At 62.5% G+C, this 57,671-nt stretch carries 41 protein-coding genes and 11 pseudogenes (1 of these 52 cut by a window edge); 27 read left to right on the forward strand and 25 right to left on the reverse strand.

Annotation, left to right across the window (positions count from 1 at the left end; all coding sequences use genetic code 11):
- The first annotated feature begins 57 nt into the window (after nt 1-57).
- Nucleotides 58-594 carry a hypothetical protein gene (locus tag AC0KTM_RS00520; RefSeq protein WP_179299263.1) on the forward strand — a complete coding sequence of 179 codons (537 nt, stop codon included), beginning with the start codon at nt 58-60 and terminating at the stop codon, nt 592-594.
- 159 nt (nt 595-753) lie between these two features.
- Here AC0KTM_RS00520 and AC0KTM_RS00525 read toward each other — a convergent pair whose 3' ends face one another.
- Nucleotides 754-1,353 (reverse strand): TetR family transcriptional regulator, encoded by a 600-nt coding sequence (locus AC0KTM_RS00525; protein ID WP_033717415.1) that lies wholly within the window; start codon nt 1,351-1,353, stop codon nt 754-756.
- Nucleotides 1,354-1,781: 428 nt separating this feature from the next.
- Here AC0KTM_RS00525 and AC0KTM_RS00530 point away from each other — a divergent pair, with 428 nt between their 5' ends.
- Entirely contained in the window at nt 1,782-2,393 is a 612-nt protein-coding gene (locus AC0KTM_RS00530; protein WP_007172200.1) for a TetR/AcrR family transcriptional regulator, read from the forward strand.
- Between the two features lie 75 nt (nt 2,394-2,468).
- Nucleotides 2,469-2,915, forward strand: coding sequence for a DUF6188 family protein (locus tag AC0KTM_RS00535; protein ID WP_007172201.1), 447 nt, complete (start codon nt 2,469-2,471; stop codon nt 2,913-2,915).
- A gap of 114 nt (nt 2,916-3,029) precedes the next feature.
- Here AC0KTM_RS00535 and AC0KTM_RS00540 read toward each other — a convergent pair whose 3' ends face one another.
- Together AC0KTM_RS00540 and AC0KTM_RS00545 are read right to left on the reverse strand one after the other, a co-directional pair.
- Nucleotides 3,030-3,926: an alpha/beta fold hydrolase gene (locus tag AC0KTM_RS00540; RefSeq protein WP_033717417.1), complete on the reverse strand. Its 897-nt coding sequence runs from the start codon at nt 3,924-3,926 to the stop codon at nt 3,030-3,032.
- Nucleotides 3,923-7,009 carry an MMPL/RND family transporter gene (locus tag AC0KTM_RS00545; protein ID WP_007172203.1) on the reverse strand — a complete coding sequence of 1,029 codons (3,087 nt, stop codon included), beginning with the start codon at nt 7,007-7,009 and terminating at the stop codon, nt 3,923-3,925. The genes AC0KTM_RS00540 and AC0KTM_RS00545 overlap by 4 nt, the downstream gene beginning before the upstream one ends.
- An 804-nt stretch (nt 7,010-7,813) precedes the next feature.
- On the opposite strand from AC0KTM_RS00545, the gene AC0KTM_RS00550 reads away from it, so the two are divergent.
- Together AC0KTM_RS00550 and AC0KTM_RS00555 are read left to right on the forward strand one after the other, a co-directional pair.
- Nucleotides 7,814-8,455: a TetR/AcrR family transcriptional regulator gene (locus AC0KTM_RS00550; protein WP_007172204.1), complete on the forward strand. Its 642-nt coding sequence runs from the start codon at nt 7,814-7,816 to the stop codon at nt 8,453-8,455.
- Between the two features lie 245 nt (nt 8,456-8,700).
- A pseudogene (locus AC0KTM_RS00555) lies at nt 8,701-8,857 on the forward strand (DUF5078 domain-containing protein); the annotation flags it as partial.
- Nucleotides 8,858-8,907: 50 nt separating this feature from the next.
- Here the strand turns inward: AC0KTM_RS00555 and AC0KTM_RS00560 are convergent.
- The 4 genes and pseudogenes from AC0KTM_RS00560 to AC0KTM_RS00575 all read right to left on the reverse strand — a co-directional run bounded on the left by AC0KTM_RS00560 (nt 8,908) and on the right by AC0KTM_RS00575 (nt 13,875).
- Nucleotides 8,908-11,841 carry an MMPL/RND family transporter gene (locus tag AC0KTM_RS00560; protein WP_007172562.1) on the reverse strand — a complete coding sequence of 978 codons (2,934 nt, stop codon included), beginning with the start codon at nt 11,839-11,841 and terminating at the stop codon, nt 8,908-8,910.
- Nucleotides 11,838-12,257: an MmpS family transport accessory protein gene (locus AC0KTM_RS00565; protein ID WP_007172563.1), complete on the reverse strand. Its 420-nt coding sequence runs from the start codon at nt 12,255-12,257 to the stop codon at nt 11,838-11,840. Before AC0KTM_RS00565 ends, AC0KTM_RS00560 begins: the two co-directional genes overlap by 4 nt.
- A 218-nt stretch (nt 12,258-12,475) precedes the next feature.
- Nucleotides 12,476-12,782: pseudogene (locus AC0KTM_RS00570) on the reverse strand (TetR/AcrR family transcriptional regulator); the annotation flags it as partial.
- An 82-nt stretch (nt 12,783-12,864) separates the two neighbouring features.
- The gene (locus tag AC0KTM_RS00575) at nt 12,865-13,875 is read right to left on the reverse strand and encodes an alpha/beta hydrolase (RefSeq protein WP_033721600.1); all 1,011 of its coding nucleotides are present in this window, start codon (nt 13,873-13,875) and stop codon (nt 12,865-12,867) included.
- Nucleotides 13,876-14,152: 277 nt separating this feature from the next.
- Between AC0KTM_RS00575 and AC0KTM_RS00580 the strand changes: the two are divergent.
- Together AC0KTM_RS00580 and AC0KTM_RS00585 are read left to right on the forward strand one after the other, a co-directional pair.
- Nucleotides 14,153-15,441: pseudogene (locus tag AC0KTM_RS00580) on the forward strand (IS1380 family transposase); the annotation flags it as partial.
- Nucleotides 15,440-15,775: pseudogene (locus AC0KTM_RS00585) on the forward strand (IS5 family transposase); the annotation flags it as partial. The pseudogenes AC0KTM_RS00580 and AC0KTM_RS00585, both read left to right, overlap by 2 nt.
- 14 nt (nt 15,776-15,789) lie before the next feature.
- Here AC0KTM_RS00585 and AC0KTM_RS00590 read toward each other — a convergent pair.
- On the reverse strand, nt 15,790-17,064 hold the full coding sequence (locus tag AC0KTM_RS00590) for an ISL3 family transposase (protein ID WP_046187320.1): 1,275 nt from the start codon (nt 17,062-17,064) through the stop codon (nt 15,790-15,792).
- 188 nt (nt 17,065-17,252) lie between these two features.
- On the opposite strand from AC0KTM_RS00590, the pseudogene AC0KTM_RS00595 reads away from it, so the two are divergent.
- Nucleotides 17,253-17,859 (forward strand): annotated as a pseudogene (locus tag AC0KTM_RS00595) (IS5 family transposase); the annotation flags it as partial.
- A 50-nt stretch (nt 17,860-17,909) separates the two neighbouring features.
- Here AC0KTM_RS00595 and AC0KTM_RS00600 read toward each other — a convergent pair.
- The 4 genes and pseudogenes from AC0KTM_RS00600 to AC0KTM_RS00615 all read right to left on the reverse strand — a co-directional run bounded on the left by AC0KTM_RS00600 (nt 17,910) and on the right by AC0KTM_RS00615 (nt 22,473).
- Nucleotides 17,910-19,052, reverse strand: coding sequence for an acyl-CoA dehydrogenase family protein (locus AC0KTM_RS00600; protein WP_047324229.1), 1,143 nt, complete (start codon nt 19,050-19,052; stop codon nt 17,910-17,912).
- Nucleotides 19,053-19,128: 76 nt separating this feature from the next.
- Nucleotides 19,129-19,785 carry a transglutaminase-like domain-containing protein gene (locus AC0KTM_RS00605; RefSeq protein WP_007172209.1) on the reverse strand — a complete coding sequence of 219 codons (657 nt, stop codon included), beginning with the start codon at nt 19,783-19,785 and terminating at the stop codon, nt 19,129-19,131.
- Nucleotides 19,782-21,181 (reverse strand): annotated as a pseudogene (locus AC0KTM_RS00610) (cytochrome P450). Before AC0KTM_RS00610 ends, AC0KTM_RS00605 begins: the two are co-directional and overlap by 4 nt.
- Before the next feature lie 250 nt (nt 21,182-21,431).
- Nucleotides 21,432-22,473: pseudogene (locus AC0KTM_RS00615) on the reverse strand (alpha/beta hydrolase).
- A 180-nt stretch (nt 22,474-22,653) separates the two neighbouring features.
- Here AC0KTM_RS00615 and istA point away from each other — a divergent pair.
- Entirely contained in the window at nt 22,654-24,162 is a 1,509-nt protein-coding gene (gene istA / locus AC0KTM_RS00620; protein ID WP_079669096.1) for an IS21 family transposase, read from the forward strand.
- The gene (gene istB / locus AC0KTM_RS00625) at nt 24,159-24,968 is read left to right on the forward strand and encodes an IS21-like element helper ATPase IstB (RefSeq protein ID WP_007172566.1); all 810 of its coding nucleotides are present in this window, start codon (nt 24,159-24,161) and stop codon (nt 24,966-24,968) included. Before istA ends, istB begins: the two co-directional genes overlap by 4 nt.
- Before the next feature lie 346 nt (nt 24,969-25,314).
- On the opposite strand, the gene AC0KTM_RS00630 is transcribed toward istB, so the two are convergent.
- Genes AC0KTM_RS00630 through AC0KTM_RS00650 form a run of 5 tightly spaced genes read right to left on the reverse strand, consistent with a single transcriptional unit; the run spans nt 25,315 to nt 28,174 of the window.
- Complete coding sequence (locus AC0KTM_RS00630; protein WP_007172211.1) at nt 25,315-25,767, reverse strand: MaoC/PaaZ C-terminal domain-containing protein; 453 nt, start codon at nt 25,765-25,767, stop codon at nt 25,315-25,317.
- 14 nt (nt 25,768-25,781) lie between these two features.
- Complete coding sequence (locus AC0KTM_RS00635; RefSeq protein WP_170826177.1) at nt 25,782-26,258, reverse strand: FAS1-like dehydratase domain-containing protein; 477 nt, start codon at nt 26,256-26,258, stop codon at nt 25,782-25,784.
- Between the two features lie 32 nt (nt 26,259-26,290).
- Nucleotides 26,291-26,626, reverse strand: a complete 336-nt coding sequence (locus AC0KTM_RS00640; protein ID WP_007172213.1) for an AtuA-related protein — start codon at nt 26,624-26,626, stop codon at nt 26,291-26,293.
- Nucleotides 26,613-28,004 carry an acyclic terpene utilization AtuA family protein gene (locus AC0KTM_RS00645; RefSeq protein WP_033721564.1) on the reverse strand — a complete coding sequence of 464 codons (1,392 nt, stop codon included), beginning with the start codon at nt 28,002-28,004 and terminating at the stop codon, nt 26,613-26,615. The genes AC0KTM_RS00640 and AC0KTM_RS00645 overlap by 14 nt, the downstream gene beginning before the upstream one ends.
- Nucleotides 28,001-28,174: a hypothetical protein gene (locus tag AC0KTM_RS00650; RefSeq protein ID WP_007172215.1), complete on the reverse strand. Its 174-nt coding sequence runs from the start codon at nt 28,172-28,174 to the stop codon at nt 28,001-28,003. Before AC0KTM_RS00650 ends, AC0KTM_RS00645 begins: the two co-directional genes overlap by 4 nt.
- Before the next feature lie 456 nt (nt 28,175-28,630).
- Here AC0KTM_RS00650 and AC0KTM_RS00655 point away from each other — a divergent pair, with 456 nt between their 5' ends.
- From AC0KTM_RS00655 to AC0KTM_RS00670, 4 genes are all read left to right on the forward strand, one after another.
- Nucleotides 28,631-29,785: an acyl-CoA dehydrogenase family protein gene (locus AC0KTM_RS00655; protein ID WP_007172216.1), complete on the forward strand. Its 1,155-nt coding sequence runs from the start codon at nt 28,631-28,633 to the stop codon at nt 29,783-29,785.
- Entirely contained in the window at nt 29,745-31,013 is a 1,269-nt protein-coding gene (locus AC0KTM_RS00660; protein ID WP_007172217.1) for a thiolase family protein, read from the forward strand. The genes AC0KTM_RS00655 and AC0KTM_RS00660 overlap by 41 nt, the downstream gene beginning before the upstream one ends.
- Nucleotides 31,014-31,033: 20 nt before the next feature.
- Nucleotides 31,034-31,414 (forward strand): Zn-ribbon domain-containing OB-fold protein, encoded by a 381-nt coding sequence (locus AC0KTM_RS00665; RefSeq protein ID WP_046185921.1) that lies wholly within the window; start codon nt 31,034-31,036, stop codon nt 31,412-31,414.
- 72 nt (nt 31,415-31,486) lie between these two features.
- Complete coding sequence (locus AC0KTM_RS00670) at nt 31,487-32,011, forward strand: transposase (protein ID WP_369741417.1); 525 nt, start codon at nt 31,487-31,489, stop codon at nt 32,009-32,011.
- A 393-nt stretch (nt 32,012-32,404) separates the two neighbouring features.
- On the opposite strand, the gene AC0KTM_RS00675 is transcribed toward AC0KTM_RS00670, so the two are convergent.
- Nucleotides 32,405-33,952, reverse strand: coding sequence for an acyl-CoA synthetase (locus tag AC0KTM_RS00675; RefSeq protein ID WP_007172220.1), 1,548 nt, complete (start codon nt 33,950-33,952; stop codon nt 32,405-32,407).
- A 62-nt stretch (nt 33,953-34,014) separates the two neighbouring features.
- Nucleotides 34,015-35,214 carry an acyl-CoA dehydrogenase family protein gene (locus tag AC0KTM_RS00680; RefSeq protein ID WP_007172221.1) on the reverse strand — a complete coding sequence of 400 codons (1,200 nt, stop codon included), beginning with the start codon at nt 35,212-35,214 and terminating at the stop codon, nt 34,015-34,017.
- A gap of 768 nt (nt 35,215-35,982) precedes the next feature.
- Here AC0KTM_RS00680 and AC0KTM_RS00685 point away from each other — a divergent pair.
- Entirely contained in the window at nt 35,983-36,636 is a 654-nt protein-coding gene (locus tag AC0KTM_RS00685) for a TetR/AcrR family transcriptional regulator (RefSeq protein WP_007172222.1), read from the forward strand.
- A gap of 214 nt (nt 36,637-36,850) precedes the next feature.
- On the opposite strand, the gene AC0KTM_RS00690 is transcribed toward AC0KTM_RS00685, so the two are convergent.
- On the reverse strand, nt 36,851-37,615 hold the full coding sequence (locus AC0KTM_RS00690; protein WP_007172223.1) for an enoyl-CoA hydratase/isomerase family protein: 765 nt from the start codon (nt 37,613-37,615) through the stop codon (nt 36,851-36,853).
- A gap of 423 nt (nt 37,616-38,038) precedes the next feature.
- Here AC0KTM_RS00690 and AC0KTM_RS00695 point away from each other — a divergent pair, with 423 nt between their 5' ends.
- The 8 genes and pseudogenes from AC0KTM_RS00695 to AC0KTM_RS00730 all read left to right on the forward strand — a co-directional run.
- Nucleotides 38,039-39,592 carry an acyl-CoA synthetase gene (locus tag AC0KTM_RS00695; RefSeq protein WP_007172224.1) on the forward strand — a complete coding sequence of 518 codons (1,554 nt, stop codon included), beginning with the start codon at nt 38,039-38,041 and terminating at the stop codon, nt 39,590-39,592.
- A gap of 92 nt (nt 39,593-39,684) precedes the next feature.
- Nucleotides 39,685-40,743 carry a BtrH N-terminal domain-containing protein gene (locus AC0KTM_RS00700; protein WP_007172225.1) on the forward strand — a complete coding sequence of 353 codons (1,059 nt, stop codon included), beginning with the start codon at nt 39,685-39,687 and terminating at the stop codon, nt 40,741-40,743.
- 338 nt (nt 40,744-41,081) lie between these two features.
- Nucleotides 41,082-42,539, forward strand: a complete 1,458-nt coding sequence (locus AC0KTM_RS00705) for a flavin-containing monooxygenase (protein WP_007172226.1) — start codon at nt 41,082-41,084, stop codon at nt 42,537-42,539.
- A gap of 447 nt (nt 42,540-42,986) precedes the next feature.
- Nucleotides 42,987-43,598: a TetR/AcrR family transcriptional regulator gene (locus AC0KTM_RS00710; RefSeq protein WP_046184315.1), complete on the forward strand. Its 612-nt coding sequence runs from the start codon at nt 42,987-42,989 to the stop codon at nt 43,596-43,598.
- Nucleotides 43,599-43,654: 56 nt separating this feature from the next.
- Entirely contained in the window at nt 43,655-44,953 is a 1,299-nt protein-coding gene (locus AC0KTM_RS00715) for a cytochrome P450 (protein ID WP_007172228.1), read from the forward strand.
- 11 nt (nt 44,954-44,964) lie between these two features.
- Nucleotides 44,965-45,156, forward strand: a complete 192-nt coding sequence (locus AC0KTM_RS00720) for a ferredoxin (protein ID WP_007172229.1) — start codon at nt 44,965-44,967, stop codon at nt 45,154-45,156.
- Between the two features lie 121 nt (nt 45,157-45,277).
- Nucleotides 45,278-46,336, forward strand: a complete 1,059-nt coding sequence (locus AC0KTM_RS00725) for an LLM class flavin-dependent oxidoreductase (protein WP_007172230.1) — start codon at nt 45,278-45,280, stop codon at nt 46,334-46,336.
- A 337-nt stretch (nt 46,337-46,673) separates the two neighbouring features.
- Nucleotides 46,674-47,692 (forward strand): annotated as a pseudogene (locus tag AC0KTM_RS00730) (flavin-containing monooxygenase); the annotation flags it as partial.
- 37 nt (nt 47,693-47,729) lie between these two features.
- Here AC0KTM_RS00730 and AC0KTM_RS00735 read toward each other — a convergent pair.
- The 5 genes and pseudogenes from AC0KTM_RS00735 to AC0KTM_RS00755 all read right to left on the reverse strand — a co-directional run bounded on the left by AC0KTM_RS00735 (nt 47,730) and on the right by AC0KTM_RS00755 (nt 53,621).
- Nucleotides 47,730-48,158 (reverse strand): transposase, encoded by a 429-nt coding sequence (locus AC0KTM_RS00735; protein ID WP_250644919.1) that lies wholly within the window; start codon nt 48,156-48,158, stop codon nt 47,730-47,732.
- Nucleotides 48,133-48,975 (reverse strand): annotated as a pseudogene (locus AC0KTM_RS00740) (transposase); the annotation flags it as partial. The pseudogene AC0KTM_RS00740 and the gene AC0KTM_RS00735, both read right to left, overlap by 26 nt.
- A gap of 251 nt (nt 48,976-49,226) precedes the next feature.
- Nucleotides 49,227-51,014, reverse strand: a complete 1,788-nt coding sequence (gene ltrA / locus AC0KTM_RS00745) for a group II intron reverse transcriptase/maturase (RefSeq protein WP_046186391.1) — start codon at nt 51,012-51,014, stop codon at nt 49,227-49,229.
- A 712-nt stretch (nt 51,015-51,726) separates the two neighbouring features.
- Nucleotides 51,727-52,965, reverse strand: coding sequence for an IS110 family RNA-guided transposase (locus AC0KTM_RS00750; protein ID WP_472414808.1), 1,239 nt, complete (start codon nt 52,963-52,965; stop codon nt 51,727-51,729).
- Between the two features lie 332 nt (nt 52,966-53,297).
- Nucleotides 53,298-53,621 (reverse strand): hypothetical protein, encoded by a 324-nt coding sequence (locus AC0KTM_RS00755; protein WP_007172237.1) that lies wholly within the window; start codon nt 53,619-53,621, stop codon nt 53,298-53,300.
- A gap of 137 nt (nt 53,622-53,758) precedes the next feature.
- Between AC0KTM_RS00755 and AC0KTM_RS00760 the strand changes: the two genes are divergently transcribed.
- The 4 genes and pseudogenes from AC0KTM_RS00760 to AC0KTM_RS00775 form a co-directional block, all read left to right on the forward strand.
- The gene (locus tag AC0KTM_RS00760) at nt 53,759-54,649 is read left to right on the forward strand and encodes a metal-dependent hydrolase (RefSeq protein WP_172975555.1); all 891 of its coding nucleotides are present in this window, start codon (nt 53,759-53,761) and stop codon (nt 54,647-54,649) included.
- Nucleotides 54,650-54,695: 46 nt separating this feature from the next.
- Nucleotides 54,696-56,261, forward strand: a complete 1,566-nt coding sequence (locus AC0KTM_RS00765) for a flavin-containing monooxygenase (RefSeq protein ID WP_007172240.1) — start codon at nt 54,696-54,698, stop codon at nt 56,259-56,261.
- Between the two features lie 162 nt (nt 56,262-56,423).
- Nucleotides 56,424-56,630, forward strand: a pseudogene (locus AC0KTM_RS00770) (transposase); the annotation flags it as partial.
- A 369-nt stretch (nt 56,631-56,999) separates the two neighbouring features.
- Nucleotides 57,000-57,671 (forward strand): annotated as a pseudogene (locus AC0KTM_RS00775) (IS110 family transposase); its annotated part runs 207 nt beyond the window's last position; the annotation flags it as partial.

Below are 57,671 nucleotides of genomic sequence, written 5' to 3' on the forward strand. Positions count from 1 at the left end.
CAGCGTCGCATCACCCACGGCGCCTCCGCGCCGGCCAACCGACCCAGCCCGCCCTCGGTGTTCATCGACGAAGCCACGCACCTCGAGCAACTCCGCCGATGCCTCAACGACAACACCATTGACATCGATGTGCGCGCCAGTGGTGCGCTCATCCTGCTGTACGGAATCACCACCATGCGAGTACTCGGGTTACGACAGAACCAGATACACACCCAGGACGGCCACACCTACCTCACCCTGCGCGACCACGAAATGGTGCTGCCTCCTAAGCTCGCCCAACTGCTCGCACAACTGCCGCGTCCAACCCGGCGCTCGACCCTGCCCGAACCCTCAACACCGGACCGGCTCCTGTTTCCCGGACGAACACCAGACCGCCCAGTCAACTCGGGCGTGTTCGGCAAGCGACTCAAACATAGCGGCCTGACAATCCGAGGCGGTCGCAACACCGGCCTCATCACAATGGCAGCCGAGTTACCGGGCGCAGTTCTGGCCGACCTACTCGCCATCGATATCGTCACCGCGACCCGCTGGGCGGCATATGCCAAACGCGACTGGAATCAGTATCTTGCCACCCGAAAAGCGGGCTCTACCTAGCAATTGCGCCTGCCCCACTAGGGTTAGCCCATTTGATCACCGGTGGTTGCCGTTACAAATATGGTGTGGGGTTTCGGGTTACCGGCCGGGTCCTCCGGGCTGTGGACGTGGCAACGGCCGCGGCTGCCGCCGAGCGCGATGGTTCATCGCGGTCCGCGATTAGTCGAATCCGGCTAGTGTGATTCTCAAGGCTTGTTCCAGTTGAATGTGGAGCGGTGGACTCGTTTTGGTGTCCGTGCTAAGCCAGCGCCGAAGTATGAATTGTGCAGTGGCCAAACCCGTGTGGACCAGCAGCGAGGGGCGGATGTCGGTCACCGCGTCGACGTCCATATGCGTAGCGACCAGTTCGATGAGCCGGTGGTTATCGTTCTCGCTGATCAGCGCCGATTCGCCCAGTAGGTGGGGGGCGGTCCGGATGGCTTCTCGCCAGTATTGCAGATTCTGATTTGCTTTGTCCCAAGCGGTTTCGATAAGCAGACGCATCAGAGTTTCGGTTGCTGATGCATCGGACGGCTGGGCGCGGTAGGACGCAACGATTTCGGCGACCGTTTGCCGGACGGGTGCGACAAGCAGGTCTTCCTTGGTGGGTGCGTAGCGGAAGTAGGTACTGATCGAGATTCCGGCCGCGGCCGCGATGTCCTCGGTTGTCACGGCAGCGAATCCGCGTTCGGCGAAAAGCTGGTGTGCGGTGTTCTGGATCTCGGAGATCAACTCGGCGCGGCGTCGGTCCCGTAACGAGCGGATGTTTGCTGACGGCATGCCATCACCTTCGTCAATGTGACATTCCAACTGCATTATGAGCTATGGTACGAACAGTAGCGTAGCGAAACCGAAAGTACTGGGGGTATTTCCTTGCCGGTGTCGCAGCGTCGGGTGCCGTGGGTTGCGTGGGGAATTGCGGCTACCCGCATGAGTATTCGCTGCCGAGTGCGCCCGGAAGCGTCCGCCGATCGGGTCCGCGTTTCGCACCGCGGTCTGGACGGCACAGCTTCAGTACCCACTCATGGCTGTGTCACCAGTACGCTCGTGCTAGCCCCGTTTACCGCACTCGCGGCTCTTGCAGTTGCGCTTGCGGCTGCACGCATATCCAACGGTCTGCAAAGACATCGTCTTCCCCGAAGGGGGATTTGAGGAATGTCATCCCGCCACCTCCTCGTCGAAAGGTCTATCCCCGAAGTGAAGTCGTAGTGTCGGTTGACGTACCGTTCCGCGCGGCGCCAGATTCCGAGACCGGTACCGGGGGCAGCACCGCAATCCTCGATGCTGCCCGAGCGGTCGCAACGGCGGGCGGTTTCAAGGCCGTGCGTCTCAAGACGGTGGCCAAGCAAGCTGGCATCACTGTCGGGTCACTGTATGACCATTTCGCGTCGAAGACCGACCTGCTGGTGACGCTGCTCGCCCGTGAGTTCGAGCGGGTGAATCAGGAACGCGACTGGAGCACGTGCGCCGCTTCCCCGAGTGACCGACTGGGATCGTTGACAGCGCGGCTCCACGACGAGTGGCAGCAAAACCTGCAGCTCACCGAGGCCGTGGTTCGGGCATTCGTTATGGCGGGCACAGACGAAGCCTTGACAGTGCAACACGCCGCCGACGTCGTCGAAAGCATGCTGGCGCGCACGGTTGGTGGGCCGACGCAGGGAGCTTGCGAGCGACAGATCGCCGGAGTCATCGCAGATATCTGGCTGGCCAATCTAATGGCTTTCGTCGTCGGACGGGCGACAGCAGCGGAGGCGCGCGAGCGCATTGATCGAGGTCTGCAGCGCATTCTTGCTGCGTGGAACGCGAGCAAGAGCGCATAGCAATACTAATAGTATCGGTGCGCTACTAGCGGTAGCATAGGTAGGCGACTCGCTGGTGCGTCGAAGGGAGTGGTTATGTACACGCAATGGATCGAGCAGTGCACCGTGCAACGAGTCTCGCTGCACGAAGGGCTGGTAGTCGACCTGGACGATCACAACCAGCTGGTGATTTCCCGACCGATGCGGCTGACCCTCCCTCCGGCAGCAGGCTGGCCTGAGGAAGAAGTGTTGATCGACCCTATCAATCTTTCGGCCGAGGAGCGGCCACTGTTGGACCTGGCCGGAGCGATCTGCACGCGTGCCTGGTGCGACGACGACGGTGCGCTGCATCTGTGTTTCTCCCGCGGCCACCGCATCGATGTCGACCCGGATGCGGCGGCGACTTCGTGGGAGCTCTATGGCAAGTGCCACGGCTACATGGCGTGTCTGCCGCGGGGTCGAGTCCGGGTGATTCGGCACGACCTTCCTGTTGACGAGAATGACTTAGACGCAACACAATCAGTGGCCATGGCGCATCAGTAGCCGCGCGCCTGGCGACAGGACGGCACAAGCGCCGAAGGCGTGCGAACGATAGATCGAGCCATCTCGATGGGTGTCCGACGTGTCAGCCGGGGCGGGTGCAGGTTCGCTGGATGCTTACGTCGGGGTCCTTGTGGTGCGGTCGAGGAAGTCGGTGACCGCGGCGGTAAACGCGTCGTTGTTGTCGCCGGCAACCATGTGACCGGTGCCGGTGACGTCCGTCGTTTCGGCGTGCGGGACGAGCTGGAGGAATTCGTTGACGGTTTCCTGGGAGACTACGTCTGACAGTGCGCCGCGTACTAACAGCGTTGGGGCCGTGATTCGACGTGCTCCTTCGGCGAGAAATCCGCTGATGGCGTCGAACTCCTCGCTGCCTGTCATGAGATTGCCTTGCAGGACATCGAAGTTGGAGCTGATGAACGCTGGGTCCCAGCGCCAGATCCATCGTCCGTCGCTACGTTGCCGCAGGACCTTGTGCAGGCCGTCGAGATTTTCGGGTCGCGCGCGCCGGGGGTTGTATTCGGCGATGATGTCGGCGGCGTCATTGAGTGAGCCGAATCCGTCGGGGTGGGCGGCCATGAATGACACGACGCGACGGGCTCCATGAAATTCGATCCGCGGGGTGATGTCGACCAGGACAACGGCTGCCCAGAGGTCGGGTGGGGCCAGCAGATGGGTAGCGAGGATGATCAGCCCACCCAGCGACGCGCCGACGACGGCGGGGGGACTGTCGGCGCTGACGTGTCCTCGTACCGAGATCAGATCGGATACGAACCGTTCGACGTCGTATTGTCCGATCGGGTCCCAGTCGCTGTCGCCGTGACCTCGTGTGTCGTAGGCGACGACGGTGTAGCCGTGGGAATGGAGTCGACGAGCGGTGGTGGCCCACGCGTGACGGTTCTGACCGCCGCCATGGAGGAGCAGCACGACGGGGCGAGTCGCGGCGTGCCGGTAGCAGTCGGCCACGAGAGTGATCCCGTCGCTGGTGCGGATGCGCTCCTGGCTAATTGTCATGTGGTCCGATGTGGTCGGCCGTTGTGAGTCAGGGGTTTCCGTTGCGGCCACCAGCTCGCTTCGCGCAGCAGTGTGGCGATCGCGGGAACCGTGAGCGTGCGAACGACGAAGGTATCCAGAAGTAGGCCGCAGCCAATGATGAACCCGGCTTGGATCATGATCGCGATGGAGCCGACGATCAGGCCGAACATGCTGGCGGCGAAGATGAGCCCGGCCGAAGTGATGACTGAGCCGGTATTTGCGACGGTTCGCAGGACGCCGACGCGAATGTTGTGGGTCGATTCTTCGCGTAGTCGCGAGATGAGCAGCATGTTGTAGTCGGCGCCGACGGCCACCAGGATTATGAACGCTAGAAGCGGTACGGGCCAGGCGATTTCCTTGCCGAGGCCATATTGAAAGACGAGGGTTCCCAGTCCGAGCGCGGCGCCGTAGTTGAGCACGACGGTACCCAACAGGTAGAGCGGGGCGACCAGGGCGCGCAGCAATACGACCAAGATGAGGCCGACGATGACGAGGGTCGCAAAGGCCAGCTGATGAAAGTCGGCGGAAAGCAGGCGTTGGATGTCGGAGTTGACGGCGGGGAATCCGGCCATCGACACCGTGGCGTTGGCCAGCGAGGTGTTGGGTCGTGCGGCATCGGCGATCTCGGTGATTTTGTGGGCGAGGTTCATCGCGTCGCTGCTGTAGGGGTCGTAACTGGATTCGATGGCGAAACGCGCGGTTTTGCCGTCGGGCGACAGGAAATGCTTTGCGACGTCGGCGAATTGGCGGTTCTCGAAGGCATTGGTGGGAAGGTAGAAGCCGCTGGCGTTGTCTGAGCCGGCGGTGGTTCGTGCGGAATTCTGCAGTTGGGTGGCGATTTGGCTCATGCCCGACAGCATTTCGATGTTGCTGTCGGCCAGGGTGTGCACGCCGGTGGCGAGGGCCTGTGCGCCGGAGGCGAGTTGGCTGATGCCGCTTTGGAGGCGGCGGATGTTGCCGGCCAGGTCGGCAGGGTCGCCGAGTGCTCCGAAAGCCTTGTCCAGCGACGTGATTGCGTTTTGGACGTCGGCCACGGTGCCGGCCGCGGTGTCGCTGCCGGGCTGGTAAAGGTCGCCGAGGTTGGCGAGCTGGTTGAAGAAGCCGGTATGGCGCAGGGTCACCAGGATCTGCACCTGGTCGCGGAGTTGGGCGCATTCCGGTGTGGTCGCACACCATGGGGAGGTGTTGAGCGCACCGACGAGCGGGTCGATGGCGGCGATTGCGTTTTGGGCTTGGTCGGCTTGCTGGCGCAGTCCCGGACCGGTTCGGATGGCTTGGTCGACGGCCGGGGCGGTAGCCGAAAGCTGCTGTAGCAGCGGACGGAACCGCTGGACTTGGGATCCACTGGATTGGGCCTGGGTGAGGATCCCGGTCAACGGTGTCAACGCGGTGCGCAAGGTGGTGTCCAGTTGCGCGAGACCGCCGGCGAGTTGGTCGGCGCCGTGGGTGAGTTTGGCCAGGTCATCCTTATGGGCGTCTCCCTTGGCGACCGCGCCGGCCATCTTGTTACCGATCTGGCCGTTTTGCCACGACAGTTGAGCCTGGTCCAGGCGTGCGCCCGTGGGCCGGGTGACACCGGAGACCTTGGTGACACCAGGCAGTTGCGAGACCCGAGACGCCATTTCATCCAGGTCGGCCAGGGCCTTGCTGGTGCGCATATCAGTGGGCGATTCAACCAGCATGAATTCGGTGATGATGACGTCCTTGCGAAAGTGGCGGTCCAGCAGGTGATACCCCTCATTGCTGGCGGTGGTCGCCGGCTGTCCTTGGCGATCGTCGTAGCTGATGTGCATAGTCAGCGCGACGGCCGCCAGGCCTAGCACCAGGGCCAGACTGGCGACCAGCAGTGGAACGGGTCGACGCACCACGGCCACGGCGATCCAGTTCCAGTAGCGGCGTGTGCGGTCGGCCTTGGGTTCACCGATGCCGCGTTTGGCCGCCAGCGCCAACACCGGGGGAAATAAAGTCACCGTGGCCGCAAATCCGACAAAGACGGCGATTGCGCACGCGGGACCCAACGCGGCGAACACGCTCAACTTCGCGAACACCATGGCCAGAAACGCAAACGCCACGGTGGCGGCCGAAGCCAAAATCACGCGCCCGATGGTGGCGGTCGCGTTGATCACCGACAGATCCGGCGGGACGTTTTGGCGTCGCTGCTCGTGATATCGACTGATCAAGAACACCGAATAATCGGTGCCGGCACCCAGCAAGATCACCGTCATGAAGGCGATGGTGAACTGCGACACCGGCATGCCCGATTCGCCCAACGCTGATAGCACTCCGCGCCCCACCGCCAGGCTCACGCCGATGACCAGCAGCGGCAGCAAGGCGGTAAACACCGACCGATACACGACCAGCAAAATCATCGCGATCAGGCCTGCTGTCGCGACCGAGATGACAACCAAATCCTCTTCGGCCGAAGCGATTTGATCGCGGAAGGTGGCCGGGGGCCCGGTGACGCGAACATCGGTGGGTGAGCCGCTAAATGCCTGGGCGGCGATCGTGCGGACCGCCTGGACCGATTCGGCAGCTTTGAGATCGCCCAGCGTTCCGGCCACTCCCACCGGCACATACCAGGCTTTGCCGTCTTGGCTGACTGCCTGGCTTGCGGTGACTGGGTCGGCCAACAAGTCTTGAACCAAGCGCACATGCTCCGAATCGGCACGCAACCGGGAAATCATCGCGTTGTAGCGTCCGCGCACCGGCGCAGTCAGGCCCGCCGGATCCTCCATCGCGACAAATATCGTCGTCTTGGATCCCTGCTCGCCGAAGGCCGCGCCCATGCGGTCTACCGTCTGAAGCGATGGCGCATCGCGCGGTATGAGATTCACTGACTGCTGTCTAACAACGGTTTCCAGCTGCGGGAACAGCACCGCCAGGGCAGCGGCGCTCACCACCCACATGCCGATGATCAGCACCTTATGTCGGATACTGAAACCCGCCAAGCGCGCTAGCCGATCGCTGTACGCGCCCTCACCGGCCGCAACCTTTTGAAGTCGCTCCCGAACAGGGCGACTCAAGGTCGCCACGCCCGAAGAGACCCACCCGTTGTCTGCCATCCCCCGCCCCGCTACTTCGAAAGAAATCAACGGTATCGCAACAGTACTACCAGTACCCTTCTACCTGCCCGGCGAAACCGCCACCGGTGTCCGAAGCTCTCTGATCGCCGCCGCGCAACCAGCCGCTTCAGGCGGTGACCAACGCGCCGTCGACGGTCCAGCATGTCCGGTACAGCGACACGTGATCCCTTTGCGCACAGGCGGTTTGACAATGACGATGCACCGACTCCGAAACAGTGACCGCTTCATGAACGGCGCAGGCGAAATCCCAGCCGGGAGATCAACCTGATCGGCTCGTCGCGCACGTGGTCATACATTTCCCGGTTCATCAACTCGTCGTCCAAGTAGGAGCAGGAGCGAGGAGGGTAGTGACGGGGACGAACGCGGCCGCGGTCATCAACCGGCGGCTGTCGGTGTAGGCGCCGAGTGATACCGCGGCGGACCAGCCTGAAATCGCGAACCCCCCGCGCCCACACATGCGTCTTGGTTAGCCCAAGCGGCACATTCATCGCCGACCAGCCCCGCCCGTCTGTGCGATTCCCCCTCGCGCCCGCCGGCAGAGTTCGTTCGTCCGCCACACGAACCGGCCTGTGGTGGCCGCGCCCTGGAGCTGCTCAACCAGGGATCGTCCGACCCGCTGCCCGATCATGCGTCCTCCTTCGCCCCACAGACCCTTACAGACAAGTGTACTAGTGGTATCGCTACGCTACTAGTAGTAGCGTAGCCGTCTAGGGGTCGAATCAATCGACCGATGCAGCCGCGATTCGGTGCCGGCCAGCTACGCGCGAGGTTTACGGTGACTACATGGAGCGCGACACCCTGGAATTCCCGGTCGACGACGATGATGACGTCGACCCGCGCCTGTTGCGCTCACGAACCCGGCTATTGGATGCGGCCACCAAACTCCTGAGCGCCGGCGGCATCGAAGCCGTCACCATCGACGCGGTCACCAAAGCCTCCAAAGTCGCGCGCACGACCCTGTATCGCCACTTCAGCAGCTCCACTCAACTGCTTGCCGCCACATTTGAAAGGCTGCTGCCGCAGGTCCACCCTGCACCGGAGACGGGATCGTTGCGCGACCAACTCATCGAACTGTTGAGCCGACAGGCCACGCTGTTCCAGGAGGCACCGCTGCACGTCACCACCCTGGCCTGGGTCGCGCTTGGCCGCACACCAAACGGCACCCAGGAAACCCACGACCGGCACGCGCTGCGCACACGGATCATCGACCAGTATCGCCAGCCATTCGATGCCCTGTTGCAAAGCCCCGAAGCCCGCGCCGACCTCGACGATTTCGACCCGGAGCTCATCCTGTGTCAACTCGTCGGGCCAGTGGCGTTTGCCCGACTCACCGGGCTGCGTGCCATCGATCGTCAAGACTGTGAGCGCATCGTCGATGACTTCCTCGCCGCGCACCGCCGCAAGGCCGATGAGCCCGCATCGTAGGCCACCGTCCGCAAACCCCTCTTTCCGCAGCAGCCGCTTCACTTTGTCCTCCAAGACTTCAGGACTTCATGCTCGACGGTGAGGTCTTTGATGGTTTCCCTATAGACCAACCGCCAACGTCACCAGCGGGCCTATGTCGCCGAAGTGTCTTCTGGTGCGGGGTGCAGCAGAAAGTAGGCGTTTAGGTCGATGTCTTAGCGACCGTCGGGCGCTATTGAGAAAGGTGCGTTGGATGTTGCAAAACTCGCGTGTTCTCCGAGGCTGTCTACGGCGATCCGCTTTGGTTCGCGTGGCCCAATCACATGAAGATCTTCTGCAACAACAAGGGCGTTGTCGCCAAGTCCACCCACGTGTGCAACAACTACCTTCCCCGGGGAAATGTCGGTCTGGAACTGGAGCTAACCCCGCCCTAGTCCCGCCGCGGTCGGGACTGCATGCACCTCAGCAATGCCTTAGTAGTGCGGTGAGGCCGCCGGGAACCGGTCGGTGGTCGCCGACTGCGGGTCATCTTGCCGGGGCAGCAGGTAGGCGCGAACCGCCGAACGTGGCCCGTAGGGCCGAAGTAGCTGGCTGGCCGGGCGAGTGCGTACCTGCTGCGGCCACCAGAACCAGCGCCCCAGCAGCGCGGCGACGGACGGCATCATGAATGAGCGCACGATCAGGGTGTCGAACAGCAGACCCAGGCCGATGGTGGTGCCGACCTGCCCGACGACTTTCAAATCGCTGAATATGAACGAGGCCATGGTGGCGGCGAAGACCAGGCCCGCAGACGTCACCACCGCACCGGTGCCGGCCATCGAGCGGATGATTCCGGTTTTCAAACCGGCACCGATTTCTTCTTTGAAACGGGACACCAGCAGCAGGTTGTAGTCGGATCCGACGGCCAGCATCAAGATGATGGACATCGCCAGCACCATCCAGTGCAGTTTGAAGCCGATGATGTCCTGCCACACCAGCACGGACAGTCCGAACGAGGCGCCCAACGAGATCAGCACCGTGCCCACGATGGTGACCGCGGCGACCAGGCTTCGGGTGATGATCAGCATGATGATCAAAATCAGGCTGGCCGCAGCTATTGCCGCGATCATCAGGTCGTATTTGGAGCCGTCGCGCATGTCCTTGTAGACCGCGGCGGTGCCGGCAAGGTAGATCTTGGCGCCCTCCAGCGGAGTTCCCTTGATGGCTTCCTTGGCTGCGTTCTTGATCGGCTCGACGTGCGAAATGCCTTCCGGGGTCGCGGGATCCCCTTCATGGGAGATGATGAAGCGGGCCGCGTGCCCGTCCGGCGACAGGAACATCTTCAGACCGCGCTTGAAGTCGGGGTTGTCGAAGACTTCCGGCGGGATGTAGAACGAGTCGTCGTTCTTGGCGGCGTCGAAGGCCTGGCCCATGGCGGTCGAGTTTTGGCTCATCACGTCCATCTGGTCATACAGCGACGACATCGAGCTGTGCATGGTCAGCATCATTTGCTTCATGGTCGTCATGGTGGCGATCATGGGCGGCATCTGCGCCAGCATCTGCGGCATCAAGGCGTCCAGCTGAGATATGTCGCCGGCAAGATAGGTGAATTTTTCGGTGATCTGATCCAGACCGTCGAGCGCGTCGAAGAGGGATCGCAGCGACCAGCAGCCCGGGATGTCGAAGCAGTGCTTTTCCCAGTAGAAGTAGCTGCGAATCGGCCGGAAGAAATCATCGAAGTTGGCGATGTTGTCGCGCAATGTGTTTGTGACATCCAACATTTCATGCGTGAGGCCGTCCATGTGGTGGGTGACCGCGGCCATCTGCGAGGTGATGTTGTACATGCGCTGCATGGTGTCGATGGACTGTTGCATCGCGTCGGCCTGCTTGAGCATGTCGTCCATGCGCTGGTGCATGTACTGCTGGTTTTCGACCTGCGTGGTGTTTTGCATGCTGATCTGGAACGGGATTGAGGTGTGCTCGATCGGCGTTCCCAGCGGCCGGGTGATCGCCTGGACGCGCGCGACACCCGGGATGTGGAAGACCCCCCTGGCGATCCGGTCCAACACCAGCATGCCCGCCGGGTTGCGCATGTCGTGATCGGTCTCGATCATCAACAATTCCGGATTCATCCGGGACGCGGGGAAATGCCGTTCGGCGGCGGCGTAGCCGATATTCGCGGGGACGCTCGGGGGTAAATACAGCCGGTTGTCGTAATTGGTTTGATAACCGGGTAGGGCGAGTAGACCGATGAGGGCGATCGCGACTGACACCGCGAGAATTGGCCCGGGCCAGCGCACGATCGCGGTGCCCACCCGTCGCCATCCCCGGGTCCGCATCTTGCGCTTAGGATCGAACAGCTTGAAGAAACTGCCGACGGTCAGGACCGCCGGACCCAAGGTCAGCGCGGCAGCAACGGCGACCAGCATCCCGACCGCACAAGGGATACCCATAGTCTGGAAATACGGAAGCCGGGTAAAGCTCAGGCAATACATCGCACCGGCAATAGTCAGGCCAGAGCCAAGGACGACGTGCGCGGTTCCGTGGAACATGGTGTAGAAGGCTTTTTCGCGGTCCTCGCCTAGGCCGCGCGCCTCTTGATATCGGCCGAGAATAAAGATCGCATAGTCTGTCCCAGCGGCGATGGCCAACAGCACCAAAATATTAACCGCGAAGGTCGACAATCCCATGATGTTGTTGTAGGCCAGGAAAGCGACAACCCCCCGAGCCGCCATCACCTCGATCACCACCATGAACAACGTGCTGAACACGGTGATAATCGAGCGGTATACCCACAGCAACATCACGATGATCACCACGAAGGTGATGATCGTGACCTTCTGGAGGCTCTTTTGTCCGGCCGAGTGCTGATCGGCGATCAACGCCCCAGCGCCGGTCACATAGGCCTTGACCCCCGACGGCGCAGGCACGCTGTCCACGATCTTGCGGACCGCCGCGACAGACTCGCTGGCCAGGCTCTCGCCCTGGTTACCAGCAAGATACGCCTGCACATAGGCGGCCTTGCCGTCGGAGCTTTGCGAACCGGCGGCCGTCAGCGGATCCCCCCAGAAGTCCTGGACGTGCTGGACGTGTTTCGTGTCAGCCTCGAGTTTGCGGACGATCTGGTCGTAGAAATGGTGGGCCTCATCGCCCAGCGGCTTGTCACCTTCCAGCACGATCATGACCGCACTGTCACTGTTGAATTCGTTGAATACTTTGCCGATGTGCTTCATCGCTTGCATCGACGGCGCGTCCTTGGGGCTCATCGACACGGTGTGTTCTTCGGCGACCGCGTCCAGCGATGGAACCAAGACGCTGAGGACGACGACAAGCCCCACCCAGGCAAAGACGACGGGCACCGCGAGTTTGTGGACCGTTCGCGCGAAAACCGGCATATGCGGCAGCCCTGCGGCCCGGTCATCGGTCATGCGGACTTCACTATGCAGAACGTTTGCGCATTCATACCCTGACTCGACCTTTCGTCCTTGACCACCTCGTCCACGATGATCCGGCAGCCGATTTGGTTGCTGTCGCCCTGCGCGACGATGTTGACGCTCACCGAGGGCAGCGTCGAGGTAACCGAGAGCGTCCAGGGCAAAGGCACGTTGCTAGCTTTCTGGGGCTGGGCATTGATGTCCAAGTAGTTGATGTTGGCCACCGTCCCCGGGGGACCATAAACCTGGTAAACCACGCGCTTGGGATTGAACGGCTTGATCTCATCGGCGATGCCGCTGGTCATCGTCTGATCGTCGTGGACGCCGAAAAAGGTGCGAAGCCGCAGTACGCAGAAGCCCGCTACCGCCACCACCGCCACGATGACCAGGACGATCCACATTTTCTTCATCGCAGCGCCAACGTGAATCCTCCCCAGCCAACCATCTCCCGCTAGTTGGGCGCCCCACCGCCCATTCGACTGGATCGATCGCAACTTAGCGTTTGGCGCAAAGCCATTGCCGGCGGAAGGCTGCGCGGTCTCGCCTGGTTCCCGGCCATCGACAAGGTTGGCATCGTTTTCACCGGTTGCAGTTCGCCAAGCCACTGCGTCCTGGTCTCCTTTTCTGTTCATGAGGTTTCAGAGATGAGGCCGATGCACCTGGCGGTCAGCAGGCGGGTCAAGGCGGACGCGAAGCCCAGATTCCACTCGGGCGGAACGACTTGCGCGCCCTTTGCGTAGACATCGGTGAGCCGCTCTGGCGGGTTGGCGTCTGCCAGAGGGTGGCCACCAGCGAGTAGGCGGCCAACAGCATATCCAGTGATCCCGAACGGCCGAGCGCAGGCAACGAGCTCTCAATTGCGTCGGCGGGGATAGCGTCGCGGCGGTCCTGATCCGCTTGACCTCGACAACCCGTTCGTCGTCCACCTCGTGCTGCGACCGGCGTCTTGGTCCGCGCCGCACTTGAAGCCCTGCGCTACTGGCTGCTCTATGTTCCACGACCTGCGCGATGGGCGGATTATGCGCTGTTCTTTTCCGGCGCGGTGGTGAGATGACGGATAAACATCGCCACCTCCTCAACCGCGCGAAGCGCATCTGGGTTGACGTCGAAACCGAGCTGGAACATGTGCATCGCCTTGTGCCACTGCTGCACCCACACTGGTACGCCGTGAGCCCGCAGCCGGTCGGCCAGCGTGAGGGTGTCATTGAGCAGCATCTCGTGGGTGCCAACCTGGAGCAAAAATGGGCCAAGGCCATGCAGATCGGCCTCCGACGGCATCACTGGCGCCGCCCGGGTGCCGTTGACAGTACCGAAGACGTCATAGAGGAACTTCACCGTCATGAACGGAAACATCACGTCGCGATGGTCTTTGAGGGCCCGGTACTTCAGCCCCATATCCGACGACGTCAGCGGTGACATCAGCGCCTGACCCGCAGGCACCGGCAGCCCGCTGTCGCGGGCGGCCAGTGCGGTACCGGCAGCCACCATGCCACCGGCCGAATCTCCTGCTAGCACAATGCGATCCGCTGAAAAGCCGAGCGACATAACGTAGCGGTAGGCGTCGAGCCCGTCGGACACGGCATCCTCAAGGCGGGCCTGCGGGGCCAGCCGGTAACCGACATTGAATACCCGCGCGCCGGTCTCTTGGGAGAGCTTACCGACAAACCGCCGATGCGAATTGAGACCCAAAGTCACCAGCGCCGAGCCGTGGAAGTAGACGATAACCCGGTCGGACTGGCGGGCCGTCGGGAATACCACCCACTCGGCCGGACACTGTGGCAATGCGACGGGGGTCACTTGAGTTCCCGCCGGTGGCGGCACCACGCGCAGCGGTTTGTCGATGACGTCAAGGCGTGCACGCTGCAACAGGTGAGGACTGAAACGGTTGATGACTATGCCGATGACGGTCAAGGTAGCGAGCACTGGGCGCGCGAAGATAGCCGTCAATAACGCCAGCAGGCGCGACTGCCAGCAGATGGAGCCGAAGTGGGCGCTCGCGGGCCGATCCCGCCAATCAGACGAATTCACAGAGCCAACGGTATCAGGTACCGCATGTATTAGATACTATCTGTATGGGGTCCGCTGTAACGCGCGAAGGAGTGAGGACGGTAGCGGTCTGCACGTTCGACAGACCCCTCGCGATCGGACGGGAGGGGCCCAGATCGCCGACTTCACAATGCTAGCCTCGAGGTTTCATGTCGTTGGGGGTTGTGACGGCGTGTAATGCACGGAAGCGCCTGTCCTGCAGGGAATTCTTGGGATTGCTGAAGTCTCAAGATCCTCAAGCAGGAAGGCAACTCCGTAGGTGAAGCGTAACGCAGTTGGTGGGCTGGTCGTCGATGATGTCCGCGAGTCGTTGGTGACGTCATCGGGCGCGGCGATGATGAACGAGACGATCCGGGTTGCGGGCCTGGGGCTTGTCCTATCGAGGGCGCTGGGGCCGTGGCGGCTGGCGCGGGCCCGCCATGATCCGGGCAAGGTGCTGCTTGACGTGGCGATCGCGGTCGCGCTCGGTGGTGACTGTTTGGCCGATGTGGCCGCAGTCCGTGCGCAGCGCGACTTGTTCGGAGTCGTGGCCTCCGACCCGACTGTGTCTCGGTTGTTTGCGGCGTTGGCCGTCGATGACGCCACCACCGATGCTGCGGTCATGGCGCTGCGCTCGGCACACGCTGCAGCCCGTGACCGGGTCTGGTCACGGCGTCGGCCGCTGGCGGGAACACCGGGAACACGAGAGGGTGGGCAGGTCATCGTCGATATCGATGCCACCCTGGTGGCGGCGCATTCGGATAAGGAGGGCGCTGAGGCGACCCACAAGATGTCTTATGGGTTCGCCCCGATGTGCGCTTTTGTCGACCATGGCGAGCACGGCACCGGAGAAACTCTGGCGCTGGACCTACGCCCGGAAAGGCCTCGCCGTTCAATAGTTCTGATCACATCACAGTGCTGGGCGCCGCGCTGGAACAACTGCCCGCCGCCGAGCGGGGCCAGGTGCTGGTGCGCGCCGATGCCGGCGGGGCGTCTAAAGCATTCCTGCATCACCTCACCGACGCCGGATTGCACTATTCCATCGGGTTTCCCGCTCACGGCCCTGTCCAGGCCGCGATCGAGACGATTCCCGAGCAGGCTTGGGTGGCTGCGCTCGACAGTGACGGCGCACCTCGTGAGGGTGCGCAGGTCGCCGAGCTCACCAACTGGATGCCGACCCCGGTCAAACCCACCCGTTCGCCGGCCAAGTACGGCCCCCAGGAATGGCCACGCGGGATGCGAGTCATCGCCCGCCGTGAACGTCCTCACCCCGGTGCCCAGCTACGGCTGACCGACCATAACGGCTGGCGAATCACCTGCTTTGCGACCAACACTCGCGGAACCGGCTGGACGCTGCCGACCCTGGAAGTGCGTCACCGCCAACGCGCCCGCGCCGAAGACCGTATCCGCTGTCTGAAGGACACCGGCCTGCGTAACCTGCCTTTCCACAGCTACCGGGCCAACCGGATCTGGCTCGAAGTCGTCGCCCTGGCTGGCGACCTGATCGCCTGGACTCAAACCCTGGCCTTCGAGCGTCATCAACCCGCCCGCAGCCAAGATCGATCTCGTGACACGGACGGGTGTGATTTGTGATGAGTTTTGGGCGGTGGTCGAGCCGTTGATGCCGTCGCATGACGGTAAGCGAGGCAACAGGTTTCGTGATCACCGGCTGATCCTGGAAGCGATCGCCTGGCATTTTCGCACAGGATGCCCGTGGCGGGACCTGCCCGCCGAATTCGGGCCGTGGCAAACAGTGTGGAAACGCCATCACCGGTGGTCGCTGGACGGCACGTACGACGAGATGTTCGCCCGGGTCGCGGCCTCGTTCGGGTTCGACGCCGACGTGCACGCCGACATCGAAAAGCTGTTATCAGTCGATTCGACCAACGTGCGTGCCCATCAACGGCTCTTCGTAATTCAGAGTGCATTGACAAGTTGGTGGAGTGCTCCGCTGTGTAGTAGTGAGCGCCAACGGTAGTGGGTGAGGTTGCGGAATCCGAGGGCGTTGCGGCGCAATGCTTCCAGGCGGCCGTTGATGGCCTCGGTGGGTCCGTTGGAGACGTGGTGGTCGAAGAAGGCCAGGATGTCGGCGCGGCGGCGCGATAGCGTGCGGCCGAGTTGGGCGATCTCCTCCAATCCGGCGGGTACGCCGCGCCGTATCGACTCGATCAGCCTGGTCATTGCCTTCTTGCCGTGACGTCGGTTCGGGTCGGCGTAGGCGGCGATGATCTTCTGATAGATCAGCCAGGCGACCTTGACGGCGAGATGGTCGTCGCCGTCGAGCACCTCGGTCAGCCGGGTGTATTGGCGTGGGGAGAGCAGCTGCAGGCGGGTTCGGGCGATGCGCCGGATCCCATAGAGCGGGTCACCGGTGTGTCCGCGCCGACCCAGGGTCTGCTGCTGGATGCGTTGGCGGATCAGGTCGAGCTTGGTCCCGGCCAAAGCCACAACGTGGAAGGGGTCCATCACGGTGACCGCGTCCGGGATGACCTCGGTGGCGGCGGTCTTGTAGCCGGCGAACCCGTCCATCGCAATGACCTCCACGGCCCGGGCAAAGTCGGTGGGTTGGGCGGCCAACCACGTGGCCAGTGCGGTCGCTGAGCGTCCTTCGACCAGGTCGAGCAGGCGTGCCGGGCCGGTCTGGTCGTGGGTAGGCGTGAGGTCGATGATCAGCGTGACGAACCCCTCTGTGCCGCGACGCCGAGGCGCCCAGCGATGCTCATCGACACCGATCACCGTCACCCCGGCCAGCCGATCCGGCCCGGTTGTGGCGATCAGGCCGGCGGTCGCACGCATCGCGATGGAGCTGACAGTATGCCAGGACACCCCGAGTTCGGCGGCGATCGCCGAAATGGTGGTGCGGTCGATCATCAACCGCCGCAATACATACCGGGCACAGCGCCGCGTCGTCGATGAGCGCGGGGCCGCCAACTTGCCCAGATCCTGGTTGAACACTGCCCGCCCACACGCTGGCGTTGTGCAGCGGTAGCGAGGTAGGGCACCCTGCAGCACCAGCGGGTAGCCGGCCACCGGCAGATCCGTCAACGGCCGAGTCACAGTGTCGCGGTAGCGGCCCTCCCGGCCGCAGTCCGGACACCTGGCGTCACAGGCCACCGGCCTGCAGAAGATCGTCGTCGTCTTCTCGTCGACCGCGGCGTCGGTGATCGTCACCCCCAACTCGATGGTGCGCATGATCGTGTCGGCAACAACCGACGGCGGGCAGGCAGTAGCCTCAGGCAAGGGTCACCTCGGTGGTGTTGGTGAAGCGGCGTGTAGGAACCTGAATCGTCACCCACCGAGGCCCCACCTCAGCTCAACGACACGAACCCCCACCGCGGATATCCGCCAACCACTGCTGCACGCTCATTTCCGCAGAGCCCCATCAACACTCGGCGGGCGCCCGTTCGGACACGTTGTGCACAGGGGGCACTGTCGAATTCGAATTACAAGAAATCTGCCGATGAGCCCGACGATCATGCGATCGGGCGTTCCCGCGGCGGGCTGACCACCAAGATCCACGCGCTGACTGATCCTCGCGAAGCTCCCGTGGCGGTCCGGCTCACCGCCGGCCAAGCCGGCGACAACCCGCAATTGATGGCGCTGCTCGATGATTACGCCGCGACATGCAGGGATTCAGACCAGTCCGCTGACGATTTCCGGTTGCTCGCCGACAAGGCGTATTCGCATCCGAGCACCCGTACCCAATTGCGTTCCCGCAGAATCAAGCACACGATTCCCGAACGTCGAGATCAGATCGACCGCCGCAAGGCCAAGGGATCCGCCGGCGGCCGCCCACCGGCGTTCGACGCCGAGATCTACGCGCTGCGCAACACCGTCGAACGTGGCTTCAATCGGCTCAAGCAGTGGCGCGGCATCGCGACCCGCTACGACAAGTACGCCCTAACATACCTCGGCGGTGTACTGCTGGCCTGCGCCGTGATCCATTCGATGGCTTTATCTGCGGTGGAGCTTGCCTGTCTCAAGTAGCAGATCCTCATCTGCGTTGATACACCGGGCGTTCGGTCGTCGCTATCTTGTCAAAGCGACCTCGAAATAATCTCTTTCATTATTTCGTTAGACCCCGCGTAGATTTTCTGTACTCGCTGATCAACCCAGAGACGCGAAATCGGATATTCCGTCATGTATCCGTACCCGCCGTGCAGCTGCAGGCAGTCGTCGAGGACTTTCATCGCCCGTTCCGTCGTCCACCATTTGGCCATCGCGACAGTTTGCACGTCGAGCTGGCCCTGGAGGTGTAGGCAGATGCAGTGGTCGAGGAATACTCGCGCAATCCTTGTTTCAGTGGCCGCTTCGGCCAGGGTGAACTTGGTGTTCTGGAACCCGAAGATCGTTCGTCCGAAGGCCTCTCGTTCGCGCGTGTATTTGACCGTCTGCTGCAAGGCCAATTCCATGGCGGCAACCGCTCCGACCGCAACGATTAGTCGCTCCTGCGGCAGTTGCGTCATCAGCTGGATGAAACCTTGCCCCTCGGTGTCGCCTAGCAGATGCGTCTTGGGGACGCGCACGCCGTCGAAAAACAATTCAGATGTGTCCTGACCGCGCTGACCTATTTTGCTGAGGACTCGTCCTCTCCGGAACCCGGGGCGATCGGCTTCCACGACAATCAGCGAAATACCGTTGGCACCTTGAGTATGGTCGGTCTTGGCCACGACGACAATGAGATCGGCTTGCTGACCATTGGTGATGAACGTCTTCGAGCCGGTGATGACGTACTCGTCCCCATCGAGGACGGCGCGCGTCTTCACGCTTTGAAGATCAGATCCGGTTCCGGCCTCCGTCATCGCAATGGCACCGATCAATTCGCCCGACGCCATCTTGGGCAGCCACTGCCTTTTCAGGTCTTCCCGGGCGTAGTGCAGGATGTAGTGTGCGACGATGCCGCTGTGCAGGCCGGCGCCCCACGAACTGTCCCCGATTCGAGCTTGCTCTTCGAGCAGAACTGCCTCGTGTGCGAATGTCCCGCCGCCGCCGCCGTATTCGACCGGCATCGACATGCACAGCAGGCCCAGCTCGCCTGCTCGTTCCCACACCGCCCGGTCGACATGGTGTTGCTCGGCGAAGCGCTCTGAGTGGGGTGCAATCTCAGTGGCAACGAACTTTGCGGCGAGATCACGAAGCGCTTCCAATTCCGGGTTGAGCCAGGGTGAGGCGGCTGTCATAGGGAGGCGTCCTTTCGGTTAGCTGCCGTGAGATATCCCGCATTAGTGCTTTGCACAAGCATAATCTTTCAAACTGTTAATTGGTGAACGAGTCTGATATGGGCGGAGGTTCGTAGATGAGTTCGCTGTAGTTGTCGCGCAGCGCGTCGATGATTTCCGTGAGGGGAAGGTCGTCGAAAACGCCACGGTCATGGAGGTATTCCATGTGTTGGGAGCCGTCGCCTGTGTGAGCGTGCAACATGGCGTCTCGCTGACCGTCGAATTCGATAGGAGGGACCCCGAAGCGCGCGCATAACTCGCGGTTGAACGCCGGCGTGGCCTTGACCCACCGGCCATTCAGCAGCATTTGACTGTAGCCGTGGTAGACGAAAACGTCCGAGCCACCCATCCGTTCACGGAGACTCGGGGTCTGCAGATGGTTGCGGACGTCGGCGAAACCCAACCGCGCCGGAATCCCCGCGGCGCGACACGCAGCCGTCAAGAGCACCGCCTTGGGGACACAGTAGGCGCGCTCGGCGACGGCGACCGCGCTGGCTCGGTACTGGCACGGGTCGTCGGAGACGGAATACGGGTCGTACCAGATCGAATCACGGACAGCGGTGAAGATGCGGCACGCCTTATCGACGGAATCAATGGCGTTACGCGTCGCCGATTCGGTGAACTGCTGCACGGCATCGTGTTTCCAGTCGAGGAATTCGGTGGGTGCAAGGAACCGCGCGAACTCTAACTTCATCGGTGGTGGAGCCTGATCGGTAACCCGTCGACCGGGATCGGCAGCGATGTGTTGTCCCAACGGATGCGGTAATCGGTGTCGAGGCCGAAGGTGAACGTGCGCAGCATCTGGTGCAGGATCGCTTTCACCTCGAGGGTGCCGAAATGCATACCGATGCATTTGTGCGCGCCACCCCCGAACGGCAGCCACGCGAAGCGATGGGCTTGGTCTTCGCGGCGTGGGACGTCGAAACGTAAGGGGTCGAAGCGATCCGGGTTATGCCAGACTTCGCGGACGAAATGGTTGACGGCGGGAGTGATCGCCACAAGCGTGTCGGAGGGGATGTAGTGGCCGTCTATTGCGGTGTCTTCCACTGTTTTGCGCATCACTAGCGGAACCGGCGCCACGAGTCTCATGGATTCCTTGATCACCAGATCGAGGGACCTGAGCCCTTCCAAATCATCGATCTCCGGTGACCGGTCGCCGAGAACATCGCTTTCGGCGCGAACCCGATCCTGCCATTCTGGATGCTTTGCCAGGTAATAAGTTACCGCGGTGGTGGTGATCGTCGATGTGTCGTGAGCGGCCATCATCAGAAAAATCATGTGGTTGATGACATCGGAGTCACTGAAACGTTGCCCGTCTTCGGTGCTGGCATGGCACAGCGCCGAGAACAGGTCATTGCTGTCGCCGGCCCGGGCGGCCGGCAAGTGCCGGGCGAAGTACTCCTCAAGCACCCGTCGGCCGCGGACCCCGGCGCGATAGCGGGTACCGGGAAGCGGCGCGCGGACGAGCGAACTGGCCGCGCGTACCGTAGCGACGAACGCCTGGTTAATGGCGTCGCTGCTGTCTTTGCCTCGGCCACCCATGAACACATCGGTGGCGATGTCGAGGGTCAGGTTTTTCAACAGCGGGTACATGCGGACGGACGGGCCGGTCGGCCACGTGGGCAGGGTTGCGCGGACGCAAGGGGTCACTTGGGTGACGTAGCCGGCCAGTCGCGGCCGCGTGAAGGCCTCCTGCATGATGCGCCGGTGCATGAGGTGTTCGTCAAAGCTCATCAGCATCAATCCGCGGTGGAAGAACGCGTCGATGAGAAAGGCCCAGCCGTCTTGCGAGAACGCCTTTGCGTTGGTGGTGAGCGCCTCTTGGGTAGCTTGGGGGCCCGCGATGACCGCCATTTTGGTACCGAACGCTCCCATCCACGAGACAGAACCGAACCGCTCGTAGCGCTCTCTGCCCAGGTCGGACCCAAACCGGATGTAGTCGAGGGTGTGCCCGACCAAGGGGAGCCCGGCATCACCGAGAACCGGTCGCAATCCGCTTCCAGCCGGGGGGCTGCCAGTTCACGCACTGGCCACCGCCGACTCCACCGGCGAAGTCCGTCGTCCACCCGTTGCGGCGCGGGAATCAAGATGACCGAAGATAACCGTTCCCGGGCTTTATGGCTTTATCGACGGGCGCGTGTAGCGGGTTAACCATTGTCGCTCCCCGGCCTGTGGTCGTCGTTGGCGGCCTGCTCGCGATGAGGAACCGACCAGCTGTTTACATTACGCCCAATAATGTCAAAATTAATACATGCATATCTGACTTGTCAACGGGCTCCCAGTGGCGCGCAAAGGCGGTCGCCGCGCAGCTAGCCGCTGCGCCCGCGTTCAGCTCCGGCGTCAAGGAAACTTGCGTTCAGCGCTGTCGGCGAGAAACGCCCCGCTGAGGCGCAAAGCGTGACGCGCCTCGGGCAAGAGTCGAAACAGGGCTTGAAACACGTGAATTTGACCGCGAAACACCTGAAGTTGCACGGACGACCCCGCGGCGAGCATGCGCTCGGCGAGTCGTCGGGAATCGTCGAGCAGCATTTCTCTCCCGCCCACCTGGATCAATGTCGGCGGCATGCCGGTGAGGTCGGTGGCGAGCACGTTGACGCGGGGGTCGTGCGGATCGGCGTCGCCCACGTAGAGACTCAGCGCCCGCGACGCGGATCGGGCGGATGCGAAAGGATCGCGGCGCCAGATTTCGCGAGCCGTCGCCAGCTGACACGTCAGATCGATGACGGGGGACATCAGTAGCATGCGGTCAGGCAACGGCAGGCGATGTGCGAGTGCACCCAACGAGGTCGCGACCGCCAGTTGGCCGCCCGCCGAATCGCCTGTGTCGGCGGCAAGTGAATACTGACCAGTGCGCGGCCGACTCCTGATCAGTTTTCGATTGCCGTTGACAGCCTGCGATCGCTACCGTGCGGGCTGATGTCGATTCTTCAGAGCCCGCCAACCACCGGTAGGCCCTCAGTGCGTCGTCAGCAGCCGCCGGATACGGGTAACGCGGAGCCAATCGATAGCGGACCGCGAAGACCGGGCGCAGCGACGCGGCAGACAGTTCGCCCAGCAGACCGCGATGGGTTTTGGGAGAGCACATCGAAAATGCGCCGCCGTGAATGTAAAGGATCGGTGGCCCGTCCGGGTTGACGTTCGGTGCGACGACCCAATCTCCCCTCACTCGATCGCCGGCGAAGACGGTGTCGACCAGCCTTACGCGCAGTCCTGGGCGTGGGCGGGACGCGATGAGCGCCGCCCGAAGCACCCGATCCATCACAGCAAGCCCGTACTGGTTGGACGGTAGTGCTTGCGTCAATGGGCGAAGGACCCCGCGTGCGGATGTTGCGATGAGGTAGCTTGTCAGGCTCGGATCCCAATCCGAGGAAACGGATATCACGATAAGCCAGCCAGCTTGTCCGTGGCCATGAAAAAGTACCCACTGGTGGCCAAGTGGAGGTATCCGCTGGTGGCCGGATAAAAGTACCCACCCCGTGTTCGTCGTGTCGATCAGGAACTGCGGGCCCCGGTGGTGACGGTGAAGGTGCCAACCACTCATCGTCACCACCGGGGAGTTCCATTGAAGTCTGCGAGGGACCGCATGGACATCATTTCTGCTTATCAACAAGTCGGGTCATACCGCGGCGCCGCGCAGCTGTGCGGCACCACCCATAGGACCGTCAAGAAAGTCGTCGAGAAATTCGAAGCCGGTGAGAGCGCACCGCCGCGGGTCGAGCGGGCCCACAATTACGATGCGGTGGCCGATCTGGTCGCCGAGCGTGTCGAGAAGTCGGCGGGTCGGATGTCGGCGAAGCGGATGTTGCCGATCGCGAAGGCCGCCGGTTACGACGGGTCGGCACGCAACTTCCGTCGCCTCGTTGCTGAGGCGAAGGTGTTGTGGCGCAACGAACATCACCGGGGACGTCGCCCGGCGGTGTGGTCACCGGGTGAGTATCTGGTGATCGACTGGGCCCAAGCCGCACCCGGGTTGTTCCTGTTCTGCGCAGTGCTGGCGTTCTCCCGGTGGCGCTTCGTCGCGTTCGCCACCGACCAGAAGGCGTCCACGACGTTGGCGTTGATCGCCGAAGCGATGGCCGGGATAGGTGGTGTCCCGGCCCGGGTGCTGGCCGACCGGATGGCCTGTCTGAAGGGCGGCGTGGTCGCCAACGTGGTGATCCCTACCGCCGAATACGTCCGGCTGGCAGGTCATTACGGTTTCGCGCCGGACTTCTGCCATGCATCCGACCCTAAATCGAAGGGCATCGTGGAGAACTTGTGCGGCTACGCCCAACGCGACCTCGCCGTCCCGCTGCTCACCGACGCCGCCATCGCCGGGGTGCCGGTTGATCTGCGTGCTGCCAACGTTGCGGCCAGGGCGTGGTGTCTGGAGGTCAATGCCGCGGTGCATTCGGAGATCTGTGCGGTCCCCGATGAGCAACTGCTGATCGAACGGGAACTCCTGCAACCGTTGCCGTCGCTGCAACTTCGAATCGGGGCACCGTCGGTGATCCGCAAGGTCGACCGGCTGTCGTGTGTCCGGTATGCCTCGGCCCGCTACTCGGTGCCCACCCGACTGATCGGGACCAGCGTGGCCGTCGTCGTCGATCACGGCGCGCTGTGCATCGTGGAGCCCGCGACTGGGGTGATCGTGGCTGAGCACGAACTGGGTGCCCCAGGCAGCGCATCAGTCCTCGACGATCACTACGACGGTCCCCGCCCGGAACCTAGCCGCGGACCACGACCCAAAACTCATGCTGAGCAACAGTTCTGCACACTCGGCGAGGATGCTCAAGCATTCCTGGTCGGGGCCGCCGCGATCGGCAACACTCGGCTGGGCTCCGAACTGGAAGTCCTACTGGCGTTGGGCGCCGCCCACGGCACCGACGCCTTGGTCGGCGCGCTTCGCCGGGCGGTCGCGTTCCGGAGGTTCCGCGCGATCGACGTGCGGTCCATCCTGGCCGCCGGCGCCGGAACGCCGCAGCCCCGCCCCGCCGGGGATGCGTTGATCCTGGACCTCCCAGTCGCCCCGACCCGATCCCTGGCTGCCTACACGGTCAACCCGGCCGCAGACGGTGGTGCCACGTCATGAACGGCACGCCAGCCAAGGCAACCAAACCCGTTGCACCACTGTCCACTCCGCAATTCGCCGCTGATCTCGACGCCGGGCTGCGGCGGCTCAAGCTCGCCGCGATCCGGCGCACCGCCCCCGAAGTCCTAATCACCGCCAAGACCCAGCGCTGGACCCCCGAAGAAGTGCTACGGACCCTCGTCGAGACCGAACTGGCGGCACGGGATGCCTCCAACGTCGTCAACCGGCTCAAGGCTGCCGGGTTCCCGGTCACCAAGACCTTGGAGTCCTTCGACGTGGCCGCATCGTCGATTCAGCCCAAGGTGTTCGACTACCTGTCGAGCCTGGAATGGGTTCGCACACAACAGAATCTGGCGATCATCGGACCGGCTGGGACCGGCAAGTCCCACACCCTGATCGGACTGGGGGTCGCTGCGATTCATGCTGGGCACAAGGTCCGGTACTTCACCGCCGCCGACCTCGTCGAAACCCTCTACCGCGGCTTGGCCGACAACACCGTCGGCAAGATCATCGAATCCCTGCTCCGTGTCGATCTGATCATCCTCGACGAACTGGGCTTCGCCCCACTCGACGACACCGGCACCCAGCTGCTGTTCCGCCTCGTCGCCGGCGCCTACGAACGCCGCTCCCTGGCCATCGGCTCGCACTGGCCCTTCCAAGAGTGGGGTCGATTCCTGCCCGAGCAGACCACCGCCGTCAGCATCTTGGACCGGCTCCTGCATCACGCCACCGTCGTCATCACCGACGGCCAGTCCTACCGAATGAAGGACGCCCAACACCGGAAGGAGAACCCCCAACCAATCTAAGAATCACTGCACGGGGTGGGTACTTTTATCCGGCCACCAGCGGGTACTTCTACTTGGCCATTGACACAGCTTTTCGTTGGTGCGGCCCCCTGTAGCATCCCAAAGCCCGCGTATAGCGGATCGAGGTCGCTGGCGCGGGGCCACGTCGTCTTTGAAGTGGTGGGTATAAGAAGGAAGCAGGCCTTGTAGGAACCACTGTTACTGATCTACCGGCAGCCTTCAAAGCGACGCGCGCCGTCGTCGCCAGAGCCGCAGAGCTACGCGATCCAGAGCGGGTCGTCCCCCGGTCGAGCTGGCGCAGGAACGTAGGCAACGATGATGCAGCGACGGCTGTCGAAGTTCTCGATTACCGCCGACCGGCCGGCAGTTGCAAGGTCGCCTCACTGGGCACGCATATGCCCTCCTCGCTGGACACTGCCAGTTCCAGGTCGACCAGGCGCATTCCGCGGTCTTGGCGCTTGGCCACCACCCGCCCGGTAAGGGTCGCGGTCTGTCCCGGGTAGATCGACTTGATCATCGATATCTTGCGCCGGCGCAGGAGCGCGTCGGGGCCCGCCCAGTCGGTGAGGCCCCGGTCGATGAAGCCGTGAAAGAACAGCGTCGACAGGTAGATCGTTCGCTGGCCCTGGCTGCGTGCGTACTCCGGATCGTGATGGCCCGGGAACCAGTCCCACGTCGCCGCGGCGTTCATGCAGACCCGCTTGTAGGTGATAGGAATCGACACCGGCGTGATCTCGTCGCCGACAATGACGTCATCGAAGGTAAGGCCTTTGATGTCTGCAGTGCTGATCTTGGTCATGAGCGCCCCCGGGTTTACTGGGCTGTGTCGTAGCGGAACAGGACGTTGGTGTTGCGGGCGATGTTCTCGCCGTGCTGGTCGGTGTAGGTGGTAAGCGATGTGATGAAGACGCCGGTTCCCAGCCGAGTCGTCTTCTCGTCGGATAGCGAGACGATCTCCTCGACTATCCAAACGTGGTCACCGACTCGGGGTCGGCGCTCCAGCTCGGTGGTGGTGGAGGCGTTGATGATGTGGTGGCCGGGCAGGGGAACGTTGAGCGCGAAAAGCCCGTCCTCGCGGTGCAGGTGCGCGGGCGCCCATTGCGGGTTCATGCCCAGGGTCATCAGCAGGCCCGGTGGGCACTCGTCGCCCTCCCAGTACCGTGGGTTGGCGTCCTCAACCAGAGAGCAGTAGTAGAGGATCATCGATCGGTCGATCGGAAACCACGCCTGCTTTGGCTCGGAGCGACGACCGACCCAGGACCGGCCCTCCTCTAGAGTGCCGAACGCCATCCCGAGCCCGGTGACATCGTTGGTGTGGGAGCTCACGGTGTTGCCTTCCCTTCGATGGCGGGTTCGGGCAGGGGCATGCGGGACAGGATCGAACACATCGACTTGCCGGTCTCGTCGAAGCGCAGTGTTGCGGTTGCGCCGCCGCCGAGGGCTCCCCGCATGACGATGTTGAACGCATGCAGGCGAGGCAGCGTGTAGATCGTCACGGTTCCGGTGACCAGACCCTTCATGAAGGAGGTGATGGCCTCCGGCCGCAGTCCGCGTTGCAGCGCGGCAAAAGCCTCGGCGTCGCGGGCGAGCACCACGACGTTGGAGATGTCACCCTTGTCGCCTGAACGCACGAACGCCAACTCGTCAATGGTGGGCATCGAGCATCTCCTTGGCGGCCTGGACACGGACGTGCTGTGGGACGAACTCACGCGGTACCAGGGTCGGCCACAGCGCTATCACCTTGCGCACCGCCAGCGGCGCGCCGAAGGCGGTACCCACCGGACCGGCCGTCGCTGGCAGCAGCATCGCGCGGCGGGCGACCTCGGCCTCGCTGCGGGTGCGGCACTTGGCCACCATCCGGAGCTCGACCTCGTTGGGCTGGGCGTCGGGTGCCGGTCGTGGGGCCACCGGGCCGGCCAGCGCGTCCCAACCGACACGGTCGAAACGCATCTCCTGCGGAATGACACCCAGGTACTTGATGCGGCCGCGCACTAGCCTCTCGCAGAAGTCGGCCTTCTCCAGAGCATCGGGCCAGGGGATCATCGTGCGCCCCTCGGCGAGGTAGCCGTCCTCGTAGCCGATCTGCACCTTGAGCGTGTCCGGCCGTCGGCGGCCGGTCATGCCCGTGAGCTGCACGCGGTCGGGGCCGAGTTCTTTGACCTCGACACCGCCCATGTCGACGACACCGTCGGGCAGCAAATAGCAGAACGGGTCGTGCACTTCGTAAAGCAAATGCTCTTTGATGGTCCACTCGTTGAGCACCCCACCCGAGCCCGGCACCTTACTGATCACAGCGGTGCCGTCAGCCGACATCTCGGCCATCGGGAACCCGAGCCGCCACGGATCACGCGACAGCCGCCACTGCGAGGACATGCCGCCGGTCGCGATGCCCGCACACTCCAGTACATGACCGACGGTAAGCGCGGCGCCGATCAGGTCGGGATTACGCTCAAATATCCACCCGAAGTGGCGCATGAGCGGCCCGCAATAAAGCGCAGAGTCGGCAAGCCTGCCGCCGATCACGACATCGGCGTCGCCGTCAAGTGCGTCAATGATCCCGTCGGAGCCGGTGTACGCCGAGACAGCGACGATCCGGTCGGCGATGCGGTCGATGTCTTCTTCGCCGGACTCAAGGTGCGCGAATTGCCAACCCGAATCCCTGATTTCGGCGATTCTCCCCGTCAAGTCGTCGCCCTCAATGGTTCCGATGCGGGTGTCGGGATATCCGGCGTCACAGGCCACTCGCGCAGCGGCCAGTGCGGCGGCACCCGGGTTCGCTCCGCCCCCATTGGTCACGATGCCGACGTCGTTACGGCGGGCAGCGGGCAGCGCCTGACGCAGAATGGGTTCGACATCGGGCACGTACCCTTTACCCGGGTCACGCATCTTGGCACGGGTAAGGAGCGCAACGGTCAACTCGGCCAGCAGGTCGAAGCAGGCAAACTCGACACCGCCCTGCTCAATGAGTTCCACCGCGGGATCCACCATGTCACCCCAATAGCCGGCACCAGCACCGATCCGCACGCTGGCACTCATGCGCACTCCTGCGCCGCCTCGGCGCTTGCCGCCGCGATGTCGGCACTAGGCGGCGGCGCGCTTGGCGGTATCCCGCCGACTGCCGGATCGACAAAGGGCACGAATGCGGCGCGCCCGGCCAGCCGTCCTTTGCCGGTGACCCCCGCAGCAATCAGCATCGTTCCGGGCATCGTGTTTTCCTCCTCTCTGTCCCCGGCCGTCGACCGCAAAGCTCTTGGCCGCGGGCCTGTTAATTGGCGTTAGCGTACGCTGTCTTGACACCGCTCGGCAGTGACCCGAGGCCCGGCGTCCGGGTCAAGCGAATCGAGCTTCCCGAAGTTGTCGACGTTGCGCCACGCCAGAGGGGCGAGATTGCCTTTCTGCTCATGGGCTGGGGATTAGAACGACTCCGGCTGCTGCCGAGAAATCACGTATCCGGCGTGGCGTAAAGCCGGTCACTGGAAGTCGACGCACTACCGACACGCGGACTTGCGCGTCAATGTTAACGGCCGATAACGTATCACCGGGCGATTACGCTGCTGTCGAGCGGTGACGGAAGCTTCCCTCGAATTCCTCGGTGTGTCGCCTGAAGTTTGTCGTGGCCGGTGCAAACCCGGACCTGCGGGTGATTCAAGGGGTTGAGCGGTATGGAGATATCAGAGAGCCAGGAACGGCGGGATCTGCGGGCGGCGGTTGCGGCCATCGGGAAGTCGTACGGCCACGATTACTACCTGACCAAATCCCTGGGGGGCGAGAAGTCTACGGAACTGTGGCAGGAGGTAGGTAAGCAAGGTTTTCTCGGGGTGAATATTGCCGAGGAGTACGGCGGTGGCGGTGGGGGTATCTACGAACTGCATGCCGTGGGAGAGGAGTTGGCGGCGGCGGGGTGCCCGTTGTTGATGACGGTGGTGTCGCCGGCCATTTGTGGCACCATCATCCAAGCGTTCGGAACCGACGAGCAGAAACGGCGTTGGCTTCCGGGCATTGCGAGCGGCGAGATCATAATGTCGTTTGCGATCACCGAGCCCGACGCGGGCTCAAACTCGCACAACATAGCGACGACCGCCAAGCGGGACGGCGCCGACTGGGTTCTGCGTGGCACCAAGTACTACATCTCGGGAGTGGACGAGGCGCAAGCCATCTTGGTGGTCACCCGAACGGGTACTGACGAGCGTGGGCGCGGCCGGCTGTCGCTGATGGTGGTTCCCACGGACGCTGCCGGCCTGCAGAAGACTCTGATTCCCGTGCAAGCCGTGACACCGGAGAAACAGTTCACCCTGTTCTTCGACGATGTACGTGTTCCCGGTGACAACTTGATCGGCGCTCGGGACGAGGGACTGCGGCAGGTATTCGTTGGTCTGAATCCGGAACGGATAATGGGGGCGGCGCTGGGCAATGGGATCGGCCGGTACGCGTTAAACAAGGCATGTACCTACGCCCGGGAGCGCAGGGTGTGGGACACCCCTATAGGGGCACATCAGGGAGTCGCTCATCCGCTGGCGCACGCCAAAATTCAGGTTGAACTCGCACGCTTGATGACCCAACGGGCGGCCGCCTTACACGATGCCGGCGAGGCAGGGGCCGGCGAGGCGGCGAATATGGCCAAGTACGCGGCAGCTGAAGCCGGAATCCTTGCGCTGGACCAAGCGATTCAGACGCATGGCGGCAACGGTCTGGCTACGGAGTACGGGTTGGCGACGTTGTGGGGACCGGCGCGGTTGATGCGGACGGCACCGATCAGCCGGGAGATGATCCTCAATTATGTTGCGCAGCATAGTCTCGCGCTTCCACGGTCATACTGAACGTCGACTAGGTTTGGGTGGCTGCTTCCATGAGGTCAACGTGAGAACTTGGGCACTTGCCAGCGAGCCGGCTATCGCCGCAGTAGAAGAACTACCGCCAGGAAAGTACGAAGGCCACGACGGCGCGGGCATGCAGGAGTTGGTGCTTCGTCGGTTTCTGCAGAGCCATTCACTTGGTCCCCGCGATGTGGACGGCCTGCTGGTTTGCCCGTCCGGCATGGCCAGCGGTGCGGGTGCCGACATCTTCGTCCACGAGCGCCTCAATGACGTGTTGGGCATCCGGCCGCGCTTTTGTGAGACTGTCAACGTCGGTGGGGCGACCTACACGATCATGCTGTCGCGGGCTGCACTTGCAATCAGCGCCGGCCTTGCAAACGCGGTGCTCTGTATCGGTGCGGGGAAATTCCCCAAGGTGGGGCGGGGAGGCGGCGCCAACGCAATGGCGCGCATGATCAGCCACCCGGACTTTGAGTACCCATACGGCAGCTTCATCCCAGCCCTTTACGCCTTAGCCGCCACGCGGCATATGGCCGAACGCGGAACGAGCCGCGATGCTCTTGCCGCCGTGGCGGTCTCGAGCCGCGAGTGGGCGTTACGGCATCCAGATGCTTTGATGCGCAACGCGGGTCCGCTCACCGTCGAGATGGTTCTGGCTTCACGACCTATCGCGTGGCCGTTCAATTTGCTGGACTGCTCAGTACCGTGTGAAGGTGGCGCCGTGTTCCTAGTGGCCCATGGTGACCGCGCGCGGGAAATCACCGACCAACCGGCCTATGTATTGGGCTTCGGTGAACACCACGATCACGGCAACATCACCCACACCAGCGACTTCGCAACAATGGGTGCCAGCGTGTCAGCGCGTGCCGCGTTCGAAATGGCCGATCTTTCGCCTTCGGACGTGCAGGTGGCCGAACTGTACGATGCCTTCACGATCAACCCGATACTGCTGTTGGAGGAAACGGGGCTGGTGGCGGCAGCTAAAGGTGGCCACTTCTTCCTGGATGGGCGGGGGGCGCCCGGCGGTGACCTTCCGGTGAACACCTACGGGGGTCTGCTGTCATTCGGACACACCGGCGACGCGTCGGGAATGTCGATGCTGATCGAAGCTGCGCGCCAAGTGATGGGGAAGGCTGCGGATCGTCAAGTGTCTGCAGAAATAGCATTGGTACACACTTACGGCGGCATGATGGCAGACCATTCGACCGTACTCTTGGGGAGGACGCCGTGACAACTGCTCCCATGCCCACCGTGACTGACAGCACGGCCGTGTACTGGCAGCAGGCAGCTGTCGGGCGGTTTGTGCTCCCGAAATGTCGGGAGTGCAAGCGATTCCATCATCATCCCCGCCCTTGGTGCCCATACTGCTGGGCTGCGGATCTGGATTGGCAAGAACCTTCGGGAAAAGCGACGATCGTCACCTACACCGTCGTCCGTCAGGCCCCGTCGCCAGCTTTCACCGCTCCTTACGTCTTGGCGATAGTGGAGCTGGAAGAAGGACCTCGAATGATGACCAACGTGATCGAATGCAACGTCGATGAAGTGCGGGTCGGTATGGCTGTCGAGGTGGTCTTCGAATCACGAGGCAACCTGGCACTTCCGCAGTTCCGACGGGTCACGTCAACTGCGTGACGAGCCGACGCGAAAACTCACTTATCCAGCACCGATTACCTGTATTTGTGGGTGGATGGCATCCACCTCAAGGTGCGCCTTGAGGTGGAGAAACTCTGTTTGCTGGTAATGATCGGGGTCCGTGCTGATGGCCGCATGGAGCTCGTCGGGCTGGCTGACGGCTTCCGGGGATCGACTGAGTTCTGGGCTGATTTGCTGCGCGATTGCCGCCGCCGCGCCATGACCGCAGCGGTGCTCGCGGTCGGCGACGGCGCCCTGGGCTTCTGCAAGGCGTGCGGGAGGTGTTCCCGGATATTCGAGAGTAGCGCTGCTGGTGGCATAAGCAGGCCAATATTCTTGCCGCACTGCCGAAATCGGTGCACCCAGGGTGCAGTCGCGGCGATGAAGGAGATCTACAACGCCGAGGATATCGACAAAGCCCAGCTCGCGATCAAAGCGTTCGAGATCGACTACGGCGCCAAATACCCCAAAGCGGTCGCCCAAGATCGTCGACGACGCCGAGGTGTTTTTGGAGTTCTACCGGTATCCCGCCGAGCATTGGATCCACCAATCGCACCACAAATCCGATCGAAAGTACCTTTGCGACAGTACGTTTGAGGACCAAAGTCACCAAAGGGCCGGGCTCCCGCGCGGCCTGGCTGGCGATGGCCTACAAGCTAATCGAGGCCGCCCAGGCCCGCTGGCGCGCGGTCAACGCACCACACTTGGTCGCCCTCGTCCGTGCCAGCGCCGTCTTCCACAAGGGCAAGCCGCTCGAACGGCCTATCGACATCACACCCGAACCGTCGGCAGCTGAGCCTCGAACCGTCGGATCATCCGCCATCCCGCTGCGCTGCCACTCGTATCCACCCATGAACGACTCTCACCCAAAGCGATTCGGCAGGCGTGCGAAGATTTACGTCCATGCTGCCGCTGACCGCATTCTGCGTACCGCAACGTGGTCGAGGTGTGGCGAAAAGCAAATGTGCGTCTGGCCGAGAGAACGGCGTTTCAACGCAGAACTGAAAGCCCCTCCCCGCCGAATTGCAGGCGAAGCTCCGTCTTGAGCACCTTGCCGGTGGCGTTTCGCGGCAAGTCGGGAACGACATGTACTCGTGACGGGCATTTGAAGTGGGCAAGGCGTTCTCGAGCGTAATCGATAAGCTCCTCTGCATTGACGGCGGCATCCTGCTGAAGGGCCACGACGGCCACCGGAGTTTCGCCCCAACGCGGATGCGGCACACCGACAACCGCGACCTCGCGCACGGCATGGTGACGGTAGAGGACCTGCTCCACCTCGATCGGGTAAACGTTCTCACCACCGCTGATGATCATGTCTTTTTTTCGGTCGACCAGAGTGATGAAACCTTCTCGGTCAATGCGGCCCAAGTCGCCAGTATGAAACCAGCCGCCACGAAAAGCTTGCACTGTCGCCTCGGGAAGACCCCAGTAGCCCGCGAATACGTTAGGGCCGCGCACTACTAACTCGCCCACCTCGTCGACGGGGACGTCGTTGTCGGCGTCGTCGACGATACGAGCTTCGACGTGAAAAGCCGTCCGACCGATCGATCCGGCCTTCTCCTTAACGTGTTCAGCGTCGAGGAATGAGACGATAGGCGCGGTTTCGGTCATCCCGAAACCCTCCTGGAACGGCAGACTGCGTCCTTGGAAGAATTCGATGACGGTCAACGGACACGGTGCGCCACCCGCAGCCGCCAGTTCGAGAGCCGACAAATCGTGGTCCTCGAATCCATCGACGTTCATCAGCGCGGCCCACATCGCCGGAACCATGAATTGCACTGTCGCATGCTCTTGGGCCATCATCGCCAGCGTCTGTCGCGGATCGAAGGACGGCAGCAGCACGCTGCAACCGCCGACATGCAGCAGCGGCAGCGTGTGCACTCCGAGTCCCCCGATGTGGAACATCGGAGCCACGGCGACGGTCACGTCCGTCTCACGCAGCCCGCGCCCGATTGTCAGCGCGTTCATGACGTTCCACAGATGGTTGTCGTGGGTGAGCATCACACCTTTGGGACGCCCCGTAGTCCCGGACGTATACATCAGATTTGCAATGTCATGGCCCGCCACGTCGGAGCCCACAGCTGTGGGCGCTTCACTGTTCACAACGTCGTCGTAGGAAAGCTCACCGGCAAGGCATTCACCGCCGACGGCCATTTGGTGGCGGACCCGCACCCCATCCTCTGACACCGCGGCGCGGGCGACCGGGGCCAGCGGGTTGGAATACACGAGCACGTCTGCGCCTGAGTCGGCCAGCTGGTAAGCCACCTCTGCTGGCGCCAACCGCACGTTCATGGGCACGAAGATCGCGCCTAGTTTCGCGGCCGCCAGCATCGTTTCTATGAACGCGGGACTGTTGATCAAGAGACCGCCAACCCTGTCGCCCTTGCGGACACCGAGCGCTCGCAGGGCACGCGCAAGCCGGTTGGTCCGTTCATCGAGCTGAGTGAAGGTGATCCGTCGGTTATCGTCAACGAGGGCGGTGCGGTCGCCGGACAGGAAGGCCCGTTTCGTCGCCCAACTGCCAATACCCCTGTCCATGTGAACTCCTTCGGAGCCGGTCGCCCAGACACGTCGTCGTGGGCCGATTCAGTGCCGAACAGCTATAAGCCGATGCGCTTGGCGATGATCTCGTTCATGATCTCGTTGGTGCCACCGCCTATTCCGAGAATGCGGCAATCTCGGTAATGCCGTTCGACTTCGGACTCGCGCATATAACCCATCCCACCAAAGATTTGAACCGCCTCATTCACCACATAATCGCACGCGTATACGGCGGTGTTCTTGGCCATCGACACCTCAGTGACTACATCCTCCCCGGCCAGCCACCGTTGCATCACGGCGCGGGTGTAGGCGCGCGCGACGTCGACCTGCCTGGCCATTTCCGCGAGCTTATGGCGGATCACTTGACGAGCCGTCAGAGGTTTCCCGAAAGTCTGGCGTTCGCGCGCCCAACCCTTGGCTAATTTGAGCGCGCGCTCCGCCGTCGCGTATGCCTGCACGGCAATGCCGAGTCGTTCCGACTGAAACTGCTGCATGATCTGCAAGAATCCGCCGTTCTCTGCCCCCACCAGGTTCGCAGCGGGAACGCGAACGTCAAAGAACGAGAGTTCTGCGGTATCGCTGCAACGCCATCCCATCTTGTCCAGCCGGCGGTCAACCTTGAACCCCGGTGTGCCCTTGTCGATAACCAGCAACGAAACTCCGCCGTACCCGGGTCCCCCGGTACGCACCGCGGTAGTCACGAAGTCGGCGCGGACACCGCTCGTGATGAAGGTCTTAGCACCGTTGACCACGTACGTGTCACCATCGCGGACTGCTCGTGTGCGTAGGTTCGCCACATCTGAGCCCGCTCCGGGCTCGGTGACTGCCAGCGAGCCGATCATATCTCCGGCCAGGGTGGGGCGAACGTAGTGGTCGATCAGGGCATCCGATCCATTCGCGGCGATGTGCGGAAGCGCGATGCCGTGGGTGAACAACGCGGCGCACACGCCGGTAGACCCACCGCACGCCAGAATTGCCTCGGTTACCAACGCCGAATCGATCGCGTCGCCGCCGCTGCCTCCCACGTTCTCGGGGAATCCAACCCCGAGAAGTCCCACATCGGCAGCCTTACGGTGCAGCTCGCGCGGGATTTCACCTGCCTCCTCCCAATCCGTCACTTTCGGTGTTATCTCGCGAGCGACGAAAGATCGCGCCAACTGGCTCAGTGCTAGCCGCTCCGGCGTGGTCCACGGATCGTTGGGCACAGCGCAGCCTTCCGTCCCGGCTATGTGTTTGGTGGTTGCTTCGATATCCGTCATGATGGCTCCCGGATCGAATTGCGTCGGCAACCGAACAGCGGTTGCACGCAGGTGCAAGGTGTCTCAATTCGATTGTGCAGTCGGACGATTCGGAAAGCATTCGCCCAACGGGGCGAGCGGCCCGTGTGCTGAATTCCGAAACAATCGGAGCGAAACTTTGTCTTCGCCTCCCAGCGCACGCGCCGAAAGCATTGTCCTGGAGCATGACTGCGCCGCCCACCAACACGATCAAGCGCATAGGCGGCATCGGTCAGCCAGGCTCCTCGCGCGAGGATCGGCACTGAATCTCTCAAACCGATCCCTTCCTACCCACTCGCGACCGCGACTTAAGTCAATGCAAGGCTCGGGCGTCGCGTGCAAGTGGCCACCTCAAGGAGTGCTTCGCGTGCCCCGATTAGTCCAGAAACCGTCGAAGCTCAACAGCCTCAGTTACTGGTGGCTAACGTTACGTGCGAGGCCCAAGGATTTGCAACACCCATCGCGTAGATGTCGCGCTCCGGTGCACCAGATCTACGACTCATGCGAATGAAGGAGGTCTCGTCCGCCGATCACTGCAATCTATCCGGGTTGATTGTCTTGGTGGTTGCAGCCGCGCCGCGCTTGGAGGTACCCCGGGGCCTCTCCCAGTATGGACGTTGGATGGCGCGGCAGTTGTGCGTGGGGAGTGGGCATCGTGAAGAAGTGTTAACGTTCGTAGATCACCCGGAACGTGTGGGCGTTTCGAACGGAAGAGGTATTGCTGCTTCGACTGCGAAAGGATGGTCGACCGTGACCGACACAGTCACCGTCGGCCGCACGCGAGGAGGCGAGCGTCGCGAGCGGATTCTGGCGGCCGCCGCCGAACTCATCGCGGACCGTGGCTATCACGCTGTTTCTATGGCCGATATCGGCATCTCGGCAGGGGTCGTCGGTCCAGCGATCTACCGGCACTTTGACAGCAAGGCGGGCTTGCTGGCGGCACTGTTCGAACAAGTGATTGACACGCTGCTGCGACGGGCGTCGGCGATCGTTGAACAAAGCCGAGATGATCGCGAGGCGCTGACTGCCTTAGTAGCCGACCACGTTGCCCTGGTGATGGAGAAGCGCGAACTCGCCATTGTTTACTACCGAGAAGTCCATAATCTGCCTGACCATCGACGTAGTCGCCTGCGCCGCAAACAGCGCCTCTACGTTGAAGAGTGGGTGCACGTTTTGGGCGAGTTAAGGCCGGAGTTGGACGAGACGGAATTGCGCGCCGTTGTTCACGGCGCGATCGGTGCCATCCAATCGACGTTGCAATATCGCGATACGGGGATGCCTCCCGAGCGCGTCTCGGTGCTGCTCGCGCGGATGGGGCACGCTGTTCTCGGCGTTCCACCGTGCGAGTCGCACAGTGAGGATCGGGCAAGCCACGCGTTGCCGCAGCGCCGAGGTCGACGGTAGGCGCAACCTCGGAGTGTCCTCGCCTCGGCGTGTCCTCGGGAGGGTGATTTCGCTGAGCAGAGGCTGTCAATGATTTGCTTCGTGTCGATGGCTCCCTGGCCACGATTAAGCACGCCGCCAATCGGCTTGCTTGGCGGGCCCGCACGCCGCGCCAGTCAGCCGGCGGTCTCGCCGCGCGGTCCTTGGCACGAGCATTCGCAGACATCCGGCGTGTTCAGCGTCCCCGCCATACAGGTGCCCGTTTCTCCCGGAATGCGCGTGGGCCCTCCTGCGCGTCCGCGGAGTGGTACACGGGTTCCCAGATCTTCTCAGCCAGCGTGTATGCCTCCTCAAGGCGATGTCGCGCCGATAGATACGCAGTCTGTTTAGCGGCCAGCACCGACAGCGGAGCATTTCCAGCGATTAGAGCGCCCAGCTTCTGGGCTCGATCCCTAAGCCGAGCGGCGGGCACCACCTCGTTAACAAGACCCACTTCGAACGCCCGGGCCGCGCTGATCGGTTCGCCGGTGAGCATCATCTGCAGAGCGATTCTCGGTGGAACGAGCCACGAAAGAGGAGCGGCCCAGGGAGCTCCACGGCCGACTTTGACTTCGGTGATCGCGAACAGGGCATGCTCGGCGGCGACGATCAGGTCACACTGCTGTGCGAGCAGGAACCCGCCGGCGAATGCAACACCGTTGACCGCCGCGATGGTCGGTTTAGCGATGTCGATGTTGCGGCCGAACTGCGGGGCGAAGTCCAGTGGCGGAACCGCCAGCGCCTGGTGCGCCATCTCTTTAAGGTCGCCGCCGGCGCAGAATGCCTTTTCACCCGCGCCGGTCAAAACGAGTACGCGCGCGTCAGCGTCCTCATTGAACCGACGTGCGCCATCCCATAATCCTTGGCGCACGGCGACACTGAGCGCATTGCGAGAGTGGGGCCGGTTGATAGTCAGCCAGGCCACCCCATCGACGACGTCATAAATCACCGGATCATCCAAGGTAGTCCTTCCGCGTGTTCTGGGCACTGTCTCCATCGACAATGCCGGCGTCCCATCGGCGACCACTTGGACGTCCCAGCGACACCTTCTGCGGGGCGTGCAGGTCTGGGCTGCGACGGGGTCTTCGATTTTATCGCCTCCAACGCCACCTAATTGGAGTAGTCGACTTGGAAGTGGGGACTGGTAACACCGTTCCCGCCACAAGTCGCAGCATATGTGACTAAGCATTCACGATTGTGGGACGTGACGACGATTCGATGCAGGCGGGTGACTGGGTGGGCTCTCAGTTGTCGAGTTCAAAGGACGATTGTGCTATCCATCGGCGCCCCAGTAATGTTAACCACTGATAACGTGAGGGCGCTCGGGGCCACTGGATGTGTCATTGCCGGGCCCGCACCGGTTGAGAGTTCAGGAGGAGACGTGATGTACCTCACGCAGGGCTTGCACAGAGCACTGCAACAACACCCGGACCGCCTCGCCACCATCGACGCGGATCGAACACGGACCTATGCGCAGTCCGCACAACGAATCGCGAAGTTGGCGAGCGCATTACGGACGATTGGCGTTAACCGCGGGGATCGCGTCGGCATGCTGGCGCTCAACTCCGACCGTTACCATGAGTACCTGCTGGCGGTGCCGTGGGCGGACGCGGTATTAAACCCGATCAATATCCGCTGGAGCCCTCCGGAGATTGCCTACGCCCTGCGCGACTCCCAAACCGATGTCTTATTTGTCGATGACGCCTTCAGTCCAGCAGTCCCCGCACTTCGCGCGTCATATCCTGACCTGCGCGCAGTCGTTCATTGCGGAAACGCCCCGACCCCGGAGGGAATGTTCTGCTATGAGGAACTCATAGCCGGCGGCGAAGTCGGTGATGACGTGCGGCGCAGCGGCGATCAACTGGCCGGTGTGTTCTACACCGGTGGCACCACGGGTCTACCCAAGGGCGTCATGCTTAGCCACGCGAACCTGATGACCTCCGTGCTGGGAATGCTCAGCGTGGGAAGCTTTCTGAGTTCGGAGGCTCGACTGCTTCATGTTGCGCCGTTGTTCCATCTCGCGGACTTGGCCGCCTGGGCGGGGCAAACCACCCTGGGTGGCACACATGTGATGCTCTCGACTTTCGAGCCCAGTGCCATTCTCCAGACCATCGAACGCCACCAGGTCACCGACGTCCTTTTAGTGCCGACCATGCTGCAGATGGTCGTCGACCATCCCGCCGTCAGGGATTACGACCTCTCCAGCCTCAGAAACGTGATGTACGGGGCATCGCCGATTTCCGAGGCGGTCCTGTCGCGCGCGATGAAGACCGTGCGGTCGGCGCGATTCATGCAGGGTTATGGCATGACAGAACTGTCCCCCCTAGCCACAGTCCTGCGTCCTGAGGACCACGAGCATCCGGACCTATTGCGTTCAGCCGGCCGCGCCGCGCCCTGCGCCGAGGTCAAAATCGTCGATGCTGACGATAAGGAAGTGCCGCCGGGCAATACCGGCGAAATCGTCGTGCGTGGCGGCAACGTGATGTTGGGCTACTGGAATAAACCAGACGAGACAGCGGCCGCGCTGCGCAATGGGTGGATGCACACCGGTGACGCCGGTTACATGGACGAGCGGGGTTATGTGTTCGTCGTCGACCGCATCAAAGACATGATTATCTCGGGTGGCGAGAATGTCTACTCGACGGAAGTCGAGAATGTTCTGTCCAGGCACCCGGAGGTGGCGGCGTGCGCGGTCATCGGAGTTGCCGATGAAAATTGGGGCGAGCGCGTTCATGCGGTCGTCGTCTTGACCGAAAACTCCTCGGTGACAGCCGAAGAGCTCAGAGACTTCTGTAAGACTCAGATCGCGGGATACAAGGCGCCCCGTACAGCCTCGTTCGTTGATGCGCTCCCTCTCTCAGGTGCTGGCAAGGTGCTCAAACGCGAACTGCGAAAACAGTTCCGGCAAGAGTGCACAAGCACTAGCCGGGGTCGATAGGTGCCCTTGCAGCGCGCCCCGCGGCCATCGACGCGGCTGCCTCCAAAGGATTTCCCTAGACGCCCTGGGCAGGCCGTCAGGACGGGATCGTCATGGCGCGCGTAGAGGTGCCTTACAGACACGAGCTCGGCGGCCACTGCGGGTCCGGTGCCCTCCGCGATCTGACCGAGTGGGCCGGACTCCGTTGGGGTGTGCACGCCCCCCGCGAAGGACTGGTTTTCGCGCTGAGCGGCACGCTGGATTTTTCCTATGCCCGTTCCGACGAGTTATTTCCGCCGGTGTACCTCGTTGGCAGGGGCCCCGATCTCGAAGAGCAATACCTCACTAATGTCGGTGCACAGTTCGAGATTCGCGCCACCGATGACGGCGACCTCGGGTGGAAGTGGGTGACCGATCAACTCGACCGCCGCACCCCCGTGATGGTTTGGGCCGACATTGCTCATCTGCCCTATCTGCGCGCACGGTTGAGCATGAGCCGCCACGACATTGTCATCACCGGCTACGACGACGACCGAGGCGTGGCCTTGGTCGTTGACAACGACCGAGATTCGGTCCAACTGGTCCCCTACGAGGATCTCCGTCGGGCACGGTCTTCGACCGGCTTTCCCGTGCCGACCCGTCACACCGCCTACATCGTCGACTGGCCGACTACGGCGCCGGACTTGGCGGCGATCGCCGGTCCCGCCCTTATCCGAAGCGCGCAGGCGATGGCGGCAATCACCGACAGCCGGGGTCTTACAGTCACTCGCGACCCTGAGGCACAGAAGGATGGACTCGATGGTGTCGAGCATTTCGCCGTCGACGTGGCGGCGTGGCCTGACGCCCTGGACGATCACAACCTCGAAAGCGCCCTGTTTGCGCTGTGGGCGTTCATTGAGAAGGCGGGGACGGGAGGGGGGTTGTTCAGGGCCCTGCAGGCCGACGGCTGTCGAAGCATCGCCAACTTGCTGCATTCCGAAGCCGCCCTGGAGGCGTCGAGGGCTGCTCGGGAGGTGTCGACCGCCTGGACCGAAGTAGCCCGGATGGCTTACAACCCAGGCACCCCACTGCGGGCTCGCGCCGCCGCCACTGCGGCCGCAGCCGAGCGTGTGCCTGACGCCGAAAAGCGGCTCACGGAATCGCTCTTCGCCGCCGGAGCGGCTCTGACGTAACAATTTCCGCCTTGGGCCGGCCGCTGCATTCAGCTTGGCATCTGGGTGCCGAACGTCCACGCAGCGCGGCTTTTGACCCACCGGAGCCATTTTCGAGGGGTACGCTAACGACGGTTAACACTGTTGGTGGCTCCACACGTGTAGCGGTCCGCAACTGGGGCAGCAGGAGGGAACGCTTGGTGCACGGAACAAGGGTCGCCGCACCGGCGTGCGCGGGTAGGACGGCTGGTCGTGTGCCGACAACGAGCGGAAGCGCGCATCAATGCCTTAGTGCGTAGCGGCGCCGGTATCGGCGTGATCGGCAGTGCCGAGTACAAGTAGCACTTCAAGAATGAGTGATGAACATGACGGAACAACGGTCAGTCAAAGTCGCAATCATCGGTGCGGGCATGTCGGGACTGTGCATGGCGATCAAGCTGCAGGACGCCGGCATTGACTCGTACACCATTTTCGAACAGGCCGAGGATGTCGGCGGCACATGGCGAGACAACACCTACCCGGGGCTAACCTGCGATATCCCATCGCGGTATTACTCCTACTCGTTTCGGCCCAACCCGAACTGGTCGCACCTGCTGCCGCCGGGGCCGGAGATCCAGGCCTATTTCCAGCAGGTGGCCGACGAACGGGCCATCCGCCCGCACATCAAGTTCGGCGCCGAGGTCATATCCGCCCGATACGACGACGAGCGGTGGCGGATCACGACCGACGACAGCGAAGAGACATTCGACGTCCTTGTCACCGCGACCGGCGTGCTCCGGGTGCCGCGCTATCCGGACATTCCCGGCCAGGAGAGTTTTGCCGGGCCGGTGTTCCACTCCGCGGAATGGGATCACTCCGTCACCTTGCGGGACAAGCGGGTCGGACTGATCGGGACGGGCTCGACAGGCATACAGATCATTGCCGAACTCGGGGGCAAGGTCAGTCGGCTCACCGTCTTCCAACGCACTGCGCAGTGGGTCTTTCCGATGCCCAATCCGCACTACTCACCGCTGATCCAGGCCGCGTTGACGCGGTGGCCGAGGTTGAACGGCCTGGGCTATTGGTTCTGGGGATTGGTGGTCAGGCGCATCTTCGGCCGCGCGCCGATCCGTCCGGGATTTCAGCGCCGCTTGGTTCAGACGCTATGTCGATGGAACCTGCGACTCTCGGTGCGCGACCCGCAGTTGCGCGCGAAACTCACCCCGAAAGATCAGCCGATGTGCAAGCGCCAGATTATGGCGGGACATTTCTACCGTTCGGTCCAACAACCGGGTGTGGAGGTGATCAACGAGACGATCGACCACATCGAGCCTCGCGGCGTCATCACGGCCGACGGTACCTTGCACGAACTCGACCTGCTGGTCTATGCCACCGGGTTTGACGCCCGGGCCTACGTGCGCCCGCTGACAGTGGTCGGGGAGCGTGGGCTCACCCTCGACGAGGCATGGGCCGATGGCCCCACGGCGTATCGGTCGGTCGCGGTGCCCGGATTCCCAAACTTGTTCATGCTGATGGGTCCGCATTCGCCGATCGGCAACCAGTCACTGATACCGGTCGCCGAGGACCAGGCTGATTATGTGCTGTGGTGGATTAACCGGATCCGTGAGGGCCGCATCGTCGCCGCCGCGCCCACCAAGTTGGCCACCAAGGGCTACAACGACAGCATGAAAGCAGCGATGCCACAAACAATTTGGGTTACCGGTTGCAACAGTTGGTACCTAGGCAAAGATGGGCTTCCCGAATTGTTTCCGTGGACACCCGAGCGGCACCGAGAACTATTGCGTGCACCTGAGATCGCAGATTTCGAACTCCGATGAGACGCGCATCGAAAGCCAATCAAGGTCTTTTCGCGCGGATCCTGTCGCGCTTGGTGCCATGCACGTCATCGGTGAAGATGGTTTGGGGCCCTAACGCGAGCGCAAGCGTCTCGGATCAGGCGGCGGCAGAATTCGGAGCGAGGACGCTACGACGCCCATGGAATGGGGAACGACTTCGCGTGGTCTTTGGTGGTGACGACCAAGCGTGGCCACTGTCCTGGCAACGCTTACGCCCACCGTTATCACGCCGGCGTTTGCCGACTAAGCCATCGAACGCTCCGAGCCGGCGTTAGAACCGCATCAACGAAATCATGCAGGGACCGGCGATTGGTCATCTTCGACAGCAAGCAGGTGTGGTCCTCCACCGCCCGGACGGAACACTTGTGCAAGACGCATATCCTGCTCACCATGTCCACAGAGTCCGTTCGCCTCTCGTTTCGCCAGCACATGCGTGAGCAAGTTCTCAGGGCTGCGCGTGACCTCACTATCGAGAAGGGCTGGCATCGGGTTCGCATGAGTGAAGTCGCCAAGCTTGTCGGCGTGTCCCGCCCGACGCTCTACAAGGAATTCACCGATAAGCAGGGACTGGGTGACGCGCTGGTTGTGTCCGAAGGCGAACGATTCTTGAACGGCATTCACGCAGTTTCGGCACAACACGCCGGAGATGTCCGCGGGGGTATCACCGCCGCGGTGTCGTACACCCTCGAGGAAGCGGAAGCGAGCCCGCTCTTGAAGGCGGTGTTGACGTCAAATCGGCCTACAGACAAAACGGTTTCCGAGACAACCGGTATGTTGCCGCTCCTGCCGACCTCGGCATCGCTGCTGGAGCTATCCTCGGCAGCCCTCGTGACTTGGTTCAACGAGCACTTTCCAGGTCTGGATGCCGATGACGTGCATGAAGTCGCCGATGCGCTGGTGAGGCTCACTGTGAGCCATGTCGTGCTTCCTTCTGCCGATGCAAGTCTGACCGGTGAGCGGATCTCGCGGATCGCCCTTCGCTATTTGGGCGCAGATCCCGCGAGGCCGTTTACACAACGCAGATTTTTGTCTGGATGTTGACTTTATAGAGAAAAGTGTAAACACTGGCGTGGAGACACTAGCTCGGGAGGACCCTCATGACTGTCAGCGCTTCCGCTCCGAAGTCGTCGGTGGAGCGTCGTTCAGCACGTTCGTATGATTCTGCCGACCTGTCCTCGACTGCCTTTTGGGCTGGCACCGCCGCTGACCGTGAGAAGACCTACGCGGAGCTGCGCCGACGCGCCCCCATCAGCTGGCACCCGCGCGTCGAGCACACCATGATCGACGACGAGGACGACCAAGGCTTCTGGGCCGTGGTCACCCACCCGCTACTTGTCGAGGCGACCCGGCGACACGACGATTTCCTGTCTGGTCAAGGCATTGTGATGGAGTCGATCCCGCAGGAACTGCTCGACACCGCGCAAGGCTTCATCGCTATGGACCCGCCGCGGCATACCAAGATTCGACGATTGCTGGCATCCGCATTCACACCGAAGCAAATGCGGCTGACCAGTCACCAGATCGAGGCCAACGCGAAACGGGTCGTCGATGGCCTTGCCCCGCAAGGCGAGGCTGACTTCGTCGACCAGTGCGCCGCGTTGCTGCCGATGCACAACATCTTCGACATGATGGGCGTGCCGGACTCGATGCGCCGCGACATCGCGTGGGAGTCACGGTATGCCGGTGGGTGGAGCGACCCGGAGGTGATGGGCGAAGACCCGGTCATACCTCGCCTGTTCCAAGCGATGGGATTCTTGGGCGATGGCGCCCGCGAAATCATCGCCGCACGTCGCCGGCAGCCCGAAGATGACCTTATGACGAACCTCGTTCAAGCTGAAGTGGACGGCGAACAACTCACCGACGACGAGATCGTCTCGTTTTTCATACTTCTCACGATCGCCGGGAACGACACCACGCGCCAAAGCACCAGTCACGCGATGAAAGCATTGACGGACTTCCCAGACCAAAGAGCTTGGCTCATGGAGGATTTCGACGGACGGATCAAAGGGGCCGTGGAAGAATTCGTCCGGTGGGCCACACCAATCATGACATTTCGCCGGACGGCGGCTCGCGACTGCGAACTGGGCGGGCAGCAGATCACCGAGGGTGACAAGATCATACTTTTCTACAGCTCGGCCAACTGGGACACCACCGTGTTCACTAACCCGGAGAAGTTCGATCTGTCGCGCGACCCTAACCCGCACGTGAGCTTCGGAGGCGGGGGAATCCATCACTGCCTCGGCAACCAGCTGGCCAGGCAGCAACTCGCTGCGCTCTTCAGAGAACTGCTGCACCGCCTGCCTGATATTGAAGTCTGCGGGCCACCCAGCTACACCGTCAGCACGTTCTTCCACGGCGTGAATCACCTTCCCGTCCGCTTCACCCCGAACGCGTAAGGCGGCGTGGTATGAAGATCAGAGTCGACCGCAACCGATGCTCGTCAATCGGAATGTGTGAAGGCCTGGCTCCTGACTTCTTCGAGGTCAGGCACGATGGCCAACTCAATATCGTGAACCCCGAGCCACCGGAATGCCACAGATCACTCATCGAAGAAGCAGTATCGTGCTGCCCCACAGGCGCTCTCGCCGTCGAGGACTGAGACCGCGGTCCTGAGGCAACGCTGACACACCTGCTTGCTGTCGGCGGCGATGGGCTTTCGCCTTCGGGTCAACTAGCCGCTGACACCGTCTGTCACCTACCACACGATGGAGCCGTCACTTATGAGTACTTATGGACTTTCAGTCGTCGCCCCTGAACTTGCCGCGATGAAGGCCACCGCCGCGGCTGCCGACCAGGCCGGGTTCGACGCCGTCTGGGCATCCGAGTTCTACACCCGGTCGGGATCCATCTCGATGGCGGCGATGGCAACCTCGACGAACAGGTGTCGCATCGGGTCGTCAATCCTCTACGGCATCGGACGTAGTCCGCTGGTCTTGGCGACCGAAACACGCGACCTCGACGAACTGTCCGGTGGTCGGGTCGTGCTCGGGATCGGCAACGGCACCAAACGGATGATGAGCGATTGGCACTCTGTCACCGATACCAGCGCCCCCGCCCTGCGCGTCGAGGAACTCGTACCCCTTATCCGGCGCATCTGGAACCTGCACGAAGGACCCGTCCGCCATGAGGGCCGTTTCTACAATATGAATCTCGTCCCCACCGGGCCGGTAGAACCCCCTGCGCGCAATATCCCCATCGTCACCGCCGCCGTGCGGCCGCGAATGTGTGAAGCCGCCGGACGGGTCGCTGACGGCTTGGCCGGGCATCCACTCTTCACCACCGCGTATGTGGAGGAAGTCGTGCGGCCTGCGGTGGCCAAGGGCGCACAACGCACCGGGCGCGACCCTAACGGCGTCGAGATCGTGTCGATGGTGATGTGCTCCATCCACGACGACCCCGAGATCGCTCGTCGCGAGGTAGCGCAGCAGATCGCATTCTACGCCTCGGTCAGGACCTACGAACCGCTGCTCGACTTCTGCGGATTCGCCAAGCAGGGTGCCGTCATCCGAGAAGCCTTCACCCGCAGCGACTTTCAGGCCATGTTCAACGCCGTCACCGATGACATGATCGACGTCATGGGTGTCGCCGGCACCGCTGACGAGGTTCGCAACGGGCTACGCCGCTACGAGGGCGTGCTAGACCACATCATGCTCTACCCACCGTCGGTAGGTACCGCGCCTGAGCGGGTCGGACAGAACGTCGATGATCTCATCAAGCATTGCGCCCCGCCCAATATGCCTCCGGCCTCCCAGCTGCACGCGCGACCCGGACCACGGTAGCGACACGGCGATCTCGCACACAAAGTGCGCTGCCGCATCGATCGATGCCGACCTTCGGGTTCGCATGAAACTACTCATTTCCCTCTGGGACTATCTCGGTGGGGTGCAGTCCCCCAGTGACAGCCGAGCTTGCGTTTGGCAATAACGGTCCTTGGGGAAGGCTAGGACGATGCCGGTCCTCTTTCACTAGGAAGTGAAGTGGTCAGAACACGTTGTGGCACGCAGATGCGTTGCGGCGCGGACCTTCTGCGCCGCATCAAGGCGGTCCGACGGAGTAGATGCGGAGTCGATCGAGCGGTTTGGCGACAAGGTCATCGGGTTGCTAACCTCGATTAACATGTCAGAGTTGTTCGATGTGGTGGTCGTGGGAGCGGGGATTTCCGGTATCAGCGCTGCCTGGCACCCGCAGGATCGCTGCCCCGGTAATAGGTACGTAGTTCTAGAGCGCAGAAGTGATCCGGGTGGCACGTGGGATCTGGTCAAGTATCCGGGCATCAGGTCGGACTCAGATATGTGCACGTTCGGATTCCTTCAAGCCCTGGCACTCGGCCAGGTTCACTGTCGACGCGCCGACAATCAAGAACTATCTGCGTGAGGTCGCGACCGAGAACGGCATCCATGAGCACATTCACTTCGGTACCCAGGTCTTGTCTGCCGCTTGGTCGGACGCCAGCCGGCGCTGGACCATCAAGGCGGTTCGGAACGGCTGAGGAATTAGAGCTCGAGGCGCGGTTCGTCTTCATGTGTAGCGGCTATTACAACTACGACGCGGGTTACCGACCAAACTTTCCCGGCGAGGAGAACTTCGGTGGGCCCATATTGCAACCTCAGCACCGGCCCAGAGACCTTGATTATGCCGGTAAAGAACGTCGTCGTTATCGACAGCGGCGCCGGGCACATAACGATGCTGCAACGTTCGCCAACATCGACCGCTTCACCAGAACGGGTCACGAGTTGGCGGCCGATATCATCTTCTACCGCAACAGGATTGAACTTGTGGCTTTTGGGGGCGCCAAGCTTGGTCGTAACGGCCAGGATGTCGACGTCAGCAAGTCGATGACCTATAAGTCGATGTTGCTGTCCGATGTGCCCACCATGGCGTTCACCATGGGCTATATCAATGCATCGTGGACCTTGAGGGCCGACCTGGTATCGGAATACGTTTGTCGCCTGCTCAATTGCATGGACGCGCGCGGCTACGACACCGTCGTAGCCGCTCATCCAGGGAAGATGTCGAAGAAGAACCCTTCGCCGATTTCGCACCAGGCTACTTCCAGCGCGCGATGGACCAGCTACCGAAGGCGGGATCTCGAGGGCCATGGCAGGTAAAACACCAATTACCTCTTCGACATCCGTGAGTGAGATATCGTCAAGACCTGTGGATCGGTGAGTTTCAGGCGACCTGCGATCCGACGGTTTGAGGCTCAGCTGCCGACGGTTCGGGTGTGATGTCGATAGGCCGTTCGAGCGGCTTGCCCTTGTGGAAGACGGCGCTGGCACGGACGAGGGCGACCAAGTGTGGTGCGTTGACCGCGCGCCAGCGGGCCTGGGCGGCCTCGATTAGCTTGTAGGCCATCGCCAGCCAGGCCGCGCGGGAGCCCGGCCCTTTGGTGACTTTGGTCCTCAAACGTACTGTCGCAAAGGTACTTTCGATCGGATTTGTGGTGCGAAGGTGGATCCAATGCTCGGCGGGATACCGGTAGAACTCCAAAAACACCTCGGCGTCGTCGACGATCTTGGGCGACCGCTTTGGGGTATTTGGCGCCGTAGTCGATCTCGAACGCTTTGATCGCGAGCTGGGCTTTGTCGATATCCTCGGCATTGTAGATCTCCTTCATCGCCGCGACTGCACCCTGGGTGCACCGATTTCGGCAGTGCGGCAAGAATATTGGCCTGCTTATGCCACCAGCAGCGCTACTCTCGAATATCCGGGAACACCTCCCGCACGCCTTGCAGAAGCCCAGGGCGCCGTCGCCGACCGCGAGCACCGCTGCGGTCATGGCGCGGCGGCGGCAATCGCGCAGCAAATCAGCCCAGAACTCAGTCGATCCCCGGAAGCCGTCAGCCAGCCCGACGAGCTCCATGCGGCCATCAGCACGGACCCCGATCATTACCAGCAAACAGAGTTTCTCCACCTCAAGGCGCACCTTGAGGTGGATGCCATCCACCCACAAATACAGGTAATCGGTGCTGGATAAGTCACGCTTGCCGAAGGCTTTGGCCTCGTCCTGCCGCTGCGCGGTCAGCCGAGTAATCTCGGTCGCCGAGAGCGCCGCGCCCGTGCCGAGGAAATGCTCCGGCGCCGGGCCGAAATCCCCGCTGGACAGCCCGTGCAGGCACAGCAGCGGCAACACCTCGGTCATCTGCGGCGACTTGCGCGCCCACGCCGGCAAAATCGGGGAGGAAAACCGGCACCGCTCACCGGTGTCAGCGTCGATGCGCTTGTCGTTGACCCGCGGGGCCTTGACCGGCACCGCCCCAGCGGCCGTCAACACGGTCCGCTCCTCGTGGTAGCCGTTGCGCACCACTAGGCGATGCCCATTCTCGTCAACCTGATCGGTGAACTGCGCGATATAGGCCGACTTCGGCCTCCAGCGCCGCCGCAAGCATTTGCCGGGCGCCATCGCGGACGACCTCATCGAGTAACGAGCGACCCGAACCGGTGTTGTCGTTGGACTCGTCGACGTCGTGAACTACCGTGAGCATGGGCGTACCTTCCCAACCAGCGCGCCAACGCCGGTCCTTGATCAGACAAACCGAATTCAGAGCACCCTCGGGAAGGCGGCGCCCCTTCAGGCTGCCTCACCGAGGCTCATGTCGGGTAGGACCGCCGCATTGCTGCGGCGGTCCCCCCTCAGAACCGTACGTGCCAGTCGTCCCGGCATACGGCTCAAGCAAGCCCCGAGGACGTTGCGGGAACTGCGTAATTCGTTGGGCTCCCGCGCAACTTAGCCCGAAGGCTGCGATGGCAGGAGGCGTGTACCAGGTGGGTCTCGTCCAACCGGGCCAGCCGCCCGTGGTGGGTGAGATGCTCGGCGGCGATGGCTCGCTTGACAACTCCTAACCACCACCGTTCCCATTCGGAGGGCGACTGCGGGGGTTGATCGACGGTCAACAAATGATCGCCACACAGCGGGCACCGTCCGTCCTGCTTGGCGAGCAGGCGCAGGTTGTAGCTGTCCAGCGCGGGTTTGACCTTGCGCCGTCGTTCGGCCCAGTAGCTGGCCAATTCCGGGGCGTCGGGAGACGCCCGGCCCGCGACTAGCGTGTGTCGGACGATGTGAGTCCAGGAGAATTTGACCAGACACGCGATGTTTTCACGGCGGTCATCCAACGGCCGTTCGGGATCGCCGAACACCCACTGATCGTTCCTGAACTTGTTGAACCGACCCCAGTGGCGGCGTGCGATCCACTTTTTCGGCTTCTTCGGATGCGGTCGGCGCGCCCGCCCGGAGGTGAGCCGCCACATATAGTGGTCCAGCGAGCTGAAAACCTTGCTGGACACCGCACCTCGATAGTAGGCGGACCATCCCCGGATAATCGGGTTCATCCGGGCGATCACCGCCCTGGCGTTGGAGCCGCGCAGCCTGCGCATCTCCTCGGCCAACCGTTTGCGGATACGCTCGATCGCCTCCGGGCTCGGCTTGATCAACAACTTGCCCGGCCGTCTACCGTGGCGGTAGCAGCGGATGTTGAATCCGAGGAAGCTGAATCCCTCTTCGAGGTGGACGATGCGCGTCTTATCCTCGTTGAAGACCAGACCCCTCGGAGCCAGCCACCGGGCAAGCTGCGCCTTGACGTGTTCGGCCTGCTCACGTGAATGGCAGCAGGCGACCATATCGTCGGCATATCTCACCAGAACCGGGTTGCCCGCTATCGCCGCGCCGGCGTAAACACCGGTCGAACTGCGGTAACGAACTCCCGCGGCCTCCTCCAGGCCATGCAGTGCCACGTTCATCAGCAACGGGCTGATCACCCCGCCCTGCGGAGAACCCTCCTCGGTCGGCGCGAACCCGCCGTTCTCGATCACCCCGGCTTTCAGCCACTTTCGGATCATTTCCTTGGCCGGGAACGACCCCAGCTTGTCGAGTAGCCGAGGATGGTCGATTCTGTCGAACGCGGCCGACAAATCGGCGTCCAGAATCCATGCCCGTTGGGCTCGTGGCCCTTTGAGCGTGAGGAAAAGGGACTGGATCGCATCGGCACAGCTACGGCCCGGGCGAAACCCGTAGGAACGGGCCTCGAACCGAGCCTCCCACTCGGGCTCCAGCGCGTTGCGTACCCGCGCCTGATGACAGCGGTCCATCACCACGGGGATACCGAGCGGACGCTGATTTCCGTTGGCCTTCGGAATATACACACGCCGAACCGGCAAGGGCTCCCACGACGACCGCGAATCATGCACTCGCACCGCAATATTCGCTCTCGCCTCGGGCGACAGGGCAACCTCCCCATCGATCCCGGCCGTTCGACGCCCAGCATTGCGCTGAGTCACCTGTCGCACACTGACCAACGTGTTCGACCAGGAACCCAGCATCAGTTTCTGCAGCGACCGGACCGAGGCCCAGTCCTGCTCCCGCGTCGCCTTGAAGATCCTGCGCCGCAACCTCGCTACGTTTTCCTCATGGACACGCCAATCCACGACGGTCCAATCGAAAACGCCCTCCGGTCCGTTCACCTCTACGGTGTCCAACTTGCCCTTCCGGTTCGCAAGGCCCTCGGTCTCGGTATTTCAAAGGCTCACCTGCCCACGTCAGCGCCCTTTCGAGCCCAGCCACCACGCTGGTATCCGACCGGTTCCCCATGATCGCCGCCCAGGAGGAGCGGCGGCACCACGACCACAGGTCCCGCTGCCTTTCGGCCATCGGCATTCGCTTCTTGAGCATCCTGTTCCCGCCGAGGGATTCCGCCCCTCTCACGATCGGCCTACCGGCCCGAAGGCCGGACCCGACGGGGTTTCCACGTTCCGCGCATACGAGATACGGCCGGGGAGGGCGCCCTCTATACCCCGAGACCAGCGGTGTTCGCACGACCGGCCTGTGGCCTCCGGTCGCCGCTTGCCGCCACTGCCAGCGGCCGGGTCCTATCACCCGGGTTCTCAACCCGTCTTCCCGGGCTTCAAATAACGAGGCGTCATCAAGGGTTCATTCGCATTCGCCCGTCCGGCCTTCCCTCGCCCGGTCGTTCCCCCAGACGGAACGGGGGCCCTTGGGCTTCTTCCCTGAGCTTCGCACGCCCACGGGCAGGACCCGTCGACGCACGTCAGGGCGGGGATCGGTCACGAACACCAACCGAGAACTACGCGACCGGCATCGCCGACCTCCACTCCACGAGCTCACTCACATGCGCGACATCGCGTCGCACCCACAGACCTCCGATCTTGTTAACAGTCAAGCGGCGGCTCGTGTGGGGTGCGTCGGGGGTGGTCGGTATGCCTTGATTGGGTCGTAGGTTTGGCTGGTTTGCAGGCAGTGGTAGAGCTGGCCGAGCATGCGGTTGTAGAGGTGGCGCAGGGCTGCGGGGTGGCGGTCGCCGTGGTCGCGGCGTGTCAGGTAGTGAGCGCGGGCGGGTCCTTCGCAGCCGGCCGCGATGAACGCCCAGACGAATCCGACGGCGGCAAGTCGGTTGTTCTTCACGTGCCGGTGAGTGATGCGGATGCTGCGCCCAGAGGCTTTGGTGACGGGCGCCGACCCGGCGAACGCCTTCAATGCTCGGGCGTCGGCGAATCGTGTTCGGTCGTCGCCGATTTCGGCGAGCAGGCGGGCACCGGTAAGGTCGCCGACCCCCACAAATGAGGTGATGATCCTGTGGTCGGCGTGCTGGGCAAAGGTGGCGGCGGTGGCCTCGCCCAGCCGGTCGACGTTGGCGCACTCAGCGTCGAGGGTGGCCAGCAATGCGACTGCTTGGATACCGAAGGCGTCTTCGACCGGGGCGGGGTGTCGCAGCTGCGGCAGCCGCAGCTGCTGGTGGATTGTCGCCGCGAGCGTGGTCAGGCCGCGTTGGCGTCCGGCGCGGCGCAGGGCGGCGGTGATCTGCGGCTTTGACAGCCGCGCCGCCTTGGCCGGGGTGGCAGCGATGGCGAGCACCGCACGAGCTTCGGGTGCGGTGATTCCGCCGGGACGGTCGGCGAAGGCGTGCAGGAAACCCGGGAAATATTCCCGCAGCAGCGACCGCAGTTCGTTGCCGGCCCGGTTACGCCGCCAGGTGGCGTCCTGGTGGGCACGGGCCAGCACGGTGATCGATTGCGCCAGTTCGGTGTCGGCGGGTAACCGACGATGCTGGTCGATGTCGGTACGCAGGATGTTGGCCAGCGTGACCGCATCGCCGTGGTCAGACTTCTTGCCCGACATCGACGTCCGTTCCCGATAGCGGGCCACCGACATCGGGTTGATCGGGTAGATCGGTCGACCGCTGGCCCGCAACACGGCGACCAGCAACCCGCGCGGGGTCTCGATCGCGACCGGGATCGGATCCTCAGGGTCGTCGTCGGCATCGGCCAGCATGGCGGTCAGTTCGGCGAATCCGGCGACCGACTCGGGGATGCGCCGTCTGGCGACCAGCCGACCGTCGGCATCCACCAGCGCGACGTCATGATGATCCTGGGCCCAGTCGATCCCACACGTGACCATGGACAAATTTACCTCCTTGGTTGTCGAAATGTGTTGGGTGCGTGACCCTTTGTGAGAACGCGCGGCGCCCTAATAGCAAGGCTCTGATGGCCTGACCTCCGATTGAGCCGTTCGCGACCCCAGCAACCCGCACGACCCCCAGTCTTTGTCAGAGCTCAACGGCTCCCCGTCGATGAGGTGTCGATCGTGCAGGCGGGCTCGAACCACGTTCCCCACCCCAACCCCTTCCGAGGAGCAGCCGGTCACGACACGCCGACCTCGCCGTTCTCCCGGCAGGTCTAGCCGACCCCGGTATCGGTCAGGCGTTCCGTCGACACTCGCTGGCCGACCGCTCACTCGGAAGGTCGCAGAGCAGCCGGCGTTCCCGCCTGTGGAAGGGGGTCTAGCCCCGAGTTCTGATCAGGAATCGTCCAGTGCCCTACAAAGCTATTAGGTTCCTGATCATTGCTCCACCGCAGCGCCGTCGGGCGGGTATCACGCTGTCTGGCCAGGCGGTCAAATTCGAGGACCAGGTCCTCGCCGGTGATGCCGCGCGCCACCCGACCGTCGACGCATTTGCGGGTGTGTTCGTCGATGATCGAGACGATCTTTGATCTGGCGGCGGTCAGTGGTGCCATCGAAATGGAAGTCAACAGCCACACCCGCTTCAGGCGCATCTGCGTACCCCGGGCATGGCGCTTTCTGCGCCCGCGTCTCCCCAAGCGAGCGAGCGGGACATTTGACTTGTAGCACCACGTCTACACCCGATACTATCGGTATCCGAAACTGGATGTTCGAGGAAGGGCAGCCTGTCATGGTCGACGGAGACATAGGACAAGGGGCAGTGACCACTGCAAGTGCGGCAAGTGTGGGGTCTCGGTATCCGAGAACCCGGCGGATACGTTTCCCCTTTGGCGAGGGCAGCAAGTATTTCTTCGATGACGACATCATCTTCAGCCACCTGTGGGCGAACTTGTCGGGGTCGTTCCCGCCGGGGGAGGAGTTGTTCATTCGGTCGGTGCGCCGGTTTGCCGATGAGATCGCCGATCCTGGGTTGAAGAAGCGGGTGGCCGGGTTTATCGGTCAGGAATCGGTGCATGGCCAGCAGCATCGGGCGCTCAATGACAAGCTCGTTGACATGGGGTATCCGATTGGGTGGTGGGATTCCGAAAAGTTTGTTGATTGGGTGAAACGCATCGAGGAGGTGCTGCCGGCCCGGATTCCGCTGGCGGTGACAGCAGCCGCAGAACACTTCACCGCGATACTTGCTGAGCGGCTGCTCGGCGATGAGGACTTCCGGGCGATCCCGGGTGATGCGGAGGTGTGGAATCTCCTGAAGTGGCATGCGCTGGAGGAACTTGAGCACAAGTCGGTTGCCTTTGACGTATTCCGCTCGGTGGGGGGTACCGAGCGGGTGCGTCGACGTGTGATGGCGGTAATGATCCCCCTTCTGCTCCTCCTCATGAGTGGCACGCTGGCGTATTCGGTGGCGCGGGATCCCGAAGCGTGCCGTCAGCCAGTGCGACTGGTGCGTGAGACCTATCGGGTCTACCGCGGTCCGATATTTCGGGGTTTGATCCCAGAGCTCAGGCAATACTTGCGACCGGGATTTCATCCCGACGACATCGACACCAACGCGTTGCTCGAGCAATGGCAGGAGGAACTCTTCGGCACCAAGGGGGCCCTGGTCGGCTACCTGAAGTGAACCGAATTTCACCGAGACCGTCGCCAAGAAGGGAGCAAGCAGTTTTATGTCCGAATCCTTTGACGTTGTGATTGTGGGTGCGGGTATTTCCGGTATCAGCGCTGCCTGGCATCTGCAGGAGCGCTGTCCCAACAAGAGTTATGTAGTTCTAGAGCGCAGAGCTGATCTGGGTGGTACATGGGACCTGTTCAAGTATCCGGGCATCCGATCGGACTCCGACATGTGCACCTTCGGGTTCCGTTTCAAGCCGTGGCACTCGCCGCGCTTTACCGTTGATGGCGCCACGATCAAGGATTATCTCTGGGAAGCTGCCGCCGAGAGCGGCATCGACAACCACATCCGGTTTGGTAGCCAGGTATTGTCTGCGGACTGGTCGGACGCCGACAGGCGCTGGACGATCAAGGTGGCTGGGGACCGCCAAAAGACGACCGAGATCACGGCCGCGTTCCTGTTTGCGTGCAGCGGCTACTACGACTACGACCAGGGGTATCGTCCAGAATTCCGGGGCGAGAAGGATTTCGAAGGAATTATTGTTCACCCGCAGAACTGGCCCGAAGACCTCGATTATGCGGGTAAGAACGTCATCGTCATCGGCAGCGGTGCTACCGCAGTGACCCTTATTCCGTCCCTCGTGGATTCAGGCGCTGGCCAGGTAACGATGCTGCAGCGTTCACCGACTTACATCGGATCGCTGCCAAACATCGACCCCATTGCCGTGCAGCTCATCAAGTGGTTACCGACAAGGAGCGCGGACTTCGTCAACCGCTGGAAGAACATCCTGTTAGCTGTGGCGCAGTACAGACTGGCGCGTCGCTTTCCCCGTTCCATGCGAAAAGCGCTGATCGCTTGGGCTAAGCACCAGCTGCCCGCAGGCTATGACGTGGATAAGCATTTCGGGCCGAAGTACAACCCGTGGGATGAACGGATATGCCTGGCCCCTAACGGCGACCTTTTTAAGGCCATTCGGGACGGCAAGGCCGATGTAGTCACCGATACTATCGACCACATCACCAGGACCGGGATCAAGCTTTCCTCGGGTCAGGAGTTGACGGCCGACATCATTGTCGCCGCGACCGGTTTGAACATGCGGCTGTTCGGCGGCGCCAAGATTACCCGTAACGGCCAGGTCGTCGACGTCGCGAAGTCGATGACCTATAAGGCCATGATGCTATCCGACGTCCCGAGCATGGCGTTCACTATCGGTTACATCAACGCGTCCTGGACACTGAAAGCAGACCTGGTGTCTGAATACGTCTGTCGCTTACTCAACTACATGGATGCGCACGGCTACGACACCGTCGTAGCTCCCCACCCTGGCGAGGATGTCGAGGAACTGCCGTTCACGGATTTTGCGCCCGGCTACTTCCAACGCGCGATGGATCAACTCCCTAAGTCTGGATCCCGCGGTCCATGGAAAGCAAAGCAGAATTACCTCTTCGATGTCCGTCAAATACGCCGCGGCAAGATCGATGACGGTCTGCGCTTCACGACCAAAGCATCCCGGCCGGCAACTCTGCCGGCCTCGACATCACACCAAAGCACTTCCGAAATGGCTTCTGGCTCAAACCGAGGAAACGGTGAGCACCGCACAAATCCGCTCATCGCCGGATAATCCAACGGGGACTGTCTCGGTGAGTCCGGAGACTTTCTGATGTGAGAGCTCAGCTGGCGGCTGCTCTCTCGCGTTGAGCGTAATAGGCGGCCTCGAGTTCGGCTGGCGGAACATCGCCGCAGTATTCATACAGGCGGCGGTGGTTGAACCAGTCGATCCGCCGTGCGGTGGCCAGCTCGTTCGACCACCACGCCTCCACCTGAGGGGCTGTTGGCGCAGATGACCAAGGCGGTGCTCCAACGCGCTTTGGATGTCGAGATCGCTGATCACCTGGGCTATGAGTACGGCGATCCGGCTGGTTATGGCTCGGGCAACTCCCGCAACGGGCGCGGCCGCAAAACCGTGCTCACCACGGCCGGAGCGGTCGACCCGACTTTATCAAACTAGCTTCTCGGGCGCGCTTCGCTCTCACCGTGGTGATCGAAAATTCCGCGAGCCAGTTGCGGTTCCGAACGGGGCCTGCGCTGGGTTCAGCGTCCAGGCGGCCGACGGTTCATGCTGGAAGGTGTTTCGGTTGACCCCGGTTGCACTATGTTGCCTGTGAGCCCGCAAATTAGCCTGAGGGTGGAGAGCCCCCCATCCACGGGGACCGTGGAATGTTGCCGTCGAGCACGAGTGTCAGAATTCTGTTTCATCCCGCTCTCCTGTCAACGGCGACACGGGGTCAGTTTTCAGACGACGCCGACATCTCCCCGGAACACGCCCCTTTGTCAATCCTGTTGGGAGGCGGTGAGTTCGATGGATGTGGTGCACCCGCGGTGCGCGGGAATCGATTGCTCGAAGAAAGACGCGAAGGTCTGTGTGCGGATTCAGGGCCATGGACGCAGAGGAGCGTCGTCGACAGTGACGACATGGGGTGCCATGACATCACAGATCCTGGCGTTGCGTGAGCATCTTATCGCGCAGAAGGTCACGTGTGTGGTGATCGAGTCCACCAGCGACTACTGGAAACCGTTCTACTACCTGCTCGACGATGAGCTGAACATGATGCTGATCAATGCGTCGCGGGTGCGCAATGTGCCCGGCCGCAAGACCGATGTGTCTGATGCTGCGTGGCTGGCCGATCTCGGGGCTCACGGGCTGGTGACGGCGTCGTTGGTGCCGCCGCCGCCGATTCGTGTCGGCGGCAAGTGAATACTGACCAGTGCTTGCCGACTCCTGATCAGTTTTCGATTGCCGTTGACAATTCGCGCGCTGCGGGATCTGACCCACGCACGCACGCACATCACCCGGGAATGCTCGCGCGAGGTAATGCGGTTGGAGAAGCTGCTCGAAGACGCCGGGATCAAACTCACCTCGGTGGCCACCGACATCACCGGAGTGTCCGGACGAGCGATGCTCGAGGCGCTGATCGCCGGCCAGAACGATCCAGCCATGATTGCCGATCTGGCCAAGCGGACGCTGCGCCGC

This window comes from Mycobacterium sp. NTMscope_Eco_3 (genome assembly GCF_976985685.1).

Excerpts from the sequence above, each read along its gene's own strand:
- AC0KTM_RS00590 (WP_046187320.1), bottom strand. The coding sequence starts at position 17,064 with ATGCGCACCATCGAGTTGGGGGTGACGATCACCGACGCCGCGGTCGAC.
- AC0KTM_RS00635 (WP_170826177.1), bottom strand. The coding sequence starts at position 26,258 with ATGGCGTTCGGCACTCTAGAGGAGGGCCGGTCCTGGGTCGGTCGTCGC.
- AC0KTM_RS00715 (WP_007172228.1), top strand. The coding sequence starts at position 43,655 with ATGACTGTCAGCGCTTCCGCTCCGAAGTCGTCGGTGGAGCGTCGTTCA.
- AC0KTM_RS00720 (WP_007172229.1), top strand. The coding sequence starts at position 44,965 with ATGAAGATCAGAGTCGACCGCAACCGATGCTCGTCAATCGGAATGTGT.
- AC0KTM_RS00605 (WP_007172209.1), bottom strand. The coding sequence starts at position 19,785 with ATGAAGTTAGAGTTCGCGCGGTTCCTTGCACCCACCGAATTCCTCGAC.
- AC0KTM_RS00705 (WP_007172226.1), top strand. The coding sequence starts at position 41,082 with ATGAACATGACGGAACAACGGTCAGTCAAAGTCGCAATCATCGGTGCG.
- AC0KTM_RS00645 (WP_033721564.1), bottom strand. The coding sequence starts at position 28,004 with ATGAGTGCCAGCGTGCGGATCGGTGCTGGTGCCGGCTATTGGGGTGAC.
- AC0KTM_RS00675 (WP_007172220.1), bottom strand. The coding sequence starts at position 33,952 with ATGGACAGGGGTATTGGCAGTTGGGCGACGAAACGGGCCTTCCTGTCC.
- AC0KTM_RS00560 (WP_007172562.1), bottom strand. The coding sequence starts at position 11,841 with ATGACCGATGACCGGGCCGCAGGGCTGCCGCATATGCCGGTTTTCGCG.
- AC0KTM_RS00725 (WP_007172230.1), top strand. The coding sequence starts at position 45,278 with ATGAGTACTTATGGACTTTCAGTCGTCGCCCCTGAACTTGCCGCGATG.
- AC0KTM_RS00680 (WP_007172221.1), bottom strand. The coding sequence starts at position 35,214 with ATGACGGATATCGAAGCAACCACCAAACACATAGCCGGGACGGAAGGC.
- AC0KTM_RS00565 (WP_007172563.1), bottom strand. The coding sequence starts at position 12,257 with ATGAAGAAAATGTGGATCGTCCTGGTCATCGTGGCGGTGGTGGCGGTA.
- AC0KTM_RS00760 (WP_172975555.1), top strand. The coding sequence starts at position 53,759 with ATGGTCGACGGAGACATAGGACAAGGGGCAGTGACCACTGCAAGTGCG.
- AC0KTM_RS00630 (WP_007172211.1), bottom strand. The coding sequence starts at position 25,767 with ATGACCAAGATCAGCACTGCAGACATCAAAGGCCTTACCTTCGATGAC.
- AC0KTM_RS00600 (WP_047324229.1), bottom strand. The coding sequence starts at position 19,052 with ATGACAGCCGCCTCACCCTGGCTCAACCCGGAATTGGAAGCGCTTCGT.
- AC0KTM_RS00525 (WP_033717415.1), bottom strand. The coding sequence starts at position 1,353 with ATGCCGTCAGCAAACATCCGCTCGTTACGGGACCGACGCCGCGCCGAG.
- AC0KTM_RS00535 (WP_007172201.1), top strand. The coding sequence starts at position 2,469 with ATGTACACGCAATGGATCGAGCAGTGCACCGTGCAACGAGTCTCGCTG.
- AC0KTM_RS00550 (WP_007172204.1), top strand. The coding sequence starts at position 7,814 with ATGGAGCGCGACACCCTGGAATTCCCGGTCGACGACGATGATGACGTC.
- AC0KTM_RS00540 (WP_033717417.1), bottom strand. The coding sequence starts at position 3,926 with ATGACAATTAGCCAGGAGCGCATCCGCACCAGCGACGGGATCACTCTC.
- AC0KTM_RS00640 (WP_007172213.1), bottom strand. The coding sequence starts at position 26,626 with ATGCCCACCATTGACGAGTTGGCGTTCGTGCGTTCAGGCGACAAGGGT.
- AC0KTM_RS00695 (WP_007172224.1), top strand. The coding sequence starts at position 38,039 with ATGTACCTCACGCAGGGCTTGCACAGAGCACTGCAACAACACCCGGAC.
- AC0KTM_RS00655 (WP_007172216.1), top strand. The coding sequence starts at position 28,631 with ATGGAGATATCAGAGAGCCAGGAACGGCGGGATCTGCGGGCGGCGGTT.
- AC0KTM_RS00710 (WP_046184315.1), top strand. The coding sequence starts at position 42,987 with ATGCGTGAGCAAGTTCTCAGGGCTGCGCGTGACCTCACTATCGAGAAG.
- AC0KTM_RS00660 (WP_007172217.1), top strand. The coding sequence starts at position 29,745 with ATGTTGCGCAGCATAGTCTCGCGCTTCCACGGTCATACTGAACGTCGA.
- AC0KTM_RS00750 (WP_472414808.1), bottom strand. The coding sequence starts at position 52,965 with ATGGTCACGTGTGGGATCGACTGGGCCCAGGATCATCATGACGTCGCG.
- AC0KTM_RS00755 (WP_007172237.1), bottom strand. The coding sequence starts at position 53,621 with ATGCGCCTGAAGCGGGTGTGGCTGTTGACTTCCATTTCGATGGCACCA.
- istB (WP_007172566.1), top strand. The coding sequence starts at position 24,159 with ATGAACGGCACGCCAGCCAAGGCAACCAAACCCGTTGCACCACTGTCC.
- AC0KTM_RS00735 (WP_250644919.1), bottom strand. The coding sequence starts at position 48,158 with ATGCCGAGGATATCGACAAAGCCCAGCTCGCGATCAAAGCGTTCGAGA.
- AC0KTM_RS00545 (WP_007172203.1), bottom strand. The coding sequence starts at position 7,009 with ATGGCAGACAACGGGTGGGTCTCTTCGGGCGTGGCGACCTTGAGTCGC.
- AC0KTM_RS00650 (WP_007172215.1), bottom strand. The coding sequence starts at position 28,174 with ATGCCCGGAACGATGCTGATTGCTGCGGGGGTCACCGGCAAAGGACGG.
- AC0KTM_RS00700 (WP_007172225.1), top strand. The coding sequence starts at position 39,685 with ATGGCGCGCGTAGAGGTGCCTTACAGACACGAGCTCGGCGGCCACTGC.
- AC0KTM_RS00765 (WP_007172240.1), top strand. The coding sequence starts at position 54,696 with ATGTCCGAATCCTTTGACGTTGTGATTGTGGGTGCGGGTATTTCCGGT.